Annotated in this window: 58 protein-coding genes and 1 pseudogene (1 of these 59 cut by a window edge); 29 read left to right on the plus strand and 30 right to left on the minus strand. The window is 59.6% G+C overall.

All coding sequences use genetic code 11. From position 1 onward, the window contains the following. Nucleotides 1–112: 112 nt before the first annotated feature. From pstA to EEB11_RS16960, 3 genes are all read right to left on the minus strand, one after another. Nucleotides 113–1414 (minus strand): phosphate ABC transporter permease PstA, encoded by a 1302-nt coding sequence (gene pstA / locus EEB11_RS16950; RefSeq protein WP_135433391.1) that lies wholly within the window; start codon nucleotides 1412–1414, stop codon nucleotides 113–115. A gap of 13 nt (nucleotides 1415–1427) precedes the next feature. Then, nucleotides 1428–2804 (minus strand): phosphate ABC transporter permease subunit PstC, encoded by a 1377-nt coding sequence (gene pstC, locus EEB11_RS16955; protein ID WP_135433393.1) that lies wholly within the window; start codon nucleotides 2802–2804, stop codon nucleotides 1428–1430. Between the two features lie 87 nt (nucleotides 2805–2891). Further along, nucleotides 2892–3932, minus strand: a complete 1041-nt coding sequence (locus EEB11_RS16960) for a substrate-binding domain-containing protein (RefSeq protein WP_135433395.1) — start codon at nucleotides 3930–3932, stop codon at nucleotides 2892–2894. Between the two features lie 339 nt (nucleotides 3933–4271). Between EEB11_RS16960 and EEB11_RS20360 the strand changes: the two genes are divergently transcribed. The 4 genes from EEB11_RS20360 (at nucleotide 4272) to EEB11_RS16975 (ending at nucleotide 5761) form a co-directional block, all read left to right on the plus strand. Then, nucleotides 4272–4421 (plus strand): hypothetical protein, encoded by a 150-nt coding sequence (locus EEB11_RS20360; protein ID WP_354002105.1) that lies wholly within the window; start codon nucleotides 4272–4274, stop codon nucleotides 4419–4421. Further along, complete coding sequence (locus tag EEB11_RS20480) at nucleotides 4418–4669, plus strand: hypothetical protein (RefSeq protein WP_435531121.1); 252 nt, start codon at nucleotides 4418–4420, stop codon at nucleotides 4667–4669. Before EEB11_RS20360 ends, EEB11_RS20480 begins: the two co-directional genes overlap by 4 nt. A gap of 66 nt (nucleotides 4670–4735) precedes the next feature. Then, nucleotides 4736–5059: a hypothetical protein gene (locus EEB11_RS20485; protein ID WP_167852783.1), complete on the plus strand. Its 324-nt coding sequence runs from the start codon at nucleotides 4736–4738 to the stop codon at nucleotides 5057–5059. A 444-nt stretch (nucleotides 5060–5503) separates the two neighbouring features. Then, nucleotides 5504–5761, plus strand: a complete 258-nt coding sequence (locus EEB11_RS16975; RefSeq protein ID WP_135433397.1) for a type II toxin-antitoxin system ParD family antitoxin — start codon at nucleotides 5504–5506, stop codon at nucleotides 5759–5761. Nucleotides 5762–5999: 238 nt separating this feature from the next. Here EEB11_RS16975 and EEB11_RS16980 read toward each other — a convergent pair whose 3' ends face one another. The 6 genes from EEB11_RS16980 to EEB11_RS17005 form a co-directional block, all read right to left on the minus strand. Further along, nucleotides 6000–6749: an SDR family oxidoreductase gene (locus EEB11_RS16980; protein ID WP_135433399.1), complete on the minus strand. Its 750-nt coding sequence runs from the start codon at nucleotides 6747–6749 to the stop codon at nucleotides 6000–6002. 38 nt (nucleotides 6750–6787) lie between these two features. After that, on the minus strand, nucleotides 6788–7768 hold the full coding sequence (locus tag EEB11_RS16985) for an ABC transporter ATP-binding protein (RefSeq protein WP_135433401.1): 981 nt from the start codon (nucleotides 7766–7768) through the stop codon (nucleotides 6788–6790). After that, entirely contained in the window at nucleotides 7765–8763 is a 999-nt protein-coding gene (locus EEB11_RS16990) for an ABC transporter ATP-binding protein (RefSeq protein ID WP_135433403.1), read from the minus strand. Before EEB11_RS16990 ends, EEB11_RS16985 begins: the two co-directional genes overlap by 4 nt. Nucleotide 8764: 1 nt before the next feature. Next, nucleotides 8765–9610 (minus strand): ABC transporter permease, encoded by an 846-nt coding sequence (locus tag EEB11_RS16995; RefSeq protein ID WP_135433406.1) that lies wholly within the window; start codon nucleotides 9608–9610, stop codon nucleotides 8765–8767. Nucleotides 9611–9623: 13 nt separating this feature from the next. Beyond that, on the minus strand, nucleotides 9624–10544 hold the full coding sequence (locus EEB11_RS17000) for an ABC transporter permease (protein WP_135433408.1): 921 nt from the start codon (nucleotides 10542–10544) through the stop codon (nucleotides 9624–9626). Nucleotides 10545–10621: 77 nt separating this feature from the next. After that, entirely contained in the window at nucleotides 10622–12208 is a 1587-nt protein-coding gene (locus EEB11_RS17005) for an ABC transporter substrate-binding protein (protein ID WP_135433410.1), read from the minus strand. 170 nt (nucleotides 12209–12378) lie between these two features. Here EEB11_RS17005 and EEB11_RS17010 point away from each other — a divergent pair, with 170 nt between their 5' ends. From EEB11_RS17010 to EEB11_RS17025, 4 genes are all read left to right on the plus strand, one after another. Continuing rightward, nucleotides 12379–13371 carry a ketopantoate reductase family protein gene (locus tag EEB11_RS17010; protein WP_135433412.1) on the plus strand — a complete coding sequence of 331 codons (993 nt, stop codon included), beginning with the start codon at nucleotides 12379–12381 and terminating at the stop codon, nucleotides 13369–13371. A 155-nt stretch (nucleotides 13372–13526) separates the two neighbouring features. Continuing rightward, on the plus strand, nucleotides 13527–14555 hold the full coding sequence (locus EEB11_RS17015) for a TRAP transporter substrate-binding protein (RefSeq protein ID WP_135433414.1): 1029 nt from the start codon (nucleotides 13527–13529) through the stop codon (nucleotides 14553–14555). 86 nt (nucleotides 14556–14641) lie between these two features. Next, entirely contained in the window at nucleotides 14642–15934 is a 1293-nt protein-coding gene (locus tag EEB11_RS17020; RefSeq protein WP_135433416.1) for a TRAP transporter large permease, read from the plus strand. A 2-nt stretch (nucleotides 15935–15936) separates the two neighbouring features. Then, nucleotides 15937–16521: a TRAP transporter small permease gene (locus tag EEB11_RS17025; protein WP_135433418.1), complete on the plus strand. Its 585-nt coding sequence runs from the start codon at nucleotides 15937–15939 to the stop codon at nucleotides 16519–16521. Between the two features lie 3 nt (nucleotides 16522–16524). On the opposite strand, the gene EEB11_RS17030 is transcribed toward EEB11_RS17025, so the two are convergent. Beyond that, nucleotides 16525–16857, minus strand: a complete 333-nt coding sequence (locus EEB11_RS17030) for a hypothetical protein (protein WP_135433420.1) — start codon at nucleotides 16855–16857, stop codon at nucleotides 16525–16527. Between the two features lie 115 nt (nucleotides 16858–16972). Between EEB11_RS17030 and EEB11_RS17035 the strand changes: the two genes are divergently transcribed. The 3 genes from EEB11_RS17035 to EEB11_RS17045 are packed head-to-tail and all read left to right on the plus strand — an operon-like array spanning nucleotide 16973 to nucleotide 19095. After that, nucleotides 16973–17803, plus strand: a complete 831-nt coding sequence (locus EEB11_RS17035; protein ID WP_135433422.1) for an alpha/beta fold hydrolase — start codon at nucleotides 16973–16975, stop codon at nucleotides 17801–17803. Nucleotides 17804–17806: 3 nt separating this feature from the next. Then, nucleotides 17807–18745, plus strand: a complete 939-nt coding sequence (locus EEB11_RS17040; RefSeq protein WP_135433424.1) for an aldo/keto reductase — start codon at nucleotides 17807–17809, stop codon at nucleotides 18743–18745. 11 nt (nucleotides 18746–18756) lie between these two features. Next, nucleotides 18757–19095, plus strand: coding sequence for a putative antibiotic biosynthesis monooxygenase (locus tag EEB11_RS17045; RefSeq protein ID WP_135433426.1), 339 nt, complete (start codon nucleotides 18757–18759; stop codon nucleotides 19093–19095). A 10-nt stretch (nucleotides 19096–19105) separates the two neighbouring features. Here the strand turns inward: EEB11_RS17045 and EEB11_RS17050 are convergent, their stop codons facing one another. From EEB11_RS17050 to EEB11_RS17065, 4 genes are all read right to left on the minus strand, one after another. Next, complete coding sequence (locus EEB11_RS17050; RefSeq protein WP_245298964.1) at nucleotides 19106–20095, minus strand: LacI family DNA-binding transcriptional regulator; 990 nt, start codon at nucleotides 20093–20095, stop codon at nucleotides 19106–19108. A gap of 143 nt (nucleotides 20096–20238) precedes the next feature. Continuing rightward, nucleotides 20239–21126 (minus strand): NAD(P)-dependent oxidoreductase, encoded by an 888-nt coding sequence (locus tag EEB11_RS17055; protein WP_135433430.1) that lies wholly within the window; start codon nucleotides 21124–21126, stop codon nucleotides 20239–20241. Next, on the minus strand, nucleotides 21123–21620 hold the full coding sequence (locus EEB11_RS17060) for a gluconokinase (protein WP_245298965.1): 498 nt from the start codon (nucleotides 21618–21620) through the stop codon (nucleotides 21123–21125). The genes EEB11_RS17055 and EEB11_RS17060 overlap by 4 nt, the downstream gene beginning before the upstream one ends. After that, entirely contained in the window at nucleotides 21617–22378 is a 762-nt protein-coding gene (locus EEB11_RS17065; protein WP_135433432.1) for an SDR family oxidoreductase, read from the minus strand. The genes EEB11_RS17060 and EEB11_RS17065 overlap by 4 nt, the downstream gene beginning before the upstream one ends. Before the next feature lie 101 nt (nucleotides 22379–22479). On the opposite strand from EEB11_RS17065, the gene EEB11_RS17070 reads away from it, so the two are divergent. Beyond that, nucleotides 22480–23445: a 2-hydroxyacid dehydrogenase gene (locus EEB11_RS17070; protein ID WP_245298966.1), complete on the plus strand. Its 966-nt coding sequence runs from the start codon at nucleotides 22480–22482 to the stop codon at nucleotides 23443–23445. 2 nt (nucleotides 23446–23447) lie between these two features. Then, nucleotides 23448–24479, plus strand: a complete 1032-nt coding sequence (locus EEB11_RS17075) for an L-idonate 5-dehydrogenase (protein ID WP_135433436.1) — start codon at nucleotides 23448–23450, stop codon at nucleotides 24477–24479. 92 nt (nucleotides 24480–24571) lie between these two features. On the opposite strand, the gene EEB11_RS20065 is transcribed toward EEB11_RS17075, so the two are convergent. From EEB11_RS20065 to EEB11_RS17110, 7 genes are all read right to left on the minus strand, one after another. Continuing rightward, complete coding sequence (locus EEB11_RS20065) at nucleotides 24572–24913, minus strand: NUDIX hydrolase (protein ID WP_245298967.1); 342 nt, start codon at nucleotides 24911–24913, stop codon at nucleotides 24572–24574. Further along, nucleotides 24805–25176, minus strand: coding sequence for an NUDIX hydrolase (locus EEB11_RS20365; RefSeq protein ID WP_354002106.1), 372 nt, complete (start codon nucleotides 25174–25176; stop codon nucleotides 24805–24807). The genes EEB11_RS20065 and EEB11_RS20365 overlap by 109 nt, the downstream gene beginning before the upstream one ends. 822 nt (nucleotides 25177–25998) lie before the next feature. After that, nucleotides 25999–27849, minus strand: a complete 1851-nt coding sequence (locus tag EEB11_RS17090) for an ABC-F family ATP-binding cassette domain-containing protein (RefSeq protein WP_135433438.1) — start codon at nucleotides 27847–27849, stop codon at nucleotides 25999–26001. 783 nt (nucleotides 27850–28632) lie between these two features. Further along, the gene (locus EEB11_RS17095) at nucleotides 28633–29853 is read right to left on the minus strand and encodes an alpha/beta fold hydrolase (RefSeq protein ID WP_135433440.1); all 1221 of its coding nucleotides are present in this window, start codon (nucleotides 29851–29853) and stop codon (nucleotides 28633–28635) included. Continuing rightward, on the minus strand, nucleotides 29844–30836 hold the full coding sequence (locus tag EEB11_RS17100) for an alpha-ketoacid dehydrogenase subunit beta (RefSeq protein WP_135433442.1): 993 nt from the start codon (nucleotides 30834–30836) through the stop codon (nucleotides 29844–29846). Before EEB11_RS17100 ends, EEB11_RS17095 begins: the two co-directional genes overlap by 10 nt. Further along, a complete protein-coding gene (locus EEB11_RS17105) occupies nucleotides 30833–31858 on the minus strand; it encodes a thiamine pyrophosphate-dependent dehydrogenase E1 component subunit alpha (protein WP_135433444.1) in 1026 nt (341 codons plus the stop codon). Before EEB11_RS17105 ends, EEB11_RS17100 begins: the two co-directional genes overlap by 4 nt. Beyond that, nucleotides 31855–33348 carry an FGGY-family carbohydrate kinase gene (locus EEB11_RS17110; protein ID WP_135433446.1) on the minus strand — a complete coding sequence of 498 codons (1494 nt, stop codon included), beginning with the start codon at nucleotides 33346–33348 and terminating at the stop codon, nucleotides 31855–31857. The genes EEB11_RS17105 and EEB11_RS17110 overlap by 4 nt, the downstream gene beginning before the upstream one ends. Before the next feature lie 131 nt (nucleotides 33349–33479). Here EEB11_RS17110 and EEB11_RS17115 point away from each other — a divergent pair, with 131 nt between their 5' ends. The 11 genes from EEB11_RS17115 to mtnA all read left to right on the plus strand — a co-directional run bounded on the left by EEB11_RS17115 (nucleotide 33480) and on the right by mtnA (nucleotide 44086). Further along, nucleotides 33480–34457: a sugar-binding transcriptional regulator gene (locus EEB11_RS17115; protein ID WP_135433448.1), complete on the plus strand. Its 978-nt coding sequence runs from the start codon at nucleotides 33480–33482 to the stop codon at nucleotides 34455–34457. Between the two features lie 74 nt (nucleotides 34458–34531). Then, the gene (locus EEB11_RS17120; RefSeq protein ID WP_167852785.1) at nucleotides 34532–35413 is read left to right on the plus strand and encodes an NAD(P)-dependent oxidoreductase; all 882 of its coding nucleotides are present in this window, start codon (nucleotides 34532–34534) and stop codon (nucleotides 35411–35413) included. 124 nt (nucleotides 35414–35537) lie between these two features. Continuing rightward, nucleotides 35538–36242: an ATP-binding cassette domain-containing protein gene (locus EEB11_RS17125; protein ID WP_245298968.1), complete on the plus strand. Its 705-nt coding sequence runs from the start codon at nucleotides 35538–35540 to the stop codon at nucleotides 36240–36242. Nucleotides 36243–36257: 15 nt separating this feature from the next. Next, nucleotides 36258–37277: an ABC transporter permease gene (locus EEB11_RS17130; protein ID WP_135433454.1), complete on the plus strand. Its 1020-nt coding sequence runs from the start codon at nucleotides 36258–36260 to the stop codon at nucleotides 37275–37277. A 97-nt stretch (nucleotides 37278–37374) separates the two neighbouring features. After that, nucleotides 37375–38511: a substrate-binding domain-containing protein gene (locus EEB11_RS17135; RefSeq protein WP_167852786.1), complete on the plus strand. Its 1137-nt coding sequence runs from the start codon at nucleotides 37375–37377 to the stop codon at nucleotides 38509–38511. A gap of 57 nt (nucleotides 38512–38568) precedes the next feature. Then, nucleotides 38569–39561, plus strand: a complete 993-nt coding sequence (locus tag EEB11_RS17140; RefSeq protein WP_135433458.1) for a dihydroxyacetone kinase subunit DhaK — start codon at nucleotides 38569–38571, stop codon at nucleotides 39559–39561. A gap of 1 nt (nucleotide 39562) precedes the next feature. Then, nucleotides 39563–40168 carry a dihydroxyacetone kinase subunit L gene (locus EEB11_RS17145; protein ID WP_135433460.1) on the plus strand — a complete coding sequence of 202 codons (606 nt, stop codon included), beginning with the start codon at nucleotides 39563–39565 and terminating at the stop codon, nucleotides 40166–40168. A gap of 96 nt (nucleotides 40169–40264) precedes the next feature. Continuing rightward, a complete protein-coding gene (locus tag EEB11_RS17150) occupies nucleotides 40265–41113 on the plus strand; it encodes a sugar phosphate isomerase/epimerase family protein (protein ID WP_135433462.1) in 849 nt (282 codons plus the stop codon). Further along, nucleotides 41113–41742: a nucleoside triphosphate hydrolase gene (locus tag EEB11_RS17155; protein WP_135433464.1), complete on the plus strand. Its 630-nt coding sequence runs from the start codon at nucleotides 41113–41115 to the stop codon at nucleotides 41740–41742. Before EEB11_RS17150 ends, EEB11_RS17155 begins: the two co-directional genes overlap by 1 nt. Next, a complete protein-coding gene (mtnK, locus tag EEB11_RS17160; protein WP_135433466.1) occupies nucleotides 41739–42998 on the plus strand; it encodes an S-methyl-5-thioribose kinase in 1260 nt (419 codons plus the stop codon). The genes EEB11_RS17155 and mtnK overlap by 4 nt, the downstream gene beginning before the upstream one ends. Beyond that, nucleotides 42995–44086 carry an S-methyl-5-thioribose-1-phosphate isomerase gene (gene mtnA / locus EEB11_RS17165; protein ID WP_135433468.1) on the plus strand — a complete coding sequence of 364 codons (1092 nt, stop codon included), beginning with the start codon at nucleotides 42995–42997 and terminating at the stop codon, nucleotides 44084–44086. The genes mtnK and mtnA overlap by 4 nt, the downstream gene beginning before the upstream one ends. A 2-nt stretch (nucleotides 44087–44088) precedes the next feature. On the opposite strand, the gene EEB11_RS17170 is transcribed toward mtnA, so the two are convergent. Continuing rightward, on the minus strand, nucleotides 44089–45051 hold the full coding sequence (locus EEB11_RS17170; RefSeq protein WP_135433470.1) for a sugar-binding transcriptional regulator: 963 nt from the start codon (nucleotides 45049–45051) through the stop codon (nucleotides 44089–44091). A 74-nt stretch (nucleotides 45052–45125) separates the two neighbouring features. Here EEB11_RS17170 and EEB11_RS17175 point away from each other — a divergent pair, with 74 nt between their 5' ends. Further along, on the plus strand, nucleotides 45126–46676 hold the full coding sequence (locus EEB11_RS17175) for an FGGY-family carbohydrate kinase (RefSeq protein ID WP_135433472.1): 1551 nt from the start codon (nucleotides 45126–45128) through the stop codon (nucleotides 46674–46676). Beyond that, entirely contained in the window at nucleotides 46673–47332 is a 660-nt protein-coding gene (locus EEB11_RS17180; protein ID WP_135433474.1) for a class II aldolase/adducin family protein, read from the plus strand. Before EEB11_RS17175 ends, EEB11_RS17180 begins: the two co-directional genes overlap by 4 nt. Here the strand turns inward: EEB11_RS17180 and EEB11_RS17185 are convergent. From EEB11_RS17185 to EEB11_RS17200, 4 genes are all read right to left on the minus strand, one after another. Beyond that, nucleotides 47329–48186: a carbohydrate ABC transporter permease gene (locus tag EEB11_RS17185; protein ID WP_210134446.1), complete on the minus strand. Its 858-nt coding sequence runs from the start codon at nucleotides 48184–48186 to the stop codon at nucleotides 47329–47331. The two genes, EEB11_RS17180 and EEB11_RS17185, sit on opposite strands and share 4 nt — an antisense overlap. After that, the gene (locus EEB11_RS17190; protein ID WP_167852787.1) at nucleotides 48183–49010 is read right to left on the minus strand and encodes a carbohydrate ABC transporter permease; all 828 of its coding nucleotides are present in this window, start codon (nucleotides 49008–49010) and stop codon (nucleotides 48183–48185) included. Before EEB11_RS17190 ends, EEB11_RS17185 begins: the two co-directional genes overlap by 4 nt. A 115-nt stretch (nucleotides 49011–49125) precedes the next feature. Continuing rightward, on the minus strand, nucleotides 49126–50487 hold the full coding sequence (locus EEB11_RS17195; protein WP_135433478.1) for an ABC transporter substrate-binding protein: 1362 nt from the start codon (nucleotides 50485–50487) through the stop codon (nucleotides 49126–49128). A gap of 33 nt (nucleotides 50488–50520) precedes the next feature. Beyond that, nucleotides 50521–51576, minus strand: a complete 1056-nt coding sequence (locus EEB11_RS17200) for an ABC transporter ATP-binding protein (RefSeq protein WP_135433498.1) — start codon at nucleotides 51574–51576, stop codon at nucleotides 50521–50523. A gap of 139 nt (nucleotides 51577–51715) precedes the next feature. Here EEB11_RS17200 and EEB11_RS20370 point away from each other — a divergent pair. The 3 genes and pseudogenes from EEB11_RS20370 to EEB11_RS17210 form a co-directional block, all read left to right on the plus strand. Then, nucleotides 51716–51940 (plus strand): annotated as a pseudogene (locus EEB11_RS20370) (MarR family transcriptional regulator); the annotation flags it as partial. A gap of 27 nt (nucleotides 51941–51967) precedes the next feature. After that, the gene (locus tag EEB11_RS17205; RefSeq protein WP_167852784.1) at nucleotides 51968–52915 is read left to right on the plus strand and encodes an ROK family protein; all 948 of its coding nucleotides are present in this window, start codon (nucleotides 51968–51970) and stop codon (nucleotides 52913–52915) included. A gap of 153 nt (nucleotides 52916–53068) precedes the next feature. After that, complete coding sequence (locus tag EEB11_RS17210) at nucleotides 53069–53272, plus strand: RES family NAD+ phosphorylase (protein WP_280950287.1); 204 nt, start codon at nucleotides 53069–53071, stop codon at nucleotides 53270–53272. Between the two features lie 139 nt (nucleotides 53273–53411). Here EEB11_RS17210 and EEB11_RS17215 read toward each other — a convergent pair whose 3' ends face one another. The 4 genes from EEB11_RS17215 to EEB11_RS17230 all read right to left on the minus strand — a co-directional run. After that, the gene (locus tag EEB11_RS17215) at nucleotides 53412–54713 is read right to left on the minus strand and encodes a M23 family metallopeptidase (RefSeq protein ID WP_135433484.1); all 1302 of its coding nucleotides are present in this window, start codon (nucleotides 54711–54713) and stop codon (nucleotides 53412–53414) included. Nucleotides 54714–54777: 64 nt separating this feature from the next. Next, a complete protein-coding gene (locus tag EEB11_RS20375) occupies nucleotides 54778–55125 on the minus strand; it encodes a TraR/DksA family transcriptional regulator (protein WP_135433486.1) in 348 nt (115 codons plus the stop codon). Nucleotides 55126–55129: 4 nt separating this feature from the next. After that, nucleotides 55130–56008: a universal stress protein gene (locus tag EEB11_RS17225; RefSeq protein ID WP_135433488.1), complete on the minus strand. Its 879-nt coding sequence runs from the start codon at nucleotides 56006–56008 to the stop codon at nucleotides 55130–55132. A 14-nt stretch (nucleotides 56009–56022) separates the two neighbouring features. Continuing rightward, nucleotides 56023–56311: the end of a SulP family inorganic anion transporter gene (locus EEB11_RS17230; protein ID WP_135433490.1), read on the minus strand. The gene runs 1202 nt beyond the window's last position; the window shows 289 of its 1491 coding nt (coding positions 1203–1491); its start codon lies beyond the right edge, outside the window; its stop codon occupies nucleotides 56023–56025.

Below are 56311 nucleotides of genomic sequence, written 5' to 3' on the forward strand. Positions count from 1 at the left end.
CGTTGTGAATCCTCTAAAGTCAGAGTTCTGCAACAACGCCCTTGAATGGCCACAGGTCTCCGCAGGAGAGGTGAGGGGTACCGTTGAGTTGACTATTGCATAGGGATGAGTATCACCAGTTCCGCTCAAATCGAGAACGAAGATAGATGGCGACCGCATTCATCATCACAAGAAAGCCCAACAGTACCAAGATGGCAGCGGACGTTCGGCTGGCGAAGCCACGTTCAGGACTATCGGCCCAGATGAAAATCTGAGTCGGCAGGGCCGTCGAAGCATCAAAGGGGGTTGATGGTGCCGCGGTGACAAATGCGTTCATACCAATCAGCAGCAGTGGTGCCGTTTCACCTAGCGCCTGAGCCAACCCGATGATCGTTCCAGTCAGAATACCGGGCATTGCGAGCGGCAGAACGTGGTGGAAAACGACCTGCTGTTTGGATGCGCCCACACCAAGTGCCGCTTCGCGGATCGAGGGTGGCACAGCCTTGAGGGCCGCGCGTGTTGCGATGATGATGGTAGGAAGCGTCATCAGCGCCAGCACCATACCGCCGACAAGGGGAACCGACCGTCCCATCCCGAACGCGCCGACGAACACCGCCAGACCCAGCAAACCAAACACCACCGATGGAACAGCGGCAAGATTGTTGATGTTGACCTCGATGAAGTCGCTCATCTTGTTCTTGGGTGCGAATTCCTCGAGGTAGATCGCGGCACCAATCCCGATCGGAAATGACAGGACAAAGCAGGTCAGCAACGCCCAGAATGACCCTACGATAGCCCCCCGCAAACCCGCAAGCTCAGGGAAGCGTGAGTCCGCGTTGTTCAAAAGCGCAGTATTGAACGGTTTGGTCACTCGGTCGTCAGCTACCATCCGGTCAAAGATTGCAATTTCGTCATCCTTGAGGCGCCGGAACTGCTCGGGCGTTTCCCGGTCGATCAGGCCCTTGGCAAGTTGGTCGAACGCGTCGGATGTCGGCACATTCAGCTTTACAGTCTGTCCGATGAGCGTTGGTTCTGCGACAATCCGGTCGCGCGCGGTAAACTGCGCCGCATTCGACAGAACGCCAACCGCCTTACGTTGCTCATCTTCGGCCAGCCCAGGCAAAGAGGCAGCCACGGAAGCCTGCATCAGGCCACGATAGTCGGACCGTGCCAGGTTCTCAGGGTTGATGAATTCCTCGCTGAACGTCACATCCAGCGTCACATGGGTCTGGGTAAACGCATGCCGCCCGGTCAGGACCAGAGAGCCGATCAAGACGGCAAGCATAGCAAAAGCAAAGCCAATGGCGGCAAGGCCGATGTATTTCAGCCGGGCTTCAGAGTTGTTGCGCTTTTTGACACGCGCTCTGATTTCGGACGAAGCCCAGTCGTTCTTTCCTGACGGAGAGGCGGCAGGAGCGGAGGTTGTATCAGTCATGTCCTAATCATCCTCAATCGTAGACTTCGCGGTACTTGCGCACGATGCGCAGCGCCAGCACGTTGATCCCCAGTGTCACGACAAACAGCATCATGCCGAGCGCGAAAGCCGCGAGGGTTTTGGGGTTGTCGAAAGAACTGTCGCCAATCAGCAGCGTCACAATCTGCACGGTCACTGTTGTGACCGAGTCGAGCGGGTTGATCGTCATCTTGGCAATCAGGCCGGCAGCCATCACCACGATCATCGTTTCGCCAATGGCCCGGCTGACGGCAAGAAGTACACCGCCAACGATGCCGGGAATGGCCGCGGGAAACAGCACATTGGTGACCGTTTCAGCCCGTGTGGCCCCCAGTGCGAGCGAGCCATCACGCAGGCTCCGCGGCACGGCCGACAGCGCATCATCGGCAAAGGACGAGATGAACGGGATCAGCATGACCCCCATAACGATCCCTGCAGCCATGGCCGTGTTCGGGGCAATCGGCAGTCCGGACCATTCGCCAAAGCCGCGCAGGGCGGGCGCGATGGTCAGAACTGCGAAGAAGCCATACACAACGGTCGGGATGCCCGCGAGAATTTCGAGAACGGGTTTGGCGATCTTGCGAAACGTTGGTGACGCAAATTCGTTCAAATAAATGGCTGACAGCAGACCGACCGGCGTTGCGATGAACAGCGCGACAGCAGAGATGACCAGAGTGCCAAGAAGAACCGGCAACCAGCCAAACGCGCCTTCGGCAGCGATCTGGTCTGCACGCAGGGGAATCTGCGGCTCCCATCTGGTGCCGAACAGGAATTCGTACCACGGAACCATGGTGAAGAACTGGTACGTCTCAAACATTAGCGAGCCGATGATACCCACGGTCGTAAAGATTGCCACCGTCGAACAAAAGATCATCAGGCCCGAAACAATGCCTTCGGCGCCCTGACGAGCGCGGAAATCCGGTGCAACTCGACGCCATGAGAAAAAGGCAAGTCCGCCAGTCAGCGTGAGAGTCAGTACTACCATGAGCGTAGCAGCCGTGGCGCGCAAAGAGGTCATGCGTTCTGCAGCCTCGGTTTTCCATGGATCAGGTGTTCCAAACATGCGCCCACCGGCAATCTGGCTGATTTCAGCAAGGATCAGCTGTGTCGCACCTGTGTCGAGCCCGTCCAGCGTGCCTGCCGGCAGGCTAGACATCGTCATGTTGTTGATCACAGTCCCCTGAAGCATCAACCAAAGGATCAGAAACACAGTTGTCGGGACCAACACCACCAATGCGGCATAGAGCCCATGAAATCCTGCGAGCGAGTGAAGCCGGAAGCCTTTGTCACGTAACTGGTTCGCGGCCGCCCGGTTCAGCACGTAGCCGAATACGACGACCAGAAAGAGTATCAAAAATGCAAGCGAGGTCATGGTCGCTCCGGACTCCTGGTTTCATTGCCCGACAGTTAGAAACGTGCCGCCCGAAATTTTCGGGCGGCACGCTGGGTCAAATCAGGATCACTCGGTCGGAGCTTCCATGTTCACAGCGCCGAGAACGCTGGTCTGGTACTCTTTCCTTTGCGCTTCCGGCAGCGGGGTCATGCCGCGCTCAGCCAGGTAGCCGCCGGTTTGCAGGGCCGCATCCGACATGTATTCTTCGATGAATTCCTGCAGGTTCGGAATTACGCCGCGGTGAGCGTTCTTCACGTAGAAGTACAGCGGACGCGCCACTTCGTAGTCATAGGCTGCGATGGTGTCGAAGTCCGGCTCAATGCCGCCAAACTTCACGCCCTTCAGCTGGTCAAGGTTCTCATACAGGTACGAATAGCCGAAGATGCCCATTGCGTTGGAGTTTGCGTTCAGCTGCTGCACGATCAGGTTGTCGTTTTCGCCAGCTTCGATGAACGGGCCGTCCGTGCGCATGCGCGAGCAGTTCTCTTCGACCCAGTCGCCGTCAAAACCGCCGGCTTTCACGAACTCGAGCTGCTCGCAGCCCTTGTGCATGGCAATCTCGACCCAGGCGTCGCGCGTGCCCGAGGTAGGCGGCGGGCCGTAAACGGTGATTGCAACATCCGGGAACGCCGGGTTGATTTCGTTCCAGTTCTTGTATGGATTGTCTTTCCACTCGCCGTCGACCGGAACCTGAGCCGCCAGCGCGGTGTACATTTCGCCGAGGGTCATATCCCAGTCATAGGTATTGGCGCGCGAGATGGACATCGCCAGACCGTCGTTGCCGATCAGGGCTTCGGAGATGTCGGTCACGCCGTTGGTGGCGCAGAGGTCATATTCCGATTTCTTGATGGCGCGCGAAGCGCCGGTCAGGTCCGGATGACCTTCGCCGATGCCGCCGCAGAATGCCTGAAAGCCGCCGCCGGTGCCGACCGATTCGACGATCGGAGCAGGTGAGCCGGTCTGGTTGGCGAATTCTTCAGCCACAGCTTGGGAATAAGGGAACACGGTCGAGGAACCGGTAACGCGGATCTGGTCGCGGGCAGATGCGACGGTCGCGGAAGCGGCGATCAGCGCAAGCGCCGATACGGTGATATGTGTGAGTTTCATGTGACTCTCCTGAATGTCTCGCGGCCCATTTTTATGACCTGAAGCGGACATAGGCTGGCTTGGTGACACTCATATTGCGGTTATGTGAAACTAACATGACAGATGCCACCATGATGCGTGGGGGCGCGCATGGCGCAAGCCAGGCGGCGTGATGCAGATCAAGGCAAAGCTGCAACGTGCATGTGCAGATGCGCATAGCTTGGAGAGCCCCGCATGAGTCTGACCGCACTTCCTGCCCTTGCCGAATCGACGCGCCTAGCTGCGACCCGAATCCCCTCCGGCGGGAAAGAGCACTGCATCTGCAATCCAATGCACCGCCTTGACGCCCCATAAAGCCGGATGTCGCGGCATCTGCAGGTGCTGCAGCCGGCGGGGCTGGTGGCAGATCGCCGGGACGCTCAATGGGTGCGCTACCGGATGCGGTTTGATCTGCCGCCACATCTGCGGGTGCTGTTGGCGGTGGACTTGGTCGAAGAGGTGATGGAGTGACCGTCTTTACTTGGCTGAACGATCAGCTTTTGCGGATGCAGTGGCTCAACGATCTGGTCGGGGCTGGGGTTGCGGCCTTCGGTCTTGACCCTACATCGCGCATCGGTGGGTCGGTGCAGTTTTTCGTATATGACGTCATCAAGATCTTCATGCTGCTGCCGATACCGATCCTGCGACGGATCTACACAGACCGCCTTTCTGTCTCAGCCCACAAGCTGGCAACGATCATCCTCGATGGCATCGCCTAGAAAGAGGGCTACAATAGCCTTCCCCGGGGCACTGCCGCCTTCACACTTGCCGTGCTAGCAGAGAAGATGGGTATCTCCCGGCAGTACCTGAACGTGCTGCTCGGCGAATTGCAAGCGTCCGACCTTCAGCTTGAGCGCGAGAAGTCGAACGGCAAGTACGCGCCTTGGCTCTTCCGGTTTGCCGCCTTTGAGCATGAGGGCAACCTCCAAGATGTCGCGTCATGCACGGGCGACACTTCACTATATAGAGAAGACTCTAACAGAACTATGTTTTCAGGACGAATCAACATCTCTGCTGAAGTAAACGTTTTCCAGACATGTTGGGTGGAGTTGATCAAGGCTGCGAAGGCAGCCCTGCCCTGCTGGAACGTCGACACCCAGGTCATCTGAGACCGCTTCCTCGCTTTCAACCGAGCGCGTGGTAACGAGACGGTTCCAGCGGGCTTCTTGCTGGGTTTCATGCGCCGTTGGCGCAGCTCGCCGTGCGAGACCTCCCGTCCAGAGGAACCATCCACGCCGCAACGCGTGCAGGACCCGCTTGAGCGCGAGCTGCACGACCAGATCAAGGCTGCGCCAAGCTCAAACCGCCAGTTTCACGCGTCTGACCTTTGTCGCGTCATCGGCCAGGCCGGCTATGATGCACGCGTCCTGCAGGTGATCCGAAGATTCGGATGCCCAAGGTTCACGGCAATGCGGGCGGTGCACGGGCAGGCTGTTTTGGCATGGGAGATTGCCCGGTGACATTGGTTCATCGGGTTCTGACCAACGATGCAGCAGTGTTAATGTCTTTTATAAGGAGCGGCATTATGGAGCAACACAGAAAGGACGTCCGGTATGATCAGCGCAGACTTGGGGCGTCAGTTGGAGAACTTCGTCGCGAAGCTGGTCGAGACCGGTCGATACAATTCGAAGAGCGAGGTTTTTCGGGAAGGCATCCGCCTGTTTCGGGAGCGAGAAGCCCGACTGGCGGTGCTCGATCAAGCGTTGGCTCGCGGCATGGAAGATGCCGAGACAGGACGGACAAAGCCGCTGGCGGATGTCGCCGCGCGCCTCGAGCGGAAATATGAAGGTACGGGCCGACCCACGGAATGAAGGTCCCGATCACCGCCGGGACCGGGCAGACCTTGAAGCCACCGGCGATTAGATCGCCCGAAACAACCCGTGGTGAGCGTTGAGCCTCATACGCGAACTCTACAGTTCTACCTCGACATTGCCGACATGCCGCAAGCCTGACCTGTGGTGGCCCGACATGAACACCACGATGAATGTCGCAGGGTTCATGGCCGATACTTGATCTTCTACCGCGTCGGCGTTTACATTCCTGCGGCTGTCAGCCGCGCCCGATGAACGGCATGTTGGTCGCCATAATGGTCATAAACTGAATATTGGCATTGAGAGGCAGCCCGGCCATATGCACAACAGCATCTGCTACCAGGGCCACGTCCATCACGGGTTCCGGGCGGAGCGTGCCGTCAGCCTGCGGAACGCCCTCTTGCATCGCTTGGGTCATGTCTGATGCTGCATTGCCGATATCGATCTGACCACAGGCGATATCATGTTTACGTCCGTCGAGCGAAATTGTTCGCGTCAGACCGGTAATCGCAGTTTTCGAGGCGGTGTAGGCGGCCGATCCGATCCGGGGCACATGTGCCGAAATCGAGCCGTTGTTGATGATCCGCCCACCTTTGGGGTCTTGGTTCCGCATCAGGCCAAAGGCACCGCGTGCAATGAGGAAGGCGCCATCAAGGTTGACCGACAGCACATTGCGCCAGTCGTCGAAAGAAATATCGGCAATCTCGGTCGAGGGCAGAGATACTCCGGCGTTGTTGAACACGACGTCAAGACGACCAAACCGGTCGCGGATCACGGCATACAGACGGTCAACCGCCTCTGGATCGGTCACATCACAAGCGATGGGATGAGCCTTGCCCGGATGGTCCGCGGCAACCTTGTTCAGCCGTTCCTGACTGCGCGCAACAAGGATGACAGTGTATCCAACTCCCAGTAGCGCTACGGCGCAGGCCTTGCCAATGCCCTGACTTGCCCCGGTGACGAGTGCGATTTTATTTGAAATAGTCATGGTTGGTCTTTCCTTTTGGTCGGTTCGGAAACGGCCGGTCAGCCGGAGTAAAGGTGGCAGGCCACGCGATGCGCCGGGCCAATGGACTGCGAGACCGGGATATCACTGCTGCAACGACCGTCGATCACACGGTGACACCGCGGATGAAAAGCGCACCCGCTGGGAGGGTTCATCGGCGACGGCACCTCACCGCTCAGCTGGATCGCCTCGGCGCGGTCCTTCCTGGGCCGGAGTGGCAAGGCGGCAGACAACAATGCCTCGGTATAGGGGTGGCGCGGCAGATCGAAGATTTCATCTGTCGGGGCAACCTCGACCAGACGGCCCAGATACATCACCGCGATCCGGTCGGCCATATAGCGGGTGGTGCCCAGGTCATGCGCCACGATCACATAACTGCAGCCGTATTCGGTCTGGATATCCTTGAACAAATTCATGATTTGCGACCGGATAGAGACATCAAGTGCCGATACCGGTTCATCGAGGATCATCAGTTTTGGCCGAGCGATGATTGCCGAGGCGATGGCGATGCGTTGACGCTGACCTCCGGAAAACTCGTGCGGATAGAGCCGTGCTTGTTCGGGGCGCAGACCAACCGAGGTCAGGGCTTCATCAACCCGGCGGGTCAGCTCGCCTTTGGTCAGCCGCTCATTCACAACCAGCGTTTCCGCCACGATGTCGAACACCTTCATGCGGGGGCTGAGCGACGCCCACGGATCCTGAAACACCGCCTGCACTTTGGTGCGGAAGGCACGCAAGGTGGAACCCAATAGGGTCGCCACATCCTGACCGTCCACCAGAACCTGACCGGATGTCGGCGGCAGCAGGCGCAGCAGCATCCGTGCCAGCGTGGTCTTGCCGCAACCAGACTCTCCGACAAGTGCAAGTGTCTGGCCATGTTCCAGCGTCAGGCTGACATCCTCGACCGCCCGCACAAGACCCCGGCGCGCCGAGAACATGCCCCCTGTGCCAACATCAAAGTGCCGGGTCAGATTGCGCAGTTCCAGAATGGGCTGTGTCATGCGATGTCCCGAAGCTTCCAGCAGCTTGCAAAGTGATCGGTTGAGCCGCTCTTGCCCGGATCCCGCGGTGGCCGTGTGGTGCGACACAAATCATCGGCATGGGGGCAACGCGGGGCGAAACTGCATCCTTCGCCAATCTCGTTCAGGGTCGGCGGCTGGCCTGCGATGGCGTAAAGTCGGTCCACCTTGCGGTCAACATGGGGCACCGAGTTCAACAGCGCGGTGGTATAGGGATGAGAGGGCGCGTCAAAGACATCGGCCACCGTGCCTTCTTCAACGATACGGCCTGCATACATCACCACCAACCGGTGGCACAGCCGGGCCACGATGCCCAGATCGTGGGTGATGAATACGATTGCCGTGCCGGTGTCGCGCTGGATATCCTCGAGCAGCTGCAGGTATTGCAACTGGATGGTCACATCCAGCGCGGTTGTCGGCTCATCCGCGATGATGACTTTAGGGGCACCGGCCAGCGAAATCGCGCCAACCACCCGCTGTTTCATTCCGCCGCTCATCTGATGCGGATAGGCGTGGAACCGGCGCTCTGCATCGGCGACGTTTACCCGCTTCAGCAGGGCGATGGCGCGCTTCTTCAAGGTGCGGGACTCTGCCGTGCGGTTTAGGCGGAGGGCCTCGACGAGTTGATTGCCAACGGTATAGACTGGGTTCAGCGACGTGTGCGGGTCTTGCAGGATCATGCCGATTTCTCGCCCTCGCACGGTGGTCATCTGATCTTCGGACAGGCCCACCAGATTGCGACCGTCCAACCAGATCTCACCGCTGTGGATTCGCCCGATCGGGCGCGGCAGAACCTGCATGATCGACAGCGCGGTCATGGATTTTCCGCTGCCGGACTCACCGACGATGCCCAGCGTCTCGCCACGCATGACCGAGAAACTCACATCGCGCACCACCTCGACCCGGTGAGCGCCAAACACCAGTTCGGTGCGCAGGTTGACGACATTCAGAACCGGAGGATCAGGGGTCGGAGTCATATCACACCTGCCGCAATTTTGGGTCGAGCCAGTCCCGCAGACGGTCACCCAACAGGTTGACCGAAAGCACCGTCAGCAGGATGGCGAGGCCGGGAAACAGCGATATCCACCAGTTCGACACGATCAGTTGGCGACCATCCGCCACCAGCAGCCCCCACGCGGGCGCAGGGCGTGGGATGCCGATGCCAAGGAAGCTTAGACTTGCCTCCAGAATGATGACCACGCCGATCTGTAAGGTGGCCAGCACGATGATGGTGTTGGCGATGTTGGGCAGAATGTATTTCAGCACGATCCGCGTGTCGGATGCCCCGGCGACCCGCGCCTTGGCTACGAAATCCCGCTCGCGCATTGACAGGGTTTCAGCCCTTACCTGACGTGCAAAGAACCCCCAGATCACAAAGACCACGACAATGACGACCAGACTGAAACTCGGACCCGAGATTGCCGCGAGGGCGAGCGCGAGAAGGATGCTGGGCAGGGCAAAGGTGATATCGACCAGCCGCATGATGAAGACATCCACCCAGCCGCGCAGATACCCCGAGATCAGCCCCAGAACGGTGCCGACAACAGCACCCAGCACAATGCCGATCATCGAAATGCCAAGCGCATATTTCGCGCCATGCAGGATACGGCTGAGCATGCAACGCCCCAGACGGTCGGTGCCAAGCGGGTAATCCCAACTCCCCCCAAAGCCGACCGGTGGCACCAGTCGGGCGCGCAGATTGCTTGTGTAGGGATCATGTGGGGCGATCCATGTGGCGAAAAAGGCCGGGATAATCAGCACCACCAGCAAGATTGCCACCGGGATGACCGGAAAGCGACGCAGAAAGGGAATACGGTTGAACATCTTGCGCTTTCAGTCAGGCGTTGCGGATGCGCGGATCGATCAGCGCGTAAAGAACATCGACAACGAAGTTCGCCAGCAAGAACAGCACGGCAAAGAACAGCACAACGGTCTGGACCACCGGGAAATCACGGCCCTGAATGGCAGTGATCGCCAACCACCCGGTTCCGGGCCAGTTGAACACCGTCTCAATCACCACCGATCCGGTGAGCAACGATCCGGCCAACACGCCGAAATAGGTGATCGGCACAATGGCGGCGTTGCGAAAGGCGTGTTTCCAGATCACCTGCTGCTCACGCACCCCTTTGACACGCGCCAGCTTGATGTATTCGGCGTCAAGCACCTCCAACATGGCTGAACGCGTCAGCCGGGTAAGGGCGGAAATCTGGAACCAGGCCATCGAAATGGCGGGCAAGATCATGTGCGACAGACCGCCATGGCCAGATGTCGGCAGCCACCCCAGGGTCACTGCAAAAATCCACATCAGCACGATGCCCAGCCAGAAGGCCGGAAGGGACTGCCCCAGTAGGGCGATCACGGTGGCTGTCGCGTCAAAGATGGTATTTTTGTAAACAGCCGCCAGAACGCCCAAGGGGATGGCGACAACAACGCTGATCAGCAGTGCCAGTCCGCCGAGTTGCAAGGTAGCGGGCATCCGTTCCAGAACCACCTGCGCGGCGGTCTGGCCCTTCCATTTCAGGCTGTCGCCAAAATCTCCGACAGCGGCGTTTTGCAAGAATGTCAGGTATTGCACCAGAATGGGCCGGTCCAACCCCAGATGGCGGGTCAGATCCTCGATCTGCTGCGGGGTCGCATCATCGGGCAGCATCGCATCAATCGGGTTGCCCGACAGATGCGACAGGCTGAACACGATGACAGTGATCACCAGCAAGGAAATCAGCGCGTGGATCAGACGATGGGCCAGAAACTTCAGCATCAAGGCTCTTTCAGGCTGGACACTACAGGCGGAACGGGCCGGGGATCATCTCCCCGGCCCGGCATTTTTGCCTGGACTTACTTCGGTGTGATCAGATTGAAGTGACTGACCCCGGCCGAGGTGACACCGGGAAACTGCCAGCCGGACACCGTGTCAGGGTTCACCATCACTTCGGCCGACAAGCTGGCCAGCGGGGCAACCGCGTAGTTGTCGAACACCTGAGTAAAGATCTTGCCTGCCAGATCATTCCGCTCGGTCACATCGATCGAAGCGGCATAGCGCGCGTTCAATTCTTCGACGATGGGATCTTCGTAGTTTACATTGGGTCGCCCGGCGCTCGCGTAATAGTTGTTGATTCCAACCGCACTCGGCTTGACCGGCATGTTGCGCATCGGGTGGAACAGCGTGGCCTCGCGCGCGCGGCGCAACGCCCCCAATCCGGCCCAGTCAAGTTCACGGATTTCCGTCTGGATGCCGACTTCTTCCAGAAACACCTGCATCAGCTCTGCCATGGTCGGAAACTCGGGGTTTCCGGCAAGGTTGGTGGACAGGATTGGCACGACCGGGTTGGGGAAGTTCTCTGGATATCCCGCTTCTGCCAGCAAGGCACGGGCACGATCCGGATCGTAACCGTATGCCTCTTCGAACCGCGCGGCCAGTTCTGGCATATAGCCTTCGTGGCGCGGATCCATGCCGAACACCGGCAGGATTTCCGCGCGGCCATCATAGAGAACGTCGATCATCGACTCCCGGTCGATTGCCCGGTTGATCGCTTCGCGCACCCGCACGTCCAGCCAGGGCAGCGTTTCAACCAGCTTGTCATCACCCGGCTGAAGGAAGGTACCGTTGAACAGCATGGCGGTCTGATTGGCGGCATTTGTGGATGAAATGACTTCGAATCCGGCAGCGATAGCATCTGGCTGCAATTCACGCGGCAGAATTGCGATGTCGGATTCCTTTGACAAAAGCGTGGCAAGGGCCGTCGCCGGTTCGGCTATGAACCTCAGATCCAGCCGCTCGATCAACGCGTCCTTGCCTGACCAGTGTCCGTCAACCCGTTCGAAAGACAGGCCCTGCCCGACAGTCCGGCTGGCAAACTGGAATTCACCAGTGCCGGCGGGCCGGGCATCATAGCCTTCGATCCCTTCGGCATCAAACTGGGCCTTGCTGTAGATCACCAGCGACCCGCGGCCACCATGAGCGAACAGGAAGTCTACCTGCGGAGCGGGCAGAATGAACTTTACGGTCTTGTCGTCAACCGCTTCGGCCTGCACGCCCTTGAGCTGTGCCACGCCTATCAAAGTGCTGTCATCACCAGTGTGAAGGGCAAGGCTGTGGATCACGTCAGCGGTGGTAACAGGACCGAAATCGAAGTGAAATTCGGCGCCTGGATGCAGTCGGAAGGTCCATTCGGTGAAATCGTCATTGTGCTCCCAGCTTTCGGCAAGACCGCTGTTGTCATAGGTCCCCGAAACCGGATCGTGACCGACAAGCCCTTGCATCGAGGGCGAGAGATTGAAGTCGCCCGGCGTGTTCCAATAGCGGTTTGTCTCGACCGACGGTGGGGTCATCGAAATGGTAACGGTCTGCGCGGCCACGAGCGACGTGCTGCCCAGTAGCAATGCGAGCGAAAGGCCGGCAAGCCGACGGCTGAATGCTGTCATGTGTTCGTTCCTCCCTGAACGTATCAATTGCTTTGGTGTCGGACCTGTTGATCTTCCGCTTCTGAGATGGCGGAATTTCCCTTCACACAAATTATGATATCGTTAACACTGAAAGAAGAATCGACCCAAGTCAATTGTGAATTGGTGTCGCCAATCTGAAAGGGAACAACATGCGGGTGGCCATCCTTGGGGCGGGCGCAACCGGCGGCTGTCTTGCGATCAGCCTTGCCGAAGCCGGATGCGACGTTACACTTCTGGCGCGCGGTGCGCATTTTGATGCGATCCGGCAATCAGGCCTGCGCCTCATTGATGCCGAGGGGGGCGAAATCACTCGGCAGATGAAGGCCGTCGACGATCCGGCAGACCTTGGGCCGCAAGACCTTCTGATTTCGACCCTCAAAGCCCCAGCCCTGCCCTTGGTGCTGGGCAAAGTGCCCGAAACTCTGCGGCGGAATGTGCCGCTGCTGACAGCGATGAACGGAGTCTTCTGGTGGTATGGGCATGGCTTTCAGCCACAGTCCCGTGCGCTGGATACCTCGCGTCTGGACCCCGCAGGCCAGATGTCGCTCCTGACAGATCCTGGAGCCGCGATGGGGGCCGTGATCTATTCCACCAATGAGGTCGTTGCCGCCGGTGTCGTACGCAACCGAAGCAAAACCAACCGACTGGTGATCGGATCATCGCAGCCGGACCGGACAGACCATGTGGCGGCCCTTTTTCAAAGGTTGTCGAGCCCGCGTTTCGAGTTCGAGGTCGTGGCAGATATTCGAAGAAGGATGTGGCACAAATTGCTGCGCAACCTGTCTTCTGCGCCGATTTCAGTTCTCACAGCCGCGCGTGTGCGCGAGATCAACGACGATCCGCAAGTGCTCGGCCTTGCACGCGCCCTGTTTTTGGAAGGCGCGCAAGTTGCTGCCGCACATGGGTTTTCCGGGCTGAGCGCAGATGTAGAAGATGTCGTCTCACCGGGTGTGGGTGCGCTGCAAAGACCTTCGATGCGCCAGGATCTTGATCTGCGTCGTCCGATGGAAATCGATTCCATCCTGCGGATCGTACAGGATTTCGGGCGGCAGTCAGACGTGTATGTGCCTGTCCTCGACATGATCGTGCCTCTGGTGATCCTCCGCGCCCGTACCGCAGGGTGCTACCCGCCGGCGGTATGAACGAATAAGGTGGAGAATGTTTGGTGCAGATTCAGAGACTTGTCTGCGAGGCGGCGCAAAAGTGCCTCTCTCACGTCAATAAAGGTGATTGACAAGCAGCTAATCAACCCTGATCTTGCGAACGATGTTATCGATATCATCAGGGAGGATGACCGATGAAATTCACCACACTCTTGAACCGGACAGGGGCCGCACTTGCGATCTCTGTGGCCATGGCCACAACTGCGCTCGCGCAGATTCAGATGACGTACGCCCATTCCGAAAATCCCAGCGCGACCATCGCGGCAGAAGCCTTCAAAACCTTGGTTGAAGGTCGGTCGGGCGGCGAACTGAGTGTCAACCTTGTCTTTCATGGTGCCCTTGGCGATGATCGCGACGTGGTCGATCAGCTGACGCTTGGTGAACTCGAAATGTATGTTCCGGGCATCCATGGGCTAAATGCCATCGCCCCAAACTTTCAGTTGTTCGATGCACCCTATCTGTTCACAAACCGCCGCGAGTTTTACGCGTTGATGACAGATCCGGAGTTTGTCAGCTATGTGCGGACACATCTGCTGGAAAAATCAAACAATCAGATCCGGTTCATGGGCGCGGCAGAAAACTCGCTTCGCAATCTGTATTCTAAAGCCGGTCCGATCCGTCTGCCGTCTGATCTGGGCACTACCAAACTGCGCGTGTCGCCTGGTCCGCTGAACATCGCACTTTGGGAAGGTCTGGGGATCGGCAGCGTTGTCGGGCTGTCCGGATCCGAGCGCAATCAGGCGCTTCAGACCGGCATCATCGATGCCGTTGAAGGAAGTCTTTCGGGGGCTGCAGGCGCTGGCCACCTCGACATCCTGAACAACATCTCAATGACCGGGCATAGCTACTCCTACATGGGATATATCCTGAACAATGCCTTTTACGAGGGCCTGTCACCGGAACTGCAATCGGTGCTGGATGAAGCAATCTATTTGTCGATCATCATCCAGAACGGCGCTGCGATCACCGAAGAGCAAGAGGCTTTGAAGCTGGCACAGGCCAATGGCAACACGGTTACCGTGCTGACAGACGAAGAGCTCGCCCAGTGGCAAGCACTTGCCTTCCCGATCGGACAACAGTTCATCGCACAGGAACTTGACGCAGACTTTGCCGAAGCTGCCTTTGCAGCGTTGGAACGTATTCGCGCCAGCTACGCAAAGTAATCAAGCCCGCGTGTCGCAGCTGTGGCCCGGCATGTTTGCCGGGCCTGATGCACACGTGAACAGCCCAAACAGGAAGGTCCGCCACCGTGATCGTCTTCATTATGATTGTCGCCCTGATCGTCGGCGTGATGATCGGACTGCCCATCTTTGCCGCGATGGGTCTGTCCACCTTGGTCCACTATCTTGACACAGGGCGTGAATCCACGCTTCTGATCTTGAACCAAAGAATGTTTAACGGCCTGACGTCCTTTACTTTTCTGGCCGTGCCAATGTTCATCCTTGCGGGTGAGCTCATGGTGCGCGGCCAACTGATCGACAAACTGCTGGACGTGGCCCGCGTCTTTGTCGGTCACTTCCGTGGCGGCCTTGCACAGGTAAACATCCTGTCCAGCGTGTTCTTTGCCGGCATCTCCGGTTCCGGTCAGGCGGATATTGCCGCTATGGGGTCAACCATTATGCCCGCAATGATCAAGGACGGGTATCCAAGGGGATATGCCGCCGCGATCACCGCGCAATCTGCCACCTTGTCGCCAACCCTGCCACCCAGCATCGTGATGGTGATCTACGGTGCGGTGTTCGGTGTACCTGTGGCAGCCCTGTTCGCCGCCGGGATCTCTGTGGGAATCTTCATGGCGATTGCTTATATGGTGATGGCTTACTGGACCTGCCGCAAATACAACCTTCCCAAGCATCCGCGCGCCAACATGGCAGAGGTCATGTCCGCGCTGCGCGCCGGGGCCGTGACGCTTGGCTTGCCGCTCATCATCCTTGGCGGTATCTTTGGCGGTATCTTCACGACCGTCGAGGCTGCAGCCATCGCGGTGCTTTATGCAATCATCGCAACAATGGTGATATATCGGTCAGTCACAATCAGCGATCTTGGCAGCATCTTCGCCTCGGCAGCAGTGACCTCTGCGGCCGTGGTGGTGATTTCAGGTGTGGCGCTGTCATTTTCCTACATTGTCGCAGTGCAACACATCCCGCAGCAGATCCTTGACGCACTTCTTGCCTTTTCGGGCAATGAATATGTGGTGCTGGCAATGATCATTGTCGTGTTGTTGGTTGCAGGCATGTTTGTCGGACGCACCGCCAACATCCTGCTGTTCGGGCCGATCATCATTCCGATCTTCTATCAGTTCGGCTACGCGCCGGTTCACACAGGGCTGATCATCATCATCATTCTTGGCGTCGGCCACCTGACACCACCTGTCGGCGGTGCCATCCTGACGGCCTGTCTGATCGGCAAATGCTCAATGCCGGAAATGCTGAAATACATGTGGCCAATGATCATCCTTGAGGTGGTTCTGGCAATCCTGATCATCTTCATCCCTCAACTCAGCACTTTCCTGCCAACGTTCATGGAATTGGGAGGCGTATAGTCATGACAATGACCCAACCCGGACCGGCTCAGTCACACGGAGCCCTGCGCCGCGCATTCATCGCCTATGATCGGACCATGGGCGGGCTTGACCTGCTGTGCCGATGGGCGATCGGCCTCGCCCTTGGCGGTGCCTTCCTGCTTTTGGTGTTCCAGGTATTGGTGCGCTACGTCTTGCCCTTCCCCTTTCCATGGATCGAAGAGGCCGCGGTTTATCTTTGTGGCTACATCGCAATGATTGGCGCCGCGGTCTGCTTGCGGCAGGGCTTTCACCTTCAGGTTGATCTGCTACAGGACGCACTTGGCCCGCAGGCGCAATTTGTTCTGATCTTCATCCAGAACATCATCGTCATATTTTTCGGGTTGTTTCTGGTGAAATACGGCTACCGCTTTGTTATGCTCGGATGGGGGCAGACCAGCCCCTCCAGCTACTTTCTGGTATCCTACGCCCGCATGGCGATGCCGGTCGGCGGCGTGCTGATCATCCTCCAGGCTCTGGTGATGGGGGGGCGTGCGCTCTGTGGTCTGGCCGATGCGCGTCGCAACCCGCCGCACCCGCCAGCGGGTGGGCAGATCGTCGATGTATAAGGATCAGACCACACTACGTGTGAGCTTGCGATAGATTATGTGGTGGTGCTGCCCGACATAAAGCGGGCGCACCCGTTCCAGGGCCTGCATGGCAACCAGTCGGCGGGGCGAGGCCAATGCTTCGGCAATCGCCTCGCGGCTGGGATAGTCGATTTCCTGAACCAGAAAGATGTCGGTCAACCCGTCTTCTGACTCAATCGGGCGATAGACCCGGACGGCTTGGGCATAAAGCATCTGCGACCATGCCGGAATCAGGTGCTCTTCGACGGCCGCATAGAACTCTTCCTCCTTGCCGGGTTTTATCAGGCCTTTGAATATGGCGCTTCGCGTGTACATTCGCTTTCCCTTTCTCAATATTGGGGTGTCCTCGCACCGGAAGACTTGCCATTATGTTATCGATATCATACCATATTCCGAATGAAAAACGCTTAGTGAAAAGGACGTTGCATAGATGACTGCGACACCCATGCAGATGATTGAACTGGACGCTGAAAATGCGATCCACACCATTTATCATCCCCCCGGAGCCAAAGATCAGACCTTTGTTTTCCTGAACTCGATGGGTGCCACGACTGACGCGTGGGAAGCCAAGCTTGCGCCCATGCTGCGCGAGCAGGGCTATGGAACGCTCAGCTTCGATTACCGTGGGCAAGGCAAAACGCGCTATGGCGCGGACGCAAAGCTGGAGCCTGAAGAAATCATCAGCGATATCGTCGCGACGCTAAAGGCGGTGAAGCCCCGCCGTCCGGTGTTGGTCGGCCTGTCGATTGGCGGCCTGTTCGGCGCCCACGCGGTTTTGCGCGGCGCTCAGGCGGATGGGATTGTCTTCATCAACACCCTGCGCAAGGCGAATGCGCAAGTCGAATGGATCAACACGCTGGAGGCCCGGCTGATCGCCATGGGCGGGATGCCGTTGGTGCTGGATGTGCTGCGCCCTGTGCTGTCGGGCCGGGAAGAACTCGCGCGCCTCCGCCCGACCCATCTGCCGGCCGAAGGCTACACGCCATGGCCGCCCGAACATCCCCGCCGCCGTCTGGCCGAAGGTGTCAACAAGGCCGACTGGTCGCTGCCCTATGAACAGCTCACCCTGCCCACGCTTGTGCTGACCGGCCTGCACGACCGTCTGTTCCGCATTCAGGAAGATGTGGACGAGATCGTGGCGCGGCTGCCCGATGCAACGGTCGTGACCTATCCCGATGGCGGCCATTCGCTTCAGGCCGAATTTCCCGAGCGATTCATCGCCAACATCTCGGCCTTTGCCGGCCGTCTGAAAAAGGCCTGACCGATGGACAAGCGGCGACTGGCCGGAACCGATCTGGATGTCTCTGTCATCTGCTATGGGCCGATGCGGCTGGCACAAAGCCCGGATGACCCTGATCTGGGGCAACACCTTGCGGCGATGCATGCAGCTCTGGATCGTGGCGTAAATTTCATCCATTCCAGCTATGAATACGGCGTGCGCTGGATGATGCACGAAGTACTGAAAGATCATCCGAAACGACATGATCTGCTGCATGTCATCAAGGCACCGGTGCCCGACTGGGACGATGCCGATTTTGATCCGGTAAAGTTCGAAGCCAGAATTGATGAGGCGTTGCGTGACCTGTGCACTGACCGCATCGCCTTGGTACAATGGATGTGGCGCTGCCGACCGCATGACGAAGCCACCCGCCTCACGCGTCTTTCAGCCATAAAGGATTCCCTGACTGAAACCGTCCTGCGGTTGCAGGAAAAGGGCAAGCTGGGTCATCTCGGCTGCTTTCCATACTTTCCAGAAAGCGCCGCCGCGGCAATGAACGACCCAGCCCAGCGTGTTCTGATCGCCTATTACAACCCGCTCGAAACCGAAATGTCGCAGGTAATCGATAAGTTGCAGGCCGATGGGCGCGGGTTTCTGGCGATCCGACCGCTGTATGAGGGTGTCCTGACCGATCGGTATCCCACGCAGGCGGCCGTGCCTGCCGGGCACCGGCTGGCAGCAGCGAAATATGCCGACGCCTTTGCCTTTCGCGCGGCACTGGCAGAGGCGGTGCCCGAGGCCGCCACCGGCATGACCCGCTTTGCCGTCCGCTTTCCCCTGATGTCGCCGCATTGTGCCAGTGTCATCGTCGGCCTGTCCACCGCCGCGCAGGTTGCACAGATCTGCGACATGGCGCAGGGCGTGGCGGCAGATCCGGACACCGTGGCATGTGTCCGCGCGCTTTCTCAGCAGTCACCAATCTGAAAGGATATAAAATGTTCATCCGCTGCGCCTTCTTCCGGGGTGTGATCAAGCCGGGCCGCAAGGCAGAATTTGACGCGCATATTCAGGCCGAACTTGTGGCCCTCTGGACTCGCTTTCCTCATGTTCAGGAAGTGCGCGTCCTGCGGCAGGTCGAAAGTGACACCTCCGATCCGCATTTCGAGATGGTTCTGGCCATGCGCTTCCCCTCGCGTGAGGCGATCGCAGAAGCGCTGGACAGCAAGACCCGCTACGCCAGCCGCGAAGCCTCAAAACGGCTTTTTGAACTGTTCGATGGCGATGTCTTCCACACCGTCTTCAGCGCGGATGAATTTCCCCTGCCCGCCAGCTGACCCGGCGACCCTAGCGGCTGCTCTCGCGGATCGTCAGAACCGGCTCGATCCGCAGAGTGGCCGCATCAATCTGCCTTCCGTCCAGAACATCAAGGATCAAGGCTGCCGCTTTTGCGCCAATGTCGCGCGGAAACGGGTTGATGGTGGTCAGTGACGGAACTGAAACCGCGCCGATTTCATAGTCACCAAAGCCCGCAATCGAATATCGGCCGGGCACACCAATGCCCCGGCGTTGACACTCGGTCACCGCACCAAAAGCTGAGAGGTCGGAAACACAGATAACGGCCTCGGTGTCGGGCATCGTGTCGATCAGGCGTCCCATGGCCTTGGCCCCTTCGCGCATTGAAATTGGCGGCGGGCCGGCCGCGATCAGTCGGGAAACGGACAGACCGTGTGCCTGCATGGCTGCGATAAAGCCCGCCCGTCGATCCGTGCCACGGGTGTCCCGATCAGCGTCACCACCGATGAACGCAATCCTGGTCAGCCCCTGCGTCACGAAGTGATCAACCATTCCGCGCACCGCCGCCGCATTCGAAAACCCAACGACATGCCCGATGGGCGCTTCCGGCAAATCCCAGGTTTCTATCACCGGAATAGACGCATTGCCCAGCAGCCGCCGGGCACGCTCCGTATGCCGCCCCCCGGTCACCACAATGGCCCCCGGCCTGCGCCTGAGCAATTGCTCGATCAGGCGCTCTTCTTCATGGATATCATAATTTGTATACCCCAGAAGGATCTGAAGCTGCCGCGCCTTCAACCCCTCGGTCAGGCCAGCAACAGTATCGGCAAAGTTGGCGTTGTTGATCGAAGGGATGGTGACAGCCACAAAATCGCTTTTCTGCGAGCGAAGATTGGAGGCCGTGCTGTCCAGCACATATCCAAGCGACTCCGCAGCGGCGAGGATTTTAGACCGCGTCTCTTCGCTGACCGCGCTGTCACTTTTGAACGCGCGGCTGACCGTCATCGGAGAGACATCGGCAGCGAGGGCGATATCTGCCATGGTGGGAGATCTGCGAACCGGTTTCATGGCGAGTAAATCACGGAAGCAACGCTTTCTATTAAAAAGTGAACCTATCTCGACACTGTGAAAATGGTGAGTTCAAGCCCTTCACCGCCATCTATACCGACGAAGCCGTTTGCATGCTACGAAACCGACACAAGCGGTGGACCCTTGAAAAACTCCATCAGCGCCGCTTGATCTTCGCCACCCAGACCCGCCACTGTCAAAAGCCGGTGCACCTCGGCGCAGATGGCCGTCAGGGGCATCGGAGTATGCGTCAGCCGCGCCAGATCCTGCGCGCCGTTCAGATCTTTCACCATGTTGTCGATGCGTCCCGTGCGCCGGTAGTCGCGGGCGACATATCGTGGCATGTATTCCTGCAGGATCGCGCTGTCGGCACGCCCTCCCTTCAACGCCTGCGGAATGCGCGCGGCATCTACGCCGGCCGCTTCCGCTAGCGCTGTCGCTTCGGCCACCGCAAGAAAGTTCAGCCCGCACAACACCTGATTGATCAGCTTGGTCGTTTGCCCGGCACCCGCTGGCCCCATATGCGTCTGGTTCGAGGCCACTTTCGCCAACACAGCCTGTGCGTCCGCGACATCTTCCGACGCGCCGCCCTGCATCAGGGTCAACTCGCCGGTCGCGGCCTTGGGAATGCCGCCAGAAAGCGGGCTGTCTACCCAGCGAAGGCCCTTTTCAGCAGCATCCGACGCCAGCGCCTTGGTCGATTCCGGGTCGATCGACGACATGTCGATGATCAGGCACCCCTTGTCTGCGCCTTCTGCCACCCCTGCAGCACCAAACACCACCGCACGCACAATGCGCGATGCGTTCAGGCTGAGGATCACGGCCCTGGCCCCCCGCGCCGCCTCCGCAGCACTTTTCGCCGACTTGGCACCCAAAGCGACCATCGCCGCGACTTTTTCGGCATCAAGATCAAACACTACCAGAGGACTGCCGGTTTGCACCAACCGCGTCCCGATGGCCCCGCCCATCGCGCCTGCCCCGATCAGGGCCACATGTCCGCTCATCCCGTCCTCCGTTCCAGTTCCGCCAGTATCCGCGACACAAGCGCGTTCAAAGGCTGGTCAATATTCACCGAAATCGCCTCATCGGCGCTTGGGGGTTCCAAGGCAGCGAACTGACTGTCCAATAGGGACAACGGCATGTAATGCCCCGCCCGTTCTGCCATTCGGGCCGCAATCAGGTCGCGACTTCCCTCCAGATGAACGAATGTGACCGGCCCGCCTGCCCCGGCCCTGATCCGGTCGCGATAGGCCCGTTTCAGCGCCGAGCAGCCGATGATCAACGCTCCGTCACGCGCGAGCTCTGCGGCAACCAGATCCAGCCAGGGCCAGCGATCGGCATCGGTTAGGGCAATGCCCTGCCGCATCTTCTCGACATTCGCTGTCGGATGCAGTTCATCCCCGTCGAGATAGGGGCGGCCAACGCGTTGCGCCATTTCCTCCCCCACCGAGGTTTTGCCGCACCCGGCCACCCCCATCAGAACGAGCCGCTGGATCACAGCGAGGCCGTGATGCCGCCGTCCACATAAAGGACATGGCCGTTGACAAAGCTGGATGCGCCCGATGACAGGAAGACACAGGCCCCCACCAACTCCTCGACCTTGCCCCAACGCCCCGCAGGTGTGCGCTTTTCAAGCCAGGACGAAAACTCCGGGTCAGCAACCAACGCCGCGTTCAGCGGCGTGTCAAAGTATCCCGGTGCGATGGCATTGCAGTTCAGCCCGTGTCTCGCCCAGTCCGTTGCCATACCTTTGGTCAGGTTGCCAACGGCACCCTTGGTCGCGGTGTAAGGCGCGATGCCGGGCCGGGCGAGCGCCGTCTGAACGCTGGCAATGTTGATGATCTTGCCCGCGCCGCGCCCGATCATGTGCCGCGCCACCGCCTGCCCGACATGGAAGACCGAGGCGATGTTGGTCTGAAGCAACCGCTCGAACGCATCGGCTGGGAAGTCTTCCAGCGGGCCACGATGTTGCATCCCGGCGTTGTTCACCAGAATGTCGATAGCACCGACCGACGACTCAAAGCCATCCACCGCCTTGCGCACCGAAGCATGATTGGTGGCGTCGAAAACCAGCTCTGATACCTCGGCCCCTTCGGTGCGGAGCGTTTTGGCCGCCGCTGCCAGTTTGGCAGCATCTCGCCCGTTCAGCACAATCTGCGCCCCGGCCTGCGCCAACCCGCGCGCCAACGCAAAGCCAATACCCTGCGACGATCCGGTAATGAGCGCCCGCTTTCCTGTCAGGTCGAACAAGGTCATCTGATTTTTCCTCCAGTTATCTCTCGACATTTGGCTGTCGTCGCGCTTATCGTCCCTGTATGTTATCGATAACACGTCGAGTCAAGAGAAGGGAGCGAGAAATGCCACAATCGGATCAGAGCCAAAAGCCCCACGTTCTGCAAGTGGGGTCGTATCCCGACTGGGATCAGCAGCCGCTGGACGCCGGGTTTCACATGCACCGCCTGTTCGACACATCCGACAAAGTGGCCTTGCTGGCAGAGGTCGGCCCGAACATTCGTGGCATCGCCACGCGCGGCGATCTGGGTGCGGGGGCGGATCTCATCAACGCCTGCCCCAACCTTGAAATCATCGTCGTCTACGGTGTCGGGTATGACGCTGTAGACATCGCCTTGTGCAAGTCGCGTGGCATCCGCGTCACCAACACCCCCGATGTGCTGACCCGCGACGTGGCCGATTACGGTGTCGCCATGATGTTGTGCCACGGTCGCCGCCTGATCGATGCGCAGAACTGGGTGCACAGCGGCGACTGGTCAGCCAAGGGCATGTTCCCGCTCACCAAGCGGGTGCATCAGGCCCGCGCGGGCATCCTTGGACTGGGGCGGATCGGCTATGAGGTCGCCCGACGCCTCTCCGGCTTCGACATGGATATCGCCTACAGCGACATTGGCCCCAAGGATTTTGCCAAAGACTGGACGTTTGAACCAGACCCCGTCGCCCTTGCTCGCAGGTCGGACTATCTGTTCGTGACGCTGGCGGCATCGGCAGAGACCCGGCACATCGTGGGCCGCGACGTGATCGACGCGGTCGGACCCGAAGGCATGATCATCAACATCAGCCGCGCGTCCAACATCGACGAGTCGGCACTTCTGGATGCACTGGAGTCGGGTCGCCTGGGCTCTGCGGCATTGGATGTGTTCGAGGGCGAGCCTGCGCTCAACCCGCGCTTTCTCAAACTGCAGAATGTGCTTTTGCAACCGCACGCGGCCTCTGGCACCGTTCAGACACGCAAGGCGATGGGCCAGATGATGCGTGACAATCTGACGGCCCATTTTGCAGGCCAGCCTTTGCCAAGCGCGGTGGTGTGACCATGAAAAGCATCGTCATTCACGCCGCACGCGACCTGCGCATCGAAGAGCACGCCGCCGAACAGCCCGGACCCGGACAGGTGGCCATCGCCCTCGCCGCAGGCGGGATCTGCGGATCGGACCTGCATTATTTCAACCATGGTGGCTTTGGGGCGATCCGGCTGCGCGAGCCGATGATCCTCGGCCATGAGGTCGCCGGACATGTGTCTGCCATCGGTCCGAACGTCACCGGGCTTTCCGTCGGGCAACTCGTTGCCGTGTCGCCGTCGCGTCCCTGTGGTGCGTGTCGATATTGTCTGGAAGGTCTACCGAACCATTGCCTGAACATGCGGTTCTATGGTTCGGCCATGCCTATCCCTCATATTCAGGGTGCGTTCCGGGAAACACTCGTTGCGGATGTTGCGCAATGCAGCGACGCGACCGGTCTTTCACCGGGCGAGGCTGCGATGGCCGAACCGCTGGCCGTGACACTCCACGCAACCGCCCGCGCAGGCGGAATGCTTGGCAAATCCGTGCTGGTCACCGGCTGCGGGCCAATCGGAATTCTGTCGATCATCGCCGCCCGCCGCGCCGGGGCTGACAGGATCGTGGCAACGGACCTTTCCGACTTCACGCTCGATATGGCCCGGCGCGTCGGCGCGGATGAGACGGTGAACATGGCCACCGCGCCGGATGGTCTGTCTCGCTATGCCGAGGGCAAGGGCACCTTCGACGTGCTTTACGAATGCTCGGGTGCCGCGCCCGCCCTTGCGGCCGGCATCAGTGCGATGCGTCCACGCGGGGTGATCCTGCAACTGGGCCTTGGCGGAGACATGTCCCTTCCGATGATGGCAATCACGGCAAAAGAACTCGATCTGCGGGGGTCGTTCCGGTTTCATCCCGAATTCGCAACCGGCGTCAGCCTGATGCAAAAGGGGCTGATCGACGTCAAACCGCTCATCACCCACACCATGCCTTTGGATGAGGCGGAGCAGGCATTTCTTCTCGCCGGAGACCGGGGTCAAGCCATCAAGGTTCAGATCAGCTTCAACTGAAGGGTGCTGCAACGTGTTTCCGGGCATTCTGCTGACGCTAATCACCCAAGGACCGGACATCCCCACCCCGCCGACCCTCGGTCAGAGCCGGGCTATGCGGCCCTTGCCAAATCGTTCGACAGTTCTTCGAGCATGAAGGTTTCACGCAGGATCGACAGGCCCATGGTGGCCTCAAGGCGCTGCATCACCCCCCGGTTGTGGGCAATGGCCTCGTCCATATCCACCCAGACCGGCCGCATCCCGTTGGCTTTTTCGTAGTCTTCCATATTCGTGGAACGTAATTCAGCATCAATGTCACAGAAATAGAAGTGAGATGTCATATGCATTAAATCAAAGCCCGGCTGCCAATGCGGCCGCAGTTCCTCGATATAGCCATAGTTGCGCTGCACGCGGACATTGCTGGCACCTGTTTCCTCTGACAGTTCGCGGCGCAACNACCTGTTTCCTCTGACAGTTCGCGGCGCAACCCGTCGATCAAATTTTCTCCGTCGGCGACGCCGCCGCCCGGGAAACTGAAGTCGTTATAGCGCTCGGTGAATAGCAGCAGGATCGACCTCTCGCGCAAAACGATACCGCGCGCCGCACGTCTGGTAAGGATCGCACCCGTCGTGGTCTTTACGTCAGGATGTACGAGCTTCTTGATCAGTCTCATTGCATCCATCTCCGTTGTGACACTGCCCGCACCATTGCCACTCATCGGAACGCTGCCAAAAGTAAATCACGGACGAGATGCCTGTTTAATAAGGCAAGCTGCATGGAAAAGCTATAGTCTGCATATCCACGAGCCTATACCCCGACTTCACGCTTACATATCTCATTTATCTGCCAGTCGGTTACCGCATCCGCTGGCATGCCGACAACGATGCACCAGAACCGCCGAGAACGAAGACAGTTCAGGCCCGGTGCGCAGGCGCGGATTGTAATGGTGCAACGTCACCGTGGGCGCCGGCACGATCCCCATTTTGTAGACGTTCCAAGGTCGGTCGCAGGGCGGAAATGCGTCCTCGCAGACGATCTTGCAGGCTAAATGAACATCAAGTCGCAAAATTTGCCACGATTTGTAGCTGTTGGAACAAGAAATCGCGGGGCTTCGGGCGCCTTTGCCGTAGGCTCGGTCCCAAGCGGGTTTACCGTTCCAGAAGCCCAGACTGGACAGGGTTCCGGATTCGGACACGACAGGTGGCGCGGATGAAGGAACTTAGAGGCCATCGACCTCCGCCAAGCCCACACTGGAAACTTCGAGAAACACGGAGTTGGTTACAAATGTCTCGTTCTGCGCCAGAAAATGCCTTTAGTGACGTGGGTGTCCGTGCGCCGTGAAAGGTTTGAAATACCAGCCCGATGTTGCGGGCAAATTTTCGTGTTACGCGAAGCATCAAAAATAGGTCGCGGCTGCCGCCGCGTGTTGGCTTTTCCAGAACGACGCCAGCCGTATTTTCGCACAGGTTCGGCCATCTTTGTAAACTCTTGCAGGTCGAGTAGCGGGCCTGAACGGTGTCACCGCGCCAGGACCAAACACCTACTGCGCCAGGGCCTGCTCCAGTTTTTCCATTGCTTTGGTCCAAAGGGCTTCGCCCCGGTCAAGACCATCCATGACTTCAGCGTATTTCTTCTGCCAGGTTTCGGCTTGCGCCCCCATGTCGGGCTCATAGAGGCCGGGATCGGACAGTTTTACCGCCAACTGGTCGCGCATCTTGTTCAGCTTGGTCAAACGCGTCTCGCATTTGCGCACCTCTGCCCGCAAGGCGATGATCTCGTCGCGTGAGATACGGACAGGTGGGGCAGTTTTCGGCTTTTCGGTAGGCACGACAGGCGGATGCAGCATCTGCGCGCGATAGTCTTCCAGATCATCCTCATACGGGGCAACCGTCCCGCCTTGCACAAGCCAGAGCCGGTCTGCGACCAGCCCCAGCAGATGCATGTCATGGCTGACAAGGATGATTGCACCGGTATATTGTGTAAGCGCCTCAACGAGTGCATCCCGGCCCTCGATGTCGAGATGGTTGGTCGGCTCATCAAGGATCAGAATATGCGGCGCGTCCAGTGTGGCAAGCAGCAGCGACAACCTCGCCTTTTCGCCACCGGACAACTGCATGGCAGTCGTTTCGACTTGATTTGCCGTCAGGCCAAAGCTGGCCAGCCTGGACCGTGCCCATGCCTGGCTGGCCTCGGGGCGCGCCATGGTCACGTGCTGCAATGGCGTTGCATCCGGATAAAGTTCGTCAATCTGATGCTGCGCGAAGTATCCGACGCGCAGCTTGGTGGCACGGGTCACGGTGCCGGCGCAGGGCGTCAGTTTCTCGGCCAGAAGTTTGGCGAGTGTCGATTTGCCCTCACCATTCCGGCCCAGCAAAGCAATGCGGTCATCCTGATCAATCCTCAGATGCAGGCGCTGCAATACTGGCGGGCCACCGTAGCCGACGGCGGCACCGTCAAGATTGACGATAGGCGGTGACAAGGCTTCGGGTTCGGGAAAAATCAGACCCGGAACTTTCAGGCTGTCAGGCATCGCAACGGCGGTCATCCGCTCCAGCATCTTCACGCGCGATTGCGCCTGCTTGGCCTTGTTTGCCTGATAACGAAAGCGGTCCACAAAGCCCTGCAAATGCGCGCGGCGCTCCTCGTATTTGCGGGCCTGCGCGGTTTGCACCGCGCGCTGTTCCATCCTTTGCCGTGCAAACTGGTCATACGGGCCCTGGAAATATGTCAGCTTCCGATCCTCGACATGCAGGATGGCCCCGACCGCATTGTTCAGCAAAGCACGGTCATGGCTGATGATGATGACCGTATGCGGATAACTTTGCAGATAGTTTTCCAGCCAGAACGTGCCTTCGAGATCAAGATAGTTTGTCGGCTCATCCAGCAACGGCAGATGAGGCTGTGCAAACAGGATACCCGCGAGCGCGACCCGCATCCGCCAGCCGCCGGAGAACTCCGAACAGGCACGGTGCTGCGCCTGCGCATCAAAACCCAATCCTTTCAGGATCGCGCTGGCCCGCGCCTCGGCCGACCATGCATCAATGTCGGCGAGCCGAGTCTGCACGTTGGCAATGCGCATGGGATCGGTCGCGGTTTCCGCTTCGGCCATGAGGGCCGCACGCTCGGTATCCGCGTCCAACACCGTGTCGAGCAATGACCGCGCGCTCGACGGCACCTCCTGATCGACGCAGCCGATGCGGCAGTTGGCGGGCAGATCAATCTGACCGCTCTCAAGGGGCAGTTCCCCCCGTATCAAGCGGAACAAAGTGGTCTTGCCCGTCCCGTTGCGCCCCACCAGACCAACCTTATGGCCCGTCGGTATATCGGCTGAAGCCTCGTGAAACAAAGGCACGCCACCGATCGCATAAGTTGTCGCGGAGATTGTGAGCATAGGTATTGGTCACAGATCGCGCGGCAAAGCTCAATCACTACGGTTTGTACGCGACATCAACCCGATGCTGATTATGCTCGTGATCGCGCAGACCTATTGATCTGCGGTTGATGACCCCGCTCGGTTTACCTGATCGAAGAAAGGCGGGCCATAGGTCGGCCCGGCGCCCTTTCGCAGCCAGTCGGGTGAGCGCGATACCTTGGAGGAATCACCAATGAGTGCGACGTCAATCTCCGTCGCACGCTCTGCTAGGTGCCAGCGTGATAATGCACTGGCGGCAAGCCATTCGGCTGAGAACGCGAGGCCAAGGTTGCACGCCGTCTTGGTGTCAAGCGAGCCAAGCCGGACATGGCGCAGTACATTGCGGTGAACATCGGATGTGGGTCGATGTGGCCAACTTCCGAACCGAAATGCCTGCGTCCAGTGCGGCCAGATGCACGGGCGCTAATCCGTTGCCTGCCCGCCCGCAAGTTTTCGAGGTCTCTCAGGGCCACGGTGGCGAAGATGTCGTGGTTCGAACCGTTGCCGATCCATATTCAGATGTACAAGAACATGACAGCACAGCGTTTCAGAAAACTGGACGCCGCGGCTCTGCGCGCGAAGGCGCATACGCTGATTGGCTTGACTGACACGTTCAAGCTATTGGACCCTGATATCAGGCCAAGTTGGCTTCCAGCGCGGCCTTGTTGATGTTGATTGACTTACTGACCGCCGACCGTCCTATCCAAATAGCTTTAACCAAATCTAACACATGTTGATGTGATCGCATTTGGCTTTCGAAAATTAACCAAAAAGCATCTCCTCGACGATGGCCTCAGCACCCAAGTGTGGCAAATGCCCTGCGCCAGCGCGCAGATGGATGGCCGCGCGAACCGGCAGGCGCGCGCTGTCCTGCCAGTCAAGCACGGCGTCTGCGGTGCCGAAAAGCGCTCGGACCGGCGTGGCGATGGCGTCAAGCTCGTCGGCGATGTCGATCTGCTGCACTCCGCCAGTAGACAATTCCCGTGCAAGAGCCAGCTGCGATGCCCGGTGCTTGCGCAGCATCGCAAGTTCCAGACCCAGCGCAGCATCCGAAATCGGCCCCGCCCCGAGTATGGACATGCCACGCCGCAGCGCCGCCGGGGTCTCGGCATTGCATAGAATGTCGAGGAAAAGCTGGTTCATCCGTGGCCCCAGCCCCGCAGGGGCCAAAAGCACGAGCCGCTTTACCCGGTCGCCAAATCGGCACGCCAACCGAGTAGCAAGGATTGCTCCCATCGAGTGACCGACCAGATACAGATCACCGGTTGGCGCTGTGGCGTCGATCAGATCTGCAAGGCCGCCCTCGATCTGCGCAAGTCCAGAAGCATCCGGACTGTCGCCGTGCCCCGGGAGATCGGGTGCCAATACCTGCACGCCCGCCCGCGCAAGGCGGGCCGACAGCCCGACAAAGGCTGAACGTGTGGAAAATAGGCCATGCAGCAACAAGACTGTCCCCGCCTCCGCCCCGGCCGCTTGCCGGTCGCAAGCCATACCTGCGATGCGTGGTTTGACCTGTCGTGCTGTCTCCACATCTGCGCCCGTCACCCGACCACGGGGGCCTGTGCCTGCAACGGATTGGAGATCGAGCTTTGACCCTTGCGCCATCCGTCGCGCACGCGGGCTGGCGCGCAGGTTCGGACCGGCAGACGCCGCGGCGGTTGGCGGTTTCTTCGGAACGTCGACCACTGTAGGAATGGCCGGGAGTTCAGTCAGACCCTCTTTTGGCAGCAGTGCCGCTACTGTGTCGCTTTCAACCTCGGCAATCACTTGGCCGATCTCGACTATATCACCCGGGCCAACCAGATGCGCCCGCATCACGCCCGAAGCCAGCGCTGGAACCTCTACGACCGTCTTGTCGGTTTCCACTTCCAGCAAGACATCGCCACGAGCATAGGTCTGGCCGGGTGCAACGAGCCAATCGGTGACCCGAGCCTCTTCCATGGTTTCACCAAGGCGCGGCAGGGTCAGAACGGTCAGGCCCATTGCGGTGCCTCCCGCCGCACCAGCCAGCGTGCGGCGTCAGCGATCAGCCCTGCCGATGGGATTGACCCGCGCTCTAGTGCGGGTGAGACAGGGATCGGAATATCCTCACCGCCAATGCGCAGCACCGGTTCCTCAAGCCAATCGAAACACCGCTCGCCGATCCGTGCAGCGATGTCTGAGGCGACTGACCCGGTGACAACAGCCTCGGTTACAATCATGGCGCGACCCGTCCGCGCGACCGACGCAAAGATCATGGCATCGTCAAGAGGGTTGAGACAGCGCAGGTCAATCACCTCTGCCGTGATGCCCACATCAGCCAACGCCGCTGCCGCCGCCAGCGCCTCGTGCACCATTCGGGACCATGTCACAATCGTCAGGTCATCTCCGGCACGGCGCACCAGCGGCGCGCCCCACGGTGCCTCTGGTTCCGCTGTGATGTCGCCCTTCAGTGTGTACAGCCCCTTATGTTCGATGAAGACTACCGGGTCGGGCTGCTCCAGCGCTTGGCGCAACAGGTGATAGGCGTCAGAGACGCTGGCGGGCATGACAAGCCGTAGGCCCGGAACATGCAGCATCCATGCCTCAAGGCTTTGGGAATGTTGCGCCGCCGCCGACCGGCCCGTGCCGCCTTGCGTGCGCAACACCATGGGCACGCCGATCTGGCCCCCGAACATGTATCGGCTTTTCGCCGCCTGATTGGCCAGTTGGTCCATCGCCATGCCGATGAAATCGACATACATCAGCTCTGCAACAGGGCGTAGGCCGGTCATTGCCGCTCCGATGGCCGCACCTATGATTGCGGGTTCGGAAATCGGCGCATCCATGACACGATGCGCGCCAAACATGTCGATCAGACCCTTGGTCACGCCATAGGCACCACCGTAAAGCCCCACCTCCTCGCCCAAAAGGATAATGTCGGAGTCTGCCTGCATGCCGTCGATCAAGGCCTGACGAAGCGCCTCTCGATAGGTGGTCTGAGTCATGGGGCGGCCTCATACAAGATCGCGCGCAGGCGGTCGGCCTGGGCAAAGGGAGCGGGGGTGCCGGGGGCGTAGACGTCCTCAAACATCGTCTGCATTCCGGGCGCGGGTGCCGCGATAGCAGAAGCAAGGGCGGCGTCCATTTCGGTGGCGGCCTCGGCGTCGATACGGTCAAGGTCGGCAGGGCTGACCTGATCTTCGGCATCAAGGGTGGCGCGGGCACGGGCAACGGGATCGCGCAAGCGCCCTTCGGCCTCTTCCTCGGGAGTTCGGTACGGGCTTTTGTCCATGCGGGCATGGCCAAAAAAGCGGAAGGCCGAAATTTCAAGAAACCCGGGCTGCCCGCTGCGCGCGCTTGCCATCAATGTATGAGCCGCCTGATAAACGCTTTCAACATCCGCGCCATCCACCGTTTCGCCCGCAAGACCAAAGGCCCGTGCGCGTTCGGCAAAGGCTACCCGCCCTGCCGAACGGTCAACCCGCGTGCCCATGCCATACTGATTATTGATACAGCAAAACAGCACCGGCAGATGCCACAGGGCCGCCATGTTCATCGACTCGTAGAGGATGCCTTGCGACATCGCCCCGTCGCCAAAGAATGCGACCGAGACATGATCCTGCCTACGGTTCCGGGCAGTGATGCCCGCGCCAACCACATGAGGGATACCACCGCCGACAATGGCATTGGCCCCAAGATGCCCCAGCGCACGGTCAGCGATGTGCATCGACCCCCCCTTACCGCGGCAATAGCCGGTTTCCTTGCCTGCGATCTCGGCCATCATCCGGGCAGGGTCTGCCCCCCGGCCCAAAAAGACCCCATGCCCACGGTGGTGGGTGGTAAAGGTATCGCCAGCGCGCATCAGATCGGTCAGGCCCACTACGCCTTCTTCCCCGATCGACAGGTGCAGCATTGACCCTGCACTTTCGCCCTTGAGGAATAATTCGCCCACCCGTTCCTCGAACGTCCGAATCCGTCGCATCATGCGATATCGGGCGACGGCGCCGCTGTTTGTTCTTTCGGTCATTGGACCTCTCGCAGGGGTTTTAGCGCATCATAGGCTGCGCGATATCGGTCATAGATCGGGGCATAGGCGGCATGGGCCGCAGCATCGGGTGTGATCGTGCGTGCGACGCGCACCATAGCGGCGCAGCCATCCTCGATACAGTCAAAGCGGCCTGCCCCTGTTGCGGCCAAAATTGCCGAACCAAGGGCGCAGGCCTCGGTTTCTTGGGTCAGAGTCAAAGGCACGCCCAAGGTATCGGCATGGACCTGCAACCAAAATTCCGACCGTGTTGCCCCACCTGCAACGACAATCCGGCGCGGCTCGAAAGCATCACCGAAGCTGTCCACGATCATTCGTGTGCCAAAACAGACCGATTCCACCAGCGCGCGATAAATATGGGCAGGCGTGTGTTTCAGAGTCAGGCCGGTGATCGCCCCCCGTGCCAGCGCGTCTGTATGCGGTGTGCGGTTGCCTTGGAAATGATCAACAGCCAGCAACCCCTCGGCACCCGGCTGCAAGGCGGCGGCGGTTGCGTTCAGGGTATCAAAGTCCATATGCTCTGCAAAATTCCTTTTGAACCAGGCGATGACCGATCCGGTTGAGGTCTGCCCACCCTCGATCACTTGCTTTCCTGGATAAACGCAATCGGAATAGGTGCCCCAGACACCGCGTGCATGTGCTGGGCGCAATGCGATGCCAAGGTGCAAATGGCTGGACCCGGTGATCAGTGCCAAGTCGCCGGGTTCGTTTACCCCAAGCCCGATCATTCCAATAAAGGCATCTGCCCCCCCCTGAACGACCAATGTACCCACCCGAAGGCCAAGATGCGCAGCGGCCTGCGCCGAGAGTCCATCAATTACCTCCCCGGGGCCTACGATGGTCGCCGGCCATTTGGCCATCAGATCGGCCAGATCCAGCCGCGCAAGCATCTGCGCGGGCCAACCGCCATGGTCTCTTTGCCAGTGCCAGCGCATCGAGATGTTGTTGCGCGACGCACACCAGCGACCCGTCAGTCGGTAATTCAACCAGTCCTGATACTCGCATATCCGGTCTGCGCGGGCATAGATTTCCGGCTGATGTCGCTTGATCCACAGCGCCTTTGGGATCATCCATTCCGGACTGACCGGGCCGCCTCCCCCACCATTGATCCGTAAGGCCGGATCGCCGCAGGCAGCCACCTCATCCGCTTCTCGGTGTGCGCGCACGTCCATCCACAACAACGCGGAGCGCAGCGGCATGCCATCGGCCGTGCAGGCCACCACGGTGCAGGATGTCGTGTCCGCAGCCAGCGCAATAATCTGATCCGCCCCGACGCTTGCGGCGGCAAGGGCCGCCCTTACCGCGTCTGCCGCCGCCTGCCACCAATCGTCAGGCGCCTGCTCCGCCTGCGCAGGGGCGGGGTATTGGGTGGCATAGCTGGCCTTTCCGATGCCGATTGACCGACCATCCAGATCAACGACATGCGCCCTCAACCCTTCGGTGCCGCCATCTATCCCGATCACGTATCCCATGACACGCCTCTCTGTCGCCGCAGGTGCAATGCTGCATTGCAATATTGTGCAGTCTACGCACAAATGTAAATTTATTCATTGACCGGCGAATTAGTCAATAGTTAGATGCAGTCGACAATTGGTGAATCTCAATGTTTGCACCCAATCCGAATACCGATGATTTGGCGCGCGTCGCGTGGTTGTACCACGTTGGCCAGATGAGCCAGGAAGATGTCAGCCAAGCGCTTGGCATCTCACGATTCAAGGTGTTGCGTATGCTGGCCGAGGCGCGGGATCGTGGAATCGTTCGGGTAAGCGTCCAACACGAGATCAGCGAGACCCTTACCTTGGCCGACCGCCTTAAACAGGTTTGGGGCATGACCGAGGTGATGGTCGCGCCAATGCCTGCGGGCCTTCCTCCGGGGGCTGAAACTTCGGACTTTGCCCGGCGCGCCGTTGGAATTCTGGCTGCTGGCTTTCTGAAGCGGATCGGACGTGGTGGACAGGCCGTTACCATTGGCATGGGCTGGGGCTGGACACTTGCGGCGATGGCACGCGCCGTGGCAGACCTGCACAACCCGAACCTGCGCTTTGTGTCGCTGATGGGATCGATGACGCAAACGTCGGACTCCTCGCCCTTTGATGTTTGCACCAACCTTGCGGCCCTGACCGGAGGCAGTGCGATGTTCCTGCCTGCGCCTTTTATGGCCGACGACGAAGATGCTTGCCGCCTGATCCTGTCGCAGCGGCTTGTGCGAGAAACCCTCGCCGTGGCGCAGCAGGCCGATTATGCGATTGTAAGCGTAGGGGAATGTCAACCTGGCGCGCTGCTGTTCTCGTCATCCGTGCTGACGGCAGAGGATCGGTCCGAGTTGCAGATGGCAGGGGCGGTGGCAGATACTACGGGGCGATTTTTTCGCGCTGACGGCACGTTGGCCGACACTCGCCTGAACCACCGAGCACCGGCGATAGCGTATGACGACTTGCGTCGGTGCGATGTGGTGCTTTTGTGTGCCGGTACGGAGAAACTCGTGGCCACGCGCGCGGTCCTTCGGGCCGGTTTCGTGCGCCGGCTGATCATTGACCAGAAGCTGGCCGAAAGCCTGATCTCCAGCGAAGGCGCACAATAGACAATTGACATAAATGTCTGACAATTGTCGAAATGTACGCCAACGGCGGTCAGGAATCGGAAAGGGGGAAATTTATGACACGGATTGCGCATCTTGGGTTGGGGATCATGGGGCGCGGTATGGTGCGCAACCTGCGCGTTGGCGGGCATGACGTTACGGGATGGAACCGCTCGGCCCCAGACCTGCCATCAGAGCTTCTTGATCTTTCGCTTGCCCCCAGCATTTCGGCTGCAGTGACCGCTAAAGATGTGGTGACGATCTGCCTGACGGGTCCGGATGCTCAGCGGGCGGTTCTGATGGGTGACGACGGCGTGCTCTGCCATGCGCCCGTAGGGACGCTGATCATCGACGCGACAACCACCGACCCCGAGCTTGCGCGCGAAATTGGTGCCGCTGCCGCAGACCGCGGGCTGCGCTATGTTGATGCGCCGGTTTTCGGTTCACGCGGCGAGGCATGGGACGGACGGCTTGATTTCATCTGTGGCGGGTCGGAAAAAGATGTTGCTGACGCCCGCCCGGTGCTGGAGTCTATGGCCGCTACAATCCATCATCTTGGGCCGGTGGGCGCGGGCGCGGCAGCAAAGCTAGTGGGTAACCTGTTGGTCGCGGCACAGCTTGTCTCTTTGGGAGAAGCACTGGCACTGGCCCGGAAGTCGGGCCTGCCTGATGCAGCGCTTATGGGGTTTCTGGATGTGACCGACTATTCCTCGGCCCTGATCCGGGGGGTGGGGCGCAACACCCTTGCGGGCGATTTCAGTCCTCATTTTTATCTTCGCCACATGCTGAAGGACGCACGTCTGATCACCGATCACGCGCATCGTCTTGGGGTGTCGGTACCAATGACAGCCGCAGCTGCCGAGCAGTTTCAGGCCGCTGTTAATCACGGGCATGGCGACCTGAATGCCTCGGGTCTGCATGTGACGCAATTCGCGAACGCGGGTCTGGAAAAACCCTGACCCAAAGTCGCACGCAGGGAGGCGTGCGACCCACCAACGACAGGAGGATGATGTGCACTCAACCGGAGAACCGATCCTACAAATGCGGGGAATCTCCAAATCCTTTGGTGGCCTAAGGGCGCTCATGGATGTGGATCTGGAATTATACCCCGGCGAGGTTCTCGCCATTGTAGGGGACAATGGTGCGGGGAAATCGACCCTGATCAAGGTCCTGACTGGCGTGTATCAAGCCGACAAGGGTGAGATCAGGATCGACGGAAAGACTGTTCAGGTCCGCTCACGCCGTGACAGCATCGATGCCGGCATTGCCGCCGTGTACCAGAACCTCGGACTTGTTGATTCGCTGCCCGCCCCCGAAAACGTCTTTCTGGGAGTTGAACCAATCAAACGCATCTTCGGGCTGCCTTTCATCGATAACCGTGAAATGCGCGAACGCACCATTGCCATTCTGCGCGACCGTGTTGGCGTGTCCCTACCCAACGTCGATGAGCCTACGCGTAACTTTTCCGGCGGTCAGCGGCAAGCGGTGGCGATTGCGCGCGCGATCAACGCCGCCGAACTGAAGGTGCTGGTAATGGACGAACCCACTGCCGCACTGGGCCCTGAGGAGACGCGCAACACGCTCAACCTTATCCGCGCGGTCAAAGAGCGCGGCACCTCGATCATTCTGATTTCCCATAATCTTGATCATGTCTTCAAGGTCGCAGATCGCGTGCAGGTAATGCGCGGCGGGCGCAAGGCGGGCGTGGCTGTGGTGGCCAATTCCACCCGCCGAGACGTGCTGGGCATGATCGTCGGCACCGATGTCGACGAAGACGCGCATGTGTGAGGTCGGAGGAAAAAGATGACCATGACAACCACCATTCCCGCTGACAAGAACGCAGGCCGCAAGGTCGCACTGCCTTGGTATGAACGCTACATAAACATTGTCGGACCATTGGTCATGATCATTGCGTTGGTGATCGCCATGCTGATCTTCGAACGGCGATATTTCGAATTCCAGAACATGATGATCATTCTTCAGGATGCTGCCATCTTCATGGTGCTGGGCATGGCTATGACCATCGTCATAACCGGCAAGGGAATCGACCTGTCCATTGGTGCGGTGGCGGCGCTTTCTGCTGTGATCATGGCGATGCTCATCAAGGATCAAGGCTGGCCTGTCTATCCGGCCATGCTTGCCGGGGTGGTTGTCGGCCTCACTTGTGGCACTATCAACGGGCTGGTGATCACCCGACTGAACGTGCCTGACCTGCTCGCGACATTGGCGATGGACCAGATCTACCGCGGCATCGGTCTTGTGCTGGCAGCCGGCGCGGTTCTGGCGCGATTCCCCGAACCGATCCCTTTTCTAGGCCGTGGCCGGGCTTTTGATCTTATCCCCACGGCCGCCATCGTGGGGCTAATATTCCTTGCCTTGGGATTTGTGCTTTACCGCTACACTTGGCTTGGCCGCTATGCCATCGCCATCGGCGGAAACCGCGAGGCGGCAGTGCTGACCGGCATCAACATCCGCCGGCAGAAGGTTTATCATTATATGCTGATGGGCACCTGTGCCGCGATTGCGGGCATCCTGCTGACTGGCCGCCTCAACGCCATCCAGGCCACCGCAGGGATGGGGTTTGCGCTCCATACAATTGCGGCAGTTGTTGTGGGGGGAACGGCGCTTTTTGGTGGCCGCGGGTCGATGTTTGGTACCTTGGTCGGCGTGCTGCTGCTTGCCATGGTGACGAATGCGCTGGTGATGTTGCGGTTCCAGTTTTTCTGGCAGCTCGTTGCTTCGGGGATCATCATCATCGCATCTATCGGTTTCTATTCCTACCTTCAGCGCCGGGGGAATTCCGACGCCAAGGGGGATGACTGACGCGGGAGAGGGAGGAGCCTTGCCCGCCCCGCCGACCCGGCTGACCCCGGACCGGCACACCGAACCAGAAACGGGAGGAAAACCAAAAATGAACGGAATGACCAAACTTGCGACCGGTGCCTCGGCACTGGCGATCGGCCTGATGCTGGCAGGAACTCTGTCGGCTCAGACACTACCCTTGAAACCACTGCCGGATGATGCTGACCGCTATTTCTGGTGGTATCATCAGGTGCAAACCGACGAAGTTCTGTCCAACATGCAGGAAATTGTCGGCAAGCCAGCCACCGCCATGGCAAGCCCGCCCACCGCACCAATCAAAATCGCGGTGATCTATCCTAGCCAGGATGTGTCGGATTTCTGGCTGCGCAGCTACCTGTCGATGGAGGCGCGTTTGAACGAAATGGGCCTTCCGTTCGAGGCGGTTCAATACGCGTCGAACATGGGCGACTTTCTGCTGCAATCCACTTACGCTGAACAGGCTGCGCGCGAGGATTTCCAATACGTGATCTTTGGCCCGTCAGAGCTTCAGGCGCAACAAGACGACATCAAGCATCTCATGGATGCGGGCAAGAAAGTCATCGTGCTGAATTATGACACCCCAATCCAAGAATGGGGCGATGACCAGCCGATGATGTACACGACGTTCAGCCATCTTTTTGGAGCGCTGAACATCTGTAACTGGGTAGTGGAAAACCTTGGCACCGAAGGCACCTATGCCATGATTCGGGGCATCGTTGGGGGCATCGACGACCAGCGCTCAGGCGGGTTCCGCGATTGTTTGGCGGAAAAGTCGAACTGGAAATTGGCCTATGAACACTATGGCGAGTTCCAGCGCGAAGGCGGCTTCAATGGTGCGCAGCTGATCACATCGGCCTATCCCGAGGTGACACTGATCCATAACGCCAACACCGCTATGGCCATGGGTGCAATCTCGGCAGTTCAGGCAGCAGGGATTGGCGACAAGGTCGGTGTCACCGCGTGGGGCGGCACGGGCGACGAGATCGACGCGCTGAAAAACGGCGAGTTGCTGGCAACCCCGATGCGCATGTCAGACGATGTCGGTGTGGCCATGGCTGAGGCGATCCGCGCTGATATCGAAGGGCGTACGGCGGATATCCCACTCGTGTTCCTTGGCCGGATCGACATCGTCTCGGGCAAGTCCACGCCCGAAGACGTGGAGGCCAAGGCCAACGAGGCCTTCCGCTACACCGGGCGCAACACGCTGGAACGCTAAAGCCAGCTCCGGGCGCCCTTGGTGGGGCGCCCGGGTTTTTAGATGTGGGGAAAGACCATGAAAAAGGTTCTCAACGACCCGTTTGCCTATGTCGATGAAATGCTGGCCGGCTTGTGCGCCGCACATCCTGAATACTACCGCCAGACCGGCGATCAGGGGCGCGTGATCGCACGGGCGCTCCCCATCCGTTCGGGCAAGGTCGGCATCGTGTCGGGTGGCGGCTCGGGGCATCTGCCAGTTTTTACCGGCTATGTCGGTCCCGGCCTGCTTGACGCCTGCGCCATCGGTGATGTGTTCGCCAGCCCTTCGGTCGATCAGATGGCGGACGCCATGCGCGCGGCAAACGGTGGGGCCGGTGTGCTCCGGCTGTATGGTAATTATGGCGGCGACATCATGAATTTCGACATGGCCGGCGACATTGTCGAGATGGAAGATATCACCTGTTCCACGGTCGTTCTTGCGGATGATGTGGCCTCGGCAAAATCGGATGAGGCCGAAAAGCGCCGGGGGGTCGCAGGCATGGTCTATGCCTTCAAGATCGCCGGCGCTGCGGCCGAAGCCGGGCTGGACCTTGCCGGCGTCACCGACGCAGCGCAGCGCGCAGCAAATGCCTGCCGGTCGGTTGGCTTTGCGCTGTCGTCGTGCACCGTGCCGCAGGCGGGCAGACCCACATTTCAGATCGACGAGGGCGATATGGAAATGGGCATGGGCATCCACGGCGAACCTGGTGTCTGGCGAGGTCCCCTGCGCAAGGCCGATGTGATTGCCGAAGAAATGATGGATATTCTTTTGGCTGATCGTGCGTTTTCAGGCCGCGTTTCGGTCATGGTCAATAGCCTTGGGGCCACCCCCCCCGAAGAGCTTTACATCCTTTATCGCATCGTTAAGGCAAGGCTGGAGGCCGCAGGGGCACAGATTGTCATGCCCCTGATCGGCCGATATGCCACATCAATGGAAATGTCTGGCGCGTCAATCACGCTTTGCCAGCTGGATGATCATCTTGAGCGTTGGCTGTGCGCGCCCTGCGATTGCGCGTTCTGGAAGGTCTGACATGCTGACCCGTGACAGCCTTGCCGCTGGCCTTGCCCGCCTTGCTAATCACATGGACAGCGTGGCGGATGAGCTGAACGCGCTTGATGGCCAGCTTGGTGACGGTGATCTAGGCATCACCATGGTGCGGGGCGGGCGCGCGGTGCGAGATCTGCTATCTGACCTTCCCGTCGATCTGGGGCAGGCGCTGCTGCAAGTGGCACAGGCCTTTACCCGCACATCCGGATCAAGCTTCGGCACATTGACCGCTACCGGCCTTATGGCAGCGGCAAAAGCACTGAAGGGGCGAGAGGCTGCCGACTGGTCAGAAACCTCCGCCCTGCTGATGGCTGCATTCGAGGTGATGCGCATGCGAGGTAAGGCGGATCTTGGCGACAAGACGGTGCTGGACACGCTGCACGCAGCCGCAACCGCAACCGAAGGCCTGACCGACGCAGCCGAGATCCGCACCGCCGCGCTTACCGCAGTTATCGGCACCATGGACCGGATGCGCGGAAAGCATGCCCGCATCGGCCGCGCCCGCATTTTTGGTGAGAAATCCGTCGGCCTCGACGATCCGGGCATGCGGGCCTTTCTCCACATGCTCAGAGGCATTGCTCCGCCCTGAAATACCAATTTCTTAAATCGTCCTCGGTTGGTTCCAGGGGGGCGGACATTCTTCTGGTGCCATCCAAATCATATCCGTTTCGACAAAGGAAAAATCATGCAAGGCTTTGGCGTTCATACCAGCATGTGGACCATGAACTGGAACCGCGAAGGGGCCGAGCGCGCTATTGCCGGTGCTGTCCACTACAAAATGGACTTCATAGAAATTGCGCTTCTGACCCCGGAAAAGGTTGATACTCAGCACACACGCGCGCTGTTGGATGCAAACAATCTGCGCGCGGTCTGCTCGCTGGGTCTGCCAGAGGGGAAATGGCCCTCGGTCCACCCTGATGCCGCCATAGACCATCTTAGATTTGCGTTAGACAAGACCGCCGAGATGGGTTGCGAGGCGCTGACGGGAGTCACCTATGGCGGGATCGGACAGCGCACCGGGGTCTATCCGACGCGGGACGAATACGACAACATTGCCCGTGCGCTGGAAGCGGCGGCTAAACATGCCAAATCGCGGGGCGTGCTGTTCGGGATCGAGCCGGTGAACCGCTATGAAAATCACCTCCTGAACACCGGCCGCCAAGCGCGCGAGATGATTGAGCGGGTGGGCGCGGACAACATGTTCATCCACCTTGATACCTATCACATGAATATCGAGGAAAAGGGCGCTGGCAACGGTATTCTTGATGCGCGCGATTACATCAAATATATCCACCTGTCGGAATCCGATCGCGGCACGCCCGGCTGGGGCACCTGCGACTGGGACGAAATCTATGCAACCCTTGCCGCGATCGGCTTCAAGGGGGGGTTGGCGATGGAAAGCTTCATCAATATGCCGCCAGAGGTTGCCTTCGGCCTTGCGGTCTGGCGGCCGGTGGCAAAGGACTTCGAGGAAGTGATGAACAATGGCTTGCCCTTCTTGCGCGGCAAGGCGCGGCAATACGGGTTGATCTGATGGAAACGGATGCGCTTGCCAAACTTATTTTTGCACGTCTTGGTCACGGCCGGATGATCGTCGCCATTGCGGGCGCGCCGGGATCTGGCAAATCAACGCTGGCCGAGGCCCTTTGTGCTGCGCTTAACGACCAGCGCGCTGGTGCGGCGGCGGTGATGCCGATGGATGGCTATCACCTCGACAATGCCATCCTTGATGCGCGGGGCCTCCGGGCGCGCAAGGGCTCACCCCCTACATTTGACGTGGATGGTCTGGCGGGCGATCTGGCCCGCGTGCGCGCTGCAGACCGCCCAGTGATCCTGCCAGTGTTTGACCGCGAGCTAGATCTTGCCCGCGCCGGGGCACGAGAGGTGGGGCCAGAGGTCCCGGTGATCCTCATCGAAGGCAATTATCTACTGCTTGAACAGGCCCAATGGCGGGATCTGTCACCGCTGTTCGACATGACGGTGTTTCTGGATGTGCCCGAGGCCGAACTAGAACGCCGCCTGATCGACCGCTGGCTGCATTACGGCCTAGATGCAGAAGCAGCCCGCACCCGTGCGCTTGGCAATGATATTCCCAACGCACGACTGGTGGCGACCACATCCCGCGCTGCCGATATCACAATTAAACAAGAGGGTTCTGCATGATCGCCTATACCCCCTGCACTACCGAAAGCCTGCGCGCGCGTTTGGCGAATGTGCCCGCTGTGACCGAACGGCTCGGCACCGATTCCAGCGTCTGGGACGTGCGCGAGGTGGGCGACGGCAACCTGAACCTCGTCTTCATAGTCCAAAGCTTACAAGGCGCGCTGGTGGTCAAGCAGGCGCTGCCCTATGTGCGGCTGGTCGGGGACAGTTGGCCCCTACCGCTGAAACGGTCTGTCTTCGAATACAACGCCCTGATCCGCCATGCCCTCCGCGATCCGGGCCGGGTGCCCGAAATCTATCATTTTGACGAAGTCCAGGCGCTTGTCGTGATGCGCTATCTAAGTCCGCACGTGATCTTGCGCAAAAGCATCGTGACGGGGGTGCAACACCCGAACCTTGCCGCTGACATGGGGTTGTTTCTGGCGCGCACACTGTTTCGCGGGTCGAACCTGTCGTTGCCCGCACCGCAAGCCAAGGCTGATCTTGCGCTGTTTTCCGATAATGTTGCGTTAGCCGATATTACAGAAAACCTTGTGTTTTCAGATCCTTATTTCGATGCTGCCATGAACCGGCACACGCCGGGGCTGGACCCTTGGATTACGAAACTGCGCACTGATCGCGATATGAAAGTGGCCGCACAGGCGATGAAACATGCCTTTGTCAGCAAGAGCGAAACGCTGGTGCATGGCGACCTTCATTCCGGGTCGATCATGGTAACGGCCGAAGATACGCAGGTTATCGACCCTGAATTTGCCATCTACGGCCCATTTGGTTTTGATATCGGAATGCTGCTGGCGAACTTTTTGCTTGGGTATTTCGCGCAATCTGGACACGAAGCCACGCCCGGCGACCGTGCTGCCTATAGAAGTTGGCTTCTGAGTGTGACGCGCGACACATGGGGCGTGTTTGTCGCAGAGTTTTCCCGGCTGTGGCGAACCGAGCGAACTGGCATCCTCTATCAGCGCGCCCTTTTCGAGGATCAGGGCGATCCGCTGGCGTCTGAACAGGCGCTGCAAGATGTGTTGCGCGGTATATGGGTCGACGCCATGGGGTTTTGTGGTGTGGAAATGCACCGCCGCGTTCTTGGCCTTGCCCATGTCGAGGATTTGGAAAGCATCACGGATGACAGTCGTCGGCTGATTGCCGAACGGCGTGCTCTGGCATTGGGGCGGCACGTCACAATCAATCGCGCGATCATTACCATGGAGGGGCTGATTGCGCTCGCTGAACGGATCGAAGAGGAGGATCTGGCATGAAGGTCAACGGCATTCCCTACCGCTCGATCTGGACCACGCCAGAGGGCCGTGTGCAGATCATCGACCAAACCCGTCTGCCTCATGAATTTGTGATCGTCGATCTTGCAACAATGGACCAGGCGGCCATTGCCATTCGCGACATGTGGGTGCGGGGCGCGCCGTTGATCGGGGCGACGGCGGCCTGGGGCATGGCACTGGCGATGGCGGAAGACGCGTCAGACGCGGGATTGGCAAGGGCCTACGATGCCTTGATGGCCACACGGCCGACGGCCGTAAACCTGCGTTGGGCGCTGGAAGACGTGCGCGCACGGCTGGCGCCGCTGGCCCCATCGGCCCGCCAGGACGCTGCCAGCGCCCGCGCTGCTGCGATCTGCGACGAAGATGTCGAGATCAACCGCCGCATAGGTGAACAAGGCGTGGCGCTGATCGAGGCGATTGCGGCGCGCAAGTCCGGTCCGGTCAATATTCTGACCCATTGCAACGCGGGCTGGCTGGCCACGGTGGACTGGGGCACAGCCACCTCGCCCATCTATCACGCGGTCGAACGCGGGATTGATGTGCATGTCTGGGTGGACGAAACCCGCCCGCGAAATCAGGGAGCGCATCTCACGGCATGGGAGATGGCAGGTCACGGAATTCCGCATCATTTGATTGTCGACAACGCAGGCGGCCATCTGATGCAGCACGGGCAAGTTGACATGGTGATCGTGGGCACCGACCGGACTACGGCGCGCGGCGACGTCTGCAACAAGATCGGCACCTACCTCAAGGCGCTTGCGGCGCATGACAACGGCGTGCCGTTTTACGTGGCGCTACCCTCTCCCACCATCGATTGGCGCGTGCAAGACGGAGTGCGCGAGATCCCGATCGAAGAGCGTTCGGGCGATGAGGTATCGTTCGTGCAAGGTCGCGATGCGGCGGGGCAGGTCGGAATGGTGCGGATCAGCCCCGACGCCACTCCTGGCGCCAACCCAGCATTCGACGTAACGCCTGCCCGACTGGTCACTGGCCTGATCACGGAACGCGGCGTTGCCCCGGCAACGGCCGCGGGTCTGGCCGCGATGTTTCCGGATCAGGCCCCCTTATGACCTTAACGCGCGATGTCGAGCAACTCGGTCGCGGTGTCAGCATCAGTGACCAGATGGGTGGCATAGCCCCCTGTCAGCACCGAATGCATCGGCACCACCTTTTCGGATCCGCAAGACACCAACAGCCCCATCTGCAACCCGCGCAGCCGGTCAAGCGTCATTCCCATCATCCGCCCGTCCATGGGGCCGGGCAGTGGCGATCCTTGGGCATCAATGAACCGTCCACACAATACACCCTTCGCCCCCGCCGCCTTGTAAACGTCCAGTTCTGCAAGGCTCGCGACTCCTGCGCCCACCACATGACTGTCAGGCAGGCACGATCCGGCCGCAAATATCGCCTTGGTGCAGGTGCCCAGCGTTGCCAACTGCGCCGCGATGATCGGCTCGGCCATCAGGATTCGGGCGTTTTCGGCATTGGACAGGATGACTGGTGCGAACAGATTAATGCATTCGGCAGACAGTTTCCGCGCAAGGTTGGTCGAACATGCCTCCGCAGTAAAGCCGAACGGGCTGGGGACCGAACCCACCAGTTGAAGCACCTTTACATCTTCGGTCTGGATCTGGCCCATGGCCTCGACCGTTTCGAACACAGTTTGGCCCCAAGCGATGCCCAGTCGATCTCCGGGTTCCAAAAGTGTTGGCAGCCATTCGGCCGCGGCACGCGCCACCCTTTTGAGCGTGCCCTCCACACCCGCGGCAGCAGGCGCGACATACGCGGCCTTCAATCCAAAACGGTCGCAAAGATCATGGGCGAGGCGGTGGCGGGTAAATGGTTCTTCGGCCAGAGATATACGCACAAGCCCCGAAGCCCTCGCCTCCTGAAGATAGGTGACCACGGTAGCGCGCGAGACCCCAAGCCGCGTCGCGATGTCATTCTGGTTAAGGCTGTCATGAAAATACAGCCATGCTGCCTCGATCACTGCATCCTCGCGGATGCCTCGTCCGGCGTTTCGGGGAGTGGCCATCAAAGTACCTGCCAAATTTTTTTGGGTTGTCCGCAACCCTGCCAAATGTCGAGCGCGGCAACAAGGGGGCCGTGATGACTGATCTGTTCGTTGGTCTGGATGCAGGTACCTCGACCATCAAGGCCGTGGCCTTCGATCTGACAGGACAGACAGTTGCAATGGCCCAACGGCGGAACTTGCATGATGTCGGACCAGATGGTGCCGTAACACAGGACATGCGGCGGACATGGGATGACTGCACCGCCGTCTTGCGCGGCCTCGGGGCAAAGGTGCCAGACTTTGCCGATCGGATTGCAGCGATCGGCGTTACCGGACAGGGGGACGGGTGCTGGATAATCGATGGGGCTGGCGATCCGGTAGGGCCGGGTTGGCTGTGGCTCGACGCTCGGGCAGCGGGGTTGGTTGCCGGCCTGCGAGGCGGCGAGGCCGAAGCCGTGCATTTCCGCACTACCGGCACCGCGCTGACCTCATGTCAGCAGGGTCCGCAACTCATGTGGATGCAGGCCCATGCTCCCGATTTGTTGGTCAGGGCGGCCACCGCATTTCACTGCAAGGATTGGCTGTTCTTTCGCATGACCGGCGTCCGCGCCACTGATCCGTGCGAAGCATGTTTCAGCTTTGGCGATTTCCGCACCCGCGCCTATGATGATGGTGTGATCGATGCGCTTGGCCTTGGTATCCTGCGCCACCTTTTGCCACCCATTCTTGACGGGGTGCGAACCGTCCTCCCACTGACGGCAGCTGCCGCAGCCGAAACGGGTCTGCGGACTGGGACGCCGGTTAGCCTTGGCTATCTGGATGCTGTCTGCACCGGCTTGGGCGCGGGCATCTTGGAGGGCGGGCAAGGTTTTGGCTGCACGATCCTCGGGTCCACAGGCGTGCACATGAAGGGGATGCGGGTAGAAGATGTCACTTTGCCCGCGCAGCCGACCGGATATGTAATGGTCATGCCGATACCGGGGATGGTTGCACAGATGCAGACCAACATGGCCGGAACACTCAATCTGGACTGGATGCTTGGACTGGCCGAGGGGCTGTTAAAGGGTCTGGACCAACCGGTGCCCGATCTGATTGAACGGCTGGACGGGTGGTTGGGCGATGCAAATCGCGGGCCTCTCTACCACCCCTACATCTCGGCGGCAGGAGAACGGGGGCCTTTTGTCGATGCGCATGCACGTGCCGGGTTTATTGGGCTTACAACGGAACATCGCTTTGTCGATCTGGTGGGCGCCGTCGCTGAGGGGTTGGGTTTGGCTGCCCGCGATTGCTATTCGGCCATGGGTGGTGTCCCGCCAGAGGTACGCCTGACCGGCGGGGCTGCCCGATCTGTCGCGTTGCGGCGCATTATGGCGGCGGCCCTCGGGGTGCCGGTTCGTCCAAGCTCGCGCGAAGAGGCTGGGGCCGCAGGCGCTGCCATGATTGGTGCCGTCGCCGTCGGGGCCTTCCCCGACATCCCAGCCGCCGTAGACTCGTGGGTCAGCCCTTGCCTTGGTCTGGCGTTGGAACCCGACGACGCGGCAAGGACTCGGCAGGACCGGCGATTTTCACATTATCTGCAAGCGCGCAGAACCCTTGCCCCCCTGTGGACCACGATGGCGAATGACAGCGAAAGGAACGAGAGATGACCGAATTCGAATTACGCGCGGATCTGGTGGCGCGGGCTAAGGAACTGGATGCCTCCGGTCTGAACCGTGGGGCATCTGGCAACCTTTCGGTGCGCTGCGGAACCCACATGCTGATCACGCCATCGGCGGTGCCTTATATTCAATTAACTGTCGACATGATTGCCGCCATGCCGTTGGAAGGCGATTACGGGGCATGGGAAGGGCCGCGAAAGCCGTCGACCGAGTGGCGCTTCCATTTGGACCTTATGCGCGCCCGGCCAGATATCGGTGCGGTTGTGCATACTCACGCGCCTTGGTGCACGGTGCTTGCGATTGCCCGCCAGCCGATCCCGGCGGTTCACTACATGATGGCAGCCTTTGGCGGGCCTGAAATTCCGGTCTGCGACTATGCCCGCTATGGCACGGAAGACCTTTCCACCCATGTGGTCACAGCGATGGAGGGGCGCGCGGGCTGTCTGATGGCCAATCATGGCATGCTGACAGCGGCCAATACGCTGACCCGCGCCTGCTGGCTGGCGCATGAGATGGAGGCTCTTGCGCACCAGCATTATCACACATTGCTGATTGGCGGCGGTCACATACTGACCGAGGCGCAGATCGCCGACGCCGCCACCGGCTTCGCCAGCTATGGGGTGCAAGACCGGACCGATTCCTAGCCCTTCACAGCACCCGCTGTCATCCCGCTGACAATGTAACGGTTTGCCGTCAGGGCGAACAGGATCACGGGCGCGATGACCAGCACCGCATAGGCCGCAATCACGCCGTATTCGGCACCGGCCTCGGCTCCGCCCAGAAACCGGGTGATCCCTACGGTCAACGGCTGCGCACTGTTGCCTGCAAGGAACAGCGCGAACAGATACTCGTTCCATGAGATGATGAACACAAGGATCGCCAGCGCAATCACCCCTGATCGCACAACCGGCAGCGAAACATGCCAGAACAGGTGCCAGGGGTTGCAGCCATCCACAATGCCAGCCTCTTCCAGCTCTTGCGGAACGGTGTCAAAAAACCCTACGAGCATCCAGGTGGCGAAAGGAATATGGATTGACAGATGGGCGAGCAGCAGACCGGTGCGCGACCCTGACAATCCGAGGTTCACGAATATCAGGAACAGCGGCAATGCCAGCACGACGTAGGGTATGAAGCGCATCGCCAGTACCCCGAACGACACCGCAGCTCGTGCCCGGCCCGAGATCTTGGTCAGCCCATAGGCCAGCGGCACGCAGACAACCAAAGTGATGACGACGGCACTGGCCGAGATGATCACCGAATTGGTAAAAAAGAACCAGAAATCGCCACGCGTGAAGGCTTGGGTGAAATTCTCAAGCGTGAAGTCGCGAAAAGTCAACAGGTCCATCGGGCTGCGAAACAGGGCTGTGCGGTTCAGGCTGGCCGCAATCAGCATGACAGGCGGCAAAAGCGAAATGACCAGCCATATCGCGAGCAAGGCGTGAATGATCCAGACGGCACCGCGCTTACGAAGTCTGGCTGACATCATGCGATTGGTCATGCCTTGTCTCCCAATGTGCGGCGGTAGAGAGTGATGTACAGCCAAGCGATCACCGCCATGATGAGGAACATCGAAAAGGCGATCGTATTGGCCATGCCCATGTCCTGATTGGCGATGCCCCGGTTATAGGCAAAGATCGACAAAACCGTGGTTGACCGGCCCGGCCCGCCGCCCGTCAGCGCCCAGATCATGTCAAACTCGCGAAAGGCGGATGTTATGATGATGATCGACACAAACAGGATATGCGGACGCAGGATTGGCAGCACGATATACCAAAGTGCCTGAAACGGCCCCGCGCCATCCACCCGCCCGGCCTCGTGCAATTCATCGGGGATGGTGGTCAGGGCCGCGTAAAACACCAGTACTGCGAGCGGGATCAGATGCCACGAATTGGTAATGATCGTGGCATACAGCGCGGTGTCCCGCTCCAAGAGCCAGAACGGCATCCCGCCGCCGAAATAGGAAGAGATCTGGTTTACGACGCCGAATTCCTGCTGCCAGATGAAAAACCGCCACGCAATGCCGCCGACCACAGGGGTCATTACAAAGGGAATGAGAAACAGCGCCATCCACATCGGCCGCAGTTTGACCTGACGCGCATTGAGCAGGAACGCGATTAGAATACCGAAACCAACCGACAGCACTACGCAGCCCAGCGTGAACAGTCCCGTGATCCGTAAGGCATTGACGAACAGCGGGTCTGCAAACGCCTTCCAGTAATTCTCAAGCCCAACGAACACCTGATTGTTGAAGTCATACAGAAATACCCGGTGCAACGAATAGCGCAGCCCCATGACCAGGGGCGTGCCTACGACGATCACCATCAAGATCAATCCCGGCAGGATAAACCACCAACCCCGTGTAAACTGTGCGCGTCTGCTAGACATGCGGTTCCCCCCGTAAATGCCCCGCGCCCTTTCAGGCGCGGGGGAATCATGCTTATTTCAGATAGCCCGCAGCCGTGAAGGCTTCAGTCATGCTGCTGACCCAGCGCTGCTGCGCCTGCTCACCGGTCAGATCGCCCGAGAAGACATCGGTAATGAATTCGGTTGTCCCGTTCCACATCACCGCGCCGTATTCAGGGATACCCTGACGGATAAAGACCTGTTGAAGAGTTTTCTCATAGGCGGGCAGGAAGTTCGCATAGTAGGGCTTGAGGTTGCGCAACTCATCGCTGGCGAAATGCCCGGTAGTCGAGAATTGCTCGGACTGCTTGCCCCACTCGATTTCCTGATCCTGAAGCATCCATTTCAGGAACTTGAAGGCCTCTTGCTGGTTCGGCGTGTCAAAGACGAACACACCGCCCCCACCAAGGAAGGGCACGCCCTGCTCATAGCCTTTCAGATTGCCTTCCCACTGGGGCAACGCGGCATAAAGCGTGTTGCCGGCCGCCTTGCCGCCCTCGGCCTCTACCGTGCCAAGACCCTGCGGCCACATAACTGCGGTCGCGAGATGCCCGTCGCGGAACATTTCCAACCCCTCGAGGAAGCCCCAGTTCTGGGCTTCACGCGGTGCAGTGTTCTGCGCCATGTGGGTAAACCAGTTTGCGGTTTCCAGTAGAATAGGGTTGTCAATATCAGGCTTGAAATCCGCACCCCAGCCAGCCAGACCAGCCGAATACAGAACCACGATATAGCTGCGGGTGATCCCCGCCCCTGCGCCAAGCGCATCCGCCCAACCATAGAGCGGACGTTCAAGCGTTTCGCCGGCCGCCATCGCACCAGCCGGCCGGGTGAAGAATTCGGCCACGTCACGCCACTCGGCATAGGTCGCCGGCACGGTCAGATCGCGCCCGTATTTCTCCTTAAAGGCTGCCTGCTCGTCGGGATGCTCGAACAGATCTTGCCGGGCAATCATCATCGGCGCCGCAGGCGTCGTCGGTACGGCGATGATTTCACCGGGGCGTGCATCCGACTTCATATGGCTTTCGACGATCAGCGGCGGATATTTTGACACGTCAAAACCGGTCGACTCGATCAGCGGAGTCAGATCGACGACGTGGTCCTTGAAGGTGCCAAACCAGCCGGGGCTGTGATAACCCAGATCCCAGCGACCGGTCTTGCCAATCGCCTCGATCGACATCTGGTCGCGCAACTGGTTGGGGGGCAGGATTTCCCCGATCACCTTGATGCCGGTTTCGGCCTCATATTTTGGTGCGAAATAGTTCACGACGGCGTCCGCCTCTGCGCCGGGGTGCAGCGCCCAGCGGATTGTGACGTCCTGCGCCGTTGCAGTTGTCGCCAAGCCAAAGCCAAGGGCTAGTCCCCCGGCGATGGCAGCACGTCTGGTTGGTCCGGTCATGTTGTTCCTCCTCTGGTTTGTTTGTCCCGACGCCTAGTTCAGCCGGGTTTGGGTCGTAGGGTCGAAAAGGTGCATCCTCCCGGGCAAAGGGGTCATCGCAATCGCCTGACCATGCTTGAGGCTATGACGCTCGCGGAAGACGGCTGTCATCTGCTGACCCGCCAGCCGGGCTCCCACATGCAGCTCTGCCCCGGTGGGTTCCACCAATGTCACCTCGGCGCGCAGGCCGTGATCTGACAAGACCAATTCTTCGGGGCGCAAACCGACGATGACTTGCAGGCCCTCGGCCAACGAAGTCCCTTCCGGCACTTGCAGACTCTGGCCGTCGGCGAGGCGCAAGGCACCGTCAGTCACGGTTGCGGCAAAGAAATTCATCGAAGGCGAGCCGATGAAACCCGCCACAAATAGATTTGACGGACGGTCATAGAGTTCCAACGGCGCACCGGCCTGTTTGACCACACCGTCATGCATGACCACTATCATGTCCGCCATCGTCATGGCCTCGATCTGGTCGTGGGTCACGTAAACGGTGGTTACCTTCAGGCGTTGATGCAACTCCTTTATCTCAGCCCGCATCTGCACGCGCAATTTGGCATCAAGGTTCGACAACGGCTCGTCAAACAGGAACACCTGCGGATTGCGAACGATCGCGCGCCCCATCGCGACACGCTGACGCTGACCGCCGGACAATTGCCGCGGAAACCGGTCGAGCAGCGGGGTGAGATTCAGGATTTCTGCAGCCCGGCCGACGCGCAATGCAATGTCTGCCGTTTCTGCGCGCGCAAGCTTGAGCGCAAAGCCCATGTTTTGCGCCACCGTCATGTGGGGGTAGAGCCCGTAGTTTTGGAACACCATTGCGATGTCGCGGTCCTTCGGGGCCATGTCATTGACCTCGGTCCCGCCAATCAGAATTTGGCCACCTGTCACATCCTCCAGCCCGGCAATGATGCGCAGCAGAGTGGATTTACCGCAGCCCGACGGGCCGACCAACACAACAAAGGCGCCATCCGCGATTTCGACATTGATGCCGTGGATTACTTGGGTTTCCCCAAAGGTTTTCTCGACATTGCGGATGCTGACACCAGCCATACGCCACCCCCCTCCCAAGTTGTTGCGATCGGATAGTACGTCCGTTTGCGCTAACAGGTCAACATAAATCAGACTTGTTGACATAATGGCCAAAACCAAGCCCTATCGGGAGCATCGTCCCTTTTATGACATCCTTGCCATGTTCAAACGCACCCGTCGCAACGATTTAGGCCCGACCTCTCGCCGGGGAGCGGGGCCGGAGTCTTTGCGCGCGCACAATGAGCGGTTGATTTTGGGCATGTTGCACAGCGCCGGCGCTCTGAGCGCCGCTGACCTCGCCCGCCGGTCTGGCTTGTCGGCGCAGGCGGTCTCGGTAATTTTGCGAGCCCTGTCCGCCGAGAGGCTGATCTTGCGGGGCAATCCGACGCGGGGCAGGGTGGGGCAACCCTCAGTGCCGATTTCGATCAATCCAGATGGCAATTATGTGCTGGGTTCCAAGATCGGGCGGCGGAGCGCTGATCTGGTCTTGCTGGGCCTTGATGGCAAGACCCGAGCGCACAAGCGACTGCCCTATGCCTGGCCGGATCCTGTAGTCGTCCTCCGCTGGCTTGAGGATACGACCGTTGCTTTTCGCGCCACGGTGCCGACCGTGGCAGGCTTGGGTATCGCGTTGCCGTCGCGGTTGTGGGACTGGGCTGAAGAAGTGCCCGAAGGCCAGATCGCCATGCAAGCTTGGCGTGATATCGACTTGGTCGCGACTTTTGGTGCAACCGGGCTACCCGTCATGGTAGTCAACGATGGTGCTGCGGCCTGTGCGGCTGAAATGACCTTCGGCACGTTACCGCATGGAGACGAGGTTCTGTATGTTTTTGTCGGAACGTTCATCGGAGGCGGGCTCGCGTCCCGGGGCAGCCTTGTGCTGGGCGCATCGGGCAATGCGGGGTCGTTTGGATCCGTGCTCGTGCAAGGGTCGGATGGCGTGGTGCAACAGCTGATCGATGTAGCGTCGCTGATCGGTTTGGAACGCGCATTACGCGCAAAAGGGCAGACGGCCGAGGTTCTGCGACTTGAGCCTACACAAGCAACGCTGTCCAACCCATTAGTGGACAGATGGATCACGCAGGCGGCGCACGGTATTGCTCAGGCTATGATCTCTGCCGTTGCCACCACCGACAGCCGGCTTGTGATCGTAGATGGGGCAATGCCCGCAGAGATCCTTGACGTGCTGGTGGCACGGGTTGCGGCCTTCATGCCCCGCTATCCCCTTGCCGGAATCGACGTGCCGACCATCCAACGTGGAACGATCGGTCCTTTGGCGCGGGCAATTGGGGCTGCCTCTGTGGTGTTGAACGAACGCTTTCTGGCTTGGCCAGCCGATATAAAGGGGCAGGCTGCGTAACGCGCATTTGCGATTCTGGCACTGAGACCGAATTAATGATATCGCCTCATGGACGCTGATTAGACGTTGCCTCGCGCTGATGATGTGACCGTTCTCCTTTGTGGATCAGCTTAGACCCAACTTGGCACATCGATACCATGGGGAAACTGTCACATCGTTAGAGCCTATGCCGCCACCCAGATCATCGCGGAGGTGTTCAGAAGCGAAGGATTTGACGGCATGATCTACAAGAGCGCGTTTGCCGAAAAGGGGTACAACATCGCGCTGTTCGACCTCGACGCTGCCCTGCAGACAGAGTCATACCTATATCAGGTGCAAAAGGCCGCTTTCGAGTTCAGGGAGCTCAACCTCGAATAATCTGAAACTTGGCGGCAGGTTCTACTGAACTGGTGCCTCCGTGGCGTCCGAGGATACGCTTGCAATTTGACAACATGATTTTCAAACAGCCGGGAAAGTCACAAGGTCATTCGTTACCCAAACCCCCGACACGAAAGACTCAGCCGCCCTGATCCTGGCTCCCCGGAAGGTTCGTTGCCAACACTCGGGTCAGTTTGCTCCGTGCTTCAACAAGCAGCATCTGCATGGACTGCATGTCCAGATGTTCTGCCGAGTTTTGTCCGAGCCTGTCATCCGCAAGCGGCGGCACGGGTGTGCCATTTACAATGATCTCATAGTGCAGATGCGGGGCGGTCGATGTCCCTCTCGATCCAACACGGCCAATTTCTTCGCCTGCAGCAATTCTTTGGCCGACTGAGATTGCCTCGCTGGCGGCGCTCAGATGGGCGTAAATCGTGGGAACATTCTCAGGATGGTCGATTTCGACCATAAGGCCATATCCGCTGCGGAGTCCAACAAACGCAAGGGTACCGGACTGCGTGGCGTGCACTGGTGACCCAAACTCGGCTGCGAAATCCACGCCGCTGTGCATCCTCACGCCACCGTGGACCGGATGCTCCCGCATCCCAAACGATGAGCTCAGACGTGCACCGGGGATCGGTTGATCGAACACCCGAATGATCTGATTGTCCTTGTAGATTATGGCGTGACTGGACTGGTCACCCGGCCAGATCACTTCGAAGCGCACTGCGCCAAGATCTATTTCCGCATAGTCTATCGTGGGCACTCCGATCACCTCGTCGCCCAACCGGTTCTCGCGCCATACGATGCGCAAGCGCTCGCCGCCATTAACTGCCCGTCGGAGGTCGAGGGTTCCGTCCAGGATTAGTTCAAGGTCTGAGGCAAACCTCGTCGGGATGCTGGCGGTCTCCAAGGCCGCGTAGATCGACGAGGCAATCTCTGCCTCACCAGCGCGGGTCACAGTCTCCAGTTCGGGGAGTATCGTCCGGACAGATGGGGTGCCATCAAGTGTCGCGTAAACACGCAATCCTTTCTCGACCTCGAGCATCGCGCTCCAGACCTTTCCGTCCGCCATTATCTTCAAGGTAAGGCGGTACCCGGGCTGAAGACGCCGCAGATCGTATTCCGACCCGATCACGCGGGACAACTCAGATCGGACGGAAGCGTCAACACCCGCCTCAGTGAGTAGAATATCGAGGCTTCCGCCTGGACGAATGGTGCCGGACCAGGAGATCAGCGCGTCCGGCGTTGTGCCATTCCATTGATTACTCCGGGGATTTGCATCCGGTCTGTCACTGGCTGTGACATCTGGAACATGCTTTTCTGGAACGCGTGCCGCAAGACTGGAGATTTGTAGCTTCGACTGATCGTTCTCCCGAACTGCAAGAGTCACCAAGAGGCAAACAGCAGCGAACAGAGCTGTCCAGTACCTCAACTTCATACAGTTTTCTCCATGCTGTTGTCACGGCGGATCGCCGATGCAAACCCACATCGCGTTGGCCGTTTTACTTGGCGCATGCCCGGCAGCGCATGATCGTCGGATCAAGCTCGAGGCGTTTTTCGCCGATGAACTCACCGCAGGCGTCGCACCAGCCGAAGTGCTCTCCCTCAAGGCGCTGGAGCGCGGCTTCAAGTGCGCGAATGCGGCCATTCCGGCGTGCATCCAAGGCTGTGGCCATGGCCTGCTGCTGCATGGCGTCCATCCGGCTGAGCCGACCCACGCTTTGCTGGTCCAGTTCGACGGGCTTGCGATGCTCGATGGTGGCGCCGGAAGCCTCGTGCAGTTCGTCTAGTTCCTCCCGCAGGCGCGGAAGGAACCGTGATCTAAGCTGTTCTGGTGTCGGCTCGCTCATGCGCTCAGCGCATCAGCACGACGGGCACCTTGCATGACCTGATCATCGCTGTGGTGGTTGATCCGATGATCAGGCTGCGGATGCGGCTGTGGCCATAGGCGCCCATGACCAGCATGTCGAACTGCGCCTCTTCCACCAGCTTGCCAAGCGCGGTTTCGGGCTGGCCGGGCAGCACAGAGGTTTCCGCCTCAATCCCCGCCGACTTCAGCATCGCTTTTGCATTGTCGAGACCCTTGATCACTTCGGGCGAGCTACTGCCCACGGTCACGACATGCACGGCCAGCCCTTGGAACAGCGGGCTGCGGGCAATGTGGTCGATGGCTTTCATTGCTGATGCGCCACCGTCATACGCGACCAGCACCTTGGAAATCGGCTTGAACGCACGGGAGGCGACAAAGACCGGCTTGTGGCTTGCCCGCACGATGCGTTCGAGGTTCGACCCGAGGTGTCCTTTGGCAAAGTCCGCATCCTCGCCACGCTTGCCGATGATGATGACGCGCGCATCCGCTTCCACTTCGGCCACGGCTTCCACCACATCGCCGTGGCGCAGGCGGGTGCTGATGTCAGTCACCCCACCCTTTACTAAAATGGCGCTGGCATCCTCCAGAATGGCCCGGCCCTTGTGACTCATCAGCTTGGACCGCTGTGCATCCAGTTCTGCCAATTCGTTCAGGAGCGCGGTGCGTGCTCCGAGCTTGATTGCACCGGAGCGGTCATGCGTATCAGAAGCCTCGCGGCGACCAAGGACATGGATCAGCTCCACAGGAGCCTCGGTGCGCTGCGAAATCCAGGCGGCATGGTCGCAGACGCTGGCAGAGTAGATGGAGCCGTCCACGAGGGCGACGATCTTTCCCGCGATGGTGGTCTGTGTCTGTTGGGTCATGGTCTTTCCCTCCCTTAATGCGACATCAGCTGATCCATCGCGCCCGGCTTGTCATGGATGGCAAGTTTGTCGACGATGGTTTCAGTGGCCGCGTTCATTCCAACGATCTCGACCTCGGCCCCGTCGCGGCGGAACTTCAGCACTGCCATGTCCAGGGCCTGAACGGATGAAATGTCCCAGATGTGGGCAAGACTGACGTCGATGACGACCTTGTCCAAGGCTTCCTTGAAGTCGAAGGCGTTCATGAAGTCCTCGACAGAGCCATAGAACAGCTGACCCTCTACGATGTAGGTCCGCACGCGG

This window comes from Pseudotabrizicola sediminis (assembly GCF_004745575.1).
GTDB classification, from domain to species: Bacteria; Pseudomonadota; Alphaproteobacteria; order Rhodobacterales; family Rhodobacteraceae; genus Pseudotabrizicola; species Pseudotabrizicola sediminis.

Bases quoted from the DNA above. Each gene is read 5' to 3' on its own strand.
- pstA (WP_135433391.1), bottom strand. From the start codon at position 1,414: ATGACTGATACAACCTCCGCTCCTGCCGCCTCTCCGTCAGGAAAGAAC.
- pstC (WP_135433393.1), bottom strand. From the start codon at position 2,804: ATGACCTCGCTTGCATTTTTGATACTCTTTCTGGTCGTCGTATTCGGC.
- EEB11_RS16960 (WP_135433395.1), bottom strand. From the start codon at position 3,932: ATGAAACTCACACATATCACCGTATCGGCGCTTGCGCTGATCGCCGCT.
- EEB11_RS20360 (WP_354002105.1), top strand. From the start codon at position 4,272: ATGTCGCGGCATCTGCAGGTGCTGCAGCCGGCGGGGCTGGTGGCAGAT.
- EEB11_RS20485 (WP_167852783.1), top strand. From the start codon at position 4,736: ATGGGTATCTCCCGGCAGTACCTGAACGTGCTGCTCGGCGAATTGCAA.
- EEB11_RS16975 (WP_135433397.1), top strand. From the start codon at position 5,504: ATGATCAGCGCAGACTTGGGGCGTCAGTTGGAGAACTTCGTCGCGAAG.
- EEB11_RS16980 (WP_135433399.1), bottom strand. From the start codon at position 6,749: ATGACTATTTCAAATAAAATCGCACTCGTCACCGGGGCAAGTCAGGGC.
- EEB11_RS16985 (WP_135433401.1), bottom strand. From the start codon at position 7,768: ATGACACAGCCCATTCTGGAACTGCGCAATCTGACCCGGCACTTTGAT.
- EEB11_RS16990 (WP_135433403.1), bottom strand. From the start codon at position 8,763: ATGACTCCGACCCCTGATCCTCCGGTTCTGAATGTCGTCAACCTGCGC.
- EEB11_RS16995 (WP_135433406.1), bottom strand. From the start codon at position 9,610: ATGTTCAACCGTATTCCCTTTCTGCGTCGCTTTCCGGTCATCCCGGTG.
- EEB11_RS17000 (WP_135433408.1), bottom strand. From the start codon at position 10,544: ATGCTGAAGTTTCTGGCCCATCGTCTGATCCACGCGCTGATTTCCTTG.
- EEB11_RS17005 (WP_135433410.1), bottom strand. From the start codon at position 12,208: ATGACAGCATTCAGCCGTCGGCTTGCCGGCCTTTCGCTCGCATTGCTA.
- EEB11_RS17010 (WP_135433412.1), top strand. From the start codon at position 12,379: ATGCGGGTGGCCATCCTTGGGGCGGGCGCAACCGGCGGCTGTCTTGCG.
- EEB11_RS17015 (WP_135433414.1), top strand. From the start codon at position 13,527: ATGAAATTCACCACACTCTTGAACCGGACAGGGGCCGCACTTGCGATC.
- EEB11_RS17025 (WP_135433418.1), top strand. From the start codon at position 15,937: ATGACAATGACCCAACCCGGACCGGCTCAGTCACACGGAGCCCTGCGC.
- EEB11_RS17030 (WP_135433420.1), bottom strand. From the start codon at position 16,857: ATGTACACGCGAAGCGCCATATTCAAAGGCCTGATAAAACCCGGCAAG.
- EEB11_RS17035 (WP_135433422.1), top strand. From the start codon at position 16,973: ATGACTGCGACACCCATGCAGATGATTGAACTGGACGCTGAAAATGCG.
- EEB11_RS17040 (WP_135433424.1), top strand. From the start codon at position 17,807: ATGGACAAGCGGCGACTGGCCGGAACCGATCTGGATGTCTCTGTCATC.
- EEB11_RS17045 (WP_135433426.1), top strand. From the start codon at position 18,757: ATGTTCATCCGCTGCGCCTTCTTCCGGGGTGTGATCAAGCCGGGCCGC.
- EEB11_RS17050 (WP_245298964.1), bottom strand. From the start codon at position 20,095: ATGGCAGATATCGCCCTCGCTGCCGATGTCTCTCCGATGACGGTCAGC.
- EEB11_RS17055 (WP_135433430.1), bottom strand. From the start codon at position 21,126: ATGAGCGGACATGTGGCCCTGATCGGGGCAGGCGCGATGGGCGGGGCC.
- EEB11_RS17065 (WP_135433432.1), bottom strand. From the start codon at position 22,378: ATGACCTTGTTCGACCTGACAGGAAAGCGGGCGCTCATTACCGGATCG.
- EEB11_RS17070 (WP_245298966.1), top strand. From the start codon at position 22,480: ATGCCACAATCGGATCAGAGCCAAAAGCCCCACGTTCTGCAAGTGGGG.
- EEB11_RS17075 (WP_135433436.1), top strand. From the start codon at position 23,448: ATGAAAAGCATCGTCATTCACGCCGCACGCGACCTGCGCATCGAAGAG.
- EEB11_RS17090 (WP_135433438.1), bottom strand. From the start codon at position 27,849: ATGCTCACAATCTCCGCGACAACTTATGCGATCGGTGGCGTGCCTTTG.
- EEB11_RS17095 (WP_135433440.1), bottom strand. From the start codon at position 29,853: ATGGGCCTGACCGTTCTGACCCTGCCGCGCCTTGGTGAAACCATGGAA.
- EEB11_RS17100 (WP_135433442.1), bottom strand. From the start codon at position 30,836: ATGACTCAGACCACCTATCGAGAGGCGCTTCGTCAGGCCTTGATCGAC.
- EEB11_RS17105 (WP_135433444.1), bottom strand. From the start codon at position 31,858: ATGACCGAAAGAACAAACAGCGGCGCCGTCGCCCGATATCGCATGATG.
- EEB11_RS17110 (WP_135433446.1), bottom strand. From the start codon at position 33,348: ATGGGATACGTGATCGGGATAGATGGCGGCACCGAAGGGTTGAGGGCG.
- EEB11_RS17115 (WP_135433448.1), top strand. From the start codon at position 33,480: ATGTTTGCACCCAATCCGAATACCGATGATTTGGCGCGCGTCGCGTGG.
- EEB11_RS17120 (WP_167852785.1), top strand. From the start codon at position 34,532: ATGACACGGATTGCGCATCTTGGGTTGGGGATCATGGGGCGCGGTATG.
- EEB11_RS17125 (WP_245298968.1), top strand. From the start codon at position 35,538: ATGGATGTGGATCTGGAATTATACCCCGGCGAGGTTCTCGCCATTGTA.
- EEB11_RS17130 (WP_135433454.1), top strand. From the start codon at position 36,258: ATGACCATGACAACCACCATTCCCGCTGACAAGAACGCAGGCCGCAAG.
- EEB11_RS17135 (WP_167852786.1), top strand. From the start codon at position 37,375: ATGACCAAACTTGCGACCGGTGCCTCGGCACTGGCGATCGGCCTGATG.
- EEB11_RS17140 (WP_135433458.1), top strand. From the start codon at position 38,569: ATGAAAAAGGTTCTCAACGACCCGTTTGCCTATGTCGATGAAATGCTG.
- EEB11_RS17145 (WP_135433460.1), top strand. From the start codon at position 39,563: ATGCTGACCCGTGACAGCCTTGCCGCTGGCCTTGCCCGCCTTGCTAAT.
- EEB11_RS17150 (WP_135433462.1), top strand. From the start codon at position 40,265: ATGCAAGGCTTTGGCGTTCATACCAGCATGTGGACCATGAACTGGAAC.
- EEB11_RS17155 (WP_135433464.1), top strand. From the start codon at position 41,113: ATGGAAACGGATGCGCTTGCCAAACTTATTTTTGCACGTCTTGGTCAC.
- mtnK (WP_135433466.1), top strand. From the start codon at position 41,739: ATGATCGCCTATACCCCCTGCACTACCGAAAGCCTGCGCGCGCGTTTG.
- mtnA (WP_135433468.1), top strand. From the start codon at position 42,995: ATGAAGGTCAACGGCATTCCCTACCGCTCGATCTGGACCACGCCAGAG.
- EEB11_RS17170 (WP_135433470.1), bottom strand. From the start codon at position 45,051: ATGGCCACTCCCCGAAACGCCGGACGAGGCATCCGCGAGGATGCAGTG.
- EEB11_RS17175 (WP_135433472.1), top strand. From the start codon at position 45,126: ATGACTGATCTGTTCGTTGGTCTGGATGCAGGTACCTCGACCATCAAG.
- EEB11_RS17180 (WP_135433474.1), top strand. From the start codon at position 46,673: ATGACCGAATTCGAATTACGCGCGGATCTGGTGGCGCGGGCTAAGGAA.
- EEB11_RS17185 (WP_210134446.1), bottom strand. From the start codon at position 48,186: ATGACCAATCGCATGATGTCAGCCAGACTTCGTAAGCGCGGTGCCGTC.
- EEB11_RS17190 (WP_167852787.1), bottom strand. From the start codon at position 49,010: ATGGTGATCGTCGTAGGCACGCCCCTGGTCATGGGGCTGCGCTATTCG.
- EEB11_RS17195 (WP_135433478.1), bottom strand. From the start codon at position 50,487: ATGACCGGACCAACCAGACGTGCTGCCATCGCCGGGGGACTAGCCCTT.
- EEB11_RS17200 (WP_135433498.1), bottom strand. From the start codon at position 51,576: ATGGCTGGTGTCAGCATCCGCAATGTCGAGAAAACCTTTGGGGAAACC.
- EEB11_RS17215 (WP_135433484.1), bottom strand. From the start codon at position 54,713: ATGAAGTTGAGGTACTGGACAGCTCTGTTCGCTGCTGTTTGCCTCTTG.
- EEB11_RS20375 (WP_135433486.1), bottom strand. From the start codon at position 55,125: ATGAGCGAGCCGACACCAGAACAGCTTAGATCACGGTTCCTTCCGCGC.
- EEB11_RS17225 (WP_135433488.1), bottom strand. From the start codon at position 56,008: ATGACCCAACAGACACAGACCACCATCGCGGGAAAGATCGTCGCCCTC.